We start from the raw sequence: 57,671 nt of genomic DNA, 5'->3' as shown, positions 1-57,671 counted from the left end.
TTTCGTTTCAAGGATACGCTCAACTAGATAAAAAATATTTCAAAAAATTACAAACTGAAAAAGTCACTTCTACTGATGCTGTGGAGTGGCATCAATTTGGTCCAGGAATGGCGGGTTATTGCGAACAATATTGGTGTCATCCCACAAATACCAATGTAATGTTCATGTCACCCGATATGTTCAATAGTTACGGTACTTGGGATAACGGAAAATCATGGCATACTATCAAAGATTATGATGGAAATGGTAGCGATATCCGTCGGGTGCAAGCCATTGAATTTTCTCGCCAAACCGCCTCTTTTGGTTTAGCTATTGATGTGAGAGGAGATTTATATCGAACAGATAATACAGGGAAAAACTGGAACAAAGTGCCTGATTTTATGAGTAAAGGCCGTTATGCGAGTTTGGCTGTGGATCCTTCAAATGATAACAATTGGTACGTGGGTAGTGGCGATTTTTGGAACGTAAAAGCCAATCACAGAAGCCTTAATAATCTTAAAGGGGTGGTTTATAAATACGCATCTTATGGTAATATTCTAAAAAGCTCCGACAAAGGTAAAACTTGGAAAAAAATCACCAAAGGCTTGCCTGAAACGTTGGATGTAGGTCGGATTATCGTGGATCCAAACAATTCGAAAAATATCATCATGGCAACCAATTCGGGGGTGTATCGCAGTACGGATCAAGGCGAAAGTTGGGAAATCAGCGCTACAGGTTTGCCGAACAATTTACCTCGTGATATGACATCTTATTACAATCCAAAAACAAAAGAGTTTGTACTTTATGTACTCGAACAAACGTTCTATATACCCGATGGTAAAACCCTAAAAGCAAAAGGAGGTATTTATAAAAGTACGGATGGCGGTAAAAACTGGTCGTCTATTTCAGGAAATATAGCTTTGGATTACACTAAAATCACGACTTATGATGCTATAAGAGGCTATTGGAAAACGATGGCTTTTTGGTTTGGAAAACCAGAGAATAGCATCAAGGAGCAATATCCTAATTTACCAACTGAAATGTTTACGACCTTCAATCGTTTAGTGGTAAATCCTTTGAACAAAGACGAAATCTACATTTCGCACAATGTAAAACACGATAAGGCTTTTGGTCCTGGTGATGTCTGGAAAACTACCGATGGAGGAAAGCACTGGATGGCTACCGCTCGTACAGGTAAAGATTGGGCTGCTAATAAAGACAAAGGGTATTGGGAATCCCGAAACAATCCATTAGGTGAAAACACTAAATTTGCACACCTTCAAGCGGAAATTGATCATCGTACCGAAATTTCAGGTAATCGTTTTATGCAAATCAATACTAAAGGCGAACTTTTTATTTGCATCGAACAACAAATTTTACGTTCCAATAACGGAGGTCAATCGTGGGAACAAGTAGATGATATCGAAACCAAATCGGGTAGCAAACATTGGGTAGGTCGTGGCGGAAGCAATTTACCAGGCCGTTTTATGTTATTGGACACCGGTATCAAAGGACGCAAATTCTTTTGTAGTGGCGAACACGGTTTATGGGAAAACGCAAGTTTAGATGATTATCCAGATAAAAATGCGGTTGCGGTCAAGCAAATTGAAGGTCAGGTTAATGAAAAGGGAGCAACCTCGATTGCTTCAGTAGCCGTTCATCCTAAGGATCCCAATACAATTTACATTTTGATGTTCAGACAAGACCATCGCGGTGCTTTCAGACGCAGTACTGATGGTGGAAAAACATGGGAAGACCTTTCTGTTCCTTTGCCTTGGACAGGAAACACTTCATCGGAGCATATTTTTCAATATTCCCTTGTTATCGATTATAAGAATCCCAAAAACATCTATTTTACGGTTATTGCCAATGCCATTTCGGAGGTTAGTGATAGTCGATTATCGGACGAGTTTAAAATTTTAGGTGTGATGAAAAGTAGCGATGGAGGTTTAACTTGGAACTTGAGTAATACAGGTTTGCCTGAAGGCGCTAGTGTGAACCGAATTGCGATGGATCCTGAAAATCCTTCGGTTTTATATGCTGCTTCAAACCAAGGAAAGAAAGGAGTTTTGGGTGGTTTATACAGAACAACCAATGGTGCGAGTAGTTGGGAAGCCGTTGCCATTCCGTCGGCAATTAAATCAGTAAACAACGTTTTTGTAGATAAAAAGACCAAGGATATTTACATTTCTTGTGGAACTAAAATGGGTACTTTTGACGAAGGTGGCGTGTGGAGAAGCAAAAACAATGGAAAAAGTTGGGAAAAAATATTCGATATGCCTTATGTATGGCAAACCGAAACTTCGCCATTAAATCCTAATTTGATTACTGTGGTAGTAGCGGCTCAAAACGAAGCCAAAGGCGCTACTAATGTCAATCCAGGAGCCTATCTCTCAACGGATGCAGGGAAAACTTGGATCAAAATCAATAAAAATTTAGGACAACCCGATACCATTACCGACTTGAAACCAGACCCAGAGGACGAATCCATTTTGTGGTGTGCGCTCAAAGGAAGTGGATGGGCTAAGGCAGTTATTAAGTAAGCGGCTGCGTATGTAAGTTGAGTACTCTAAATCCTTAGCTCCAAAAAAAGTAAGTATCAATAATAAAACAACTATTACTAATGACCAAAAAAATAATTATCGGTGGTCTATTGTTATCGCTTCAATGTTTGATAGCGCAAAACCCTTTAGTAACCGATATTTTCACTGCTGACCCAACCGCTCGTGTTTTTGATGGAAAATTATATGTCTATCCATCACACGATATTGTACCCAAAGAAGGAGTAGAAGCGCCTCGTTTTTGCATGCCTGATTATCATATGTATTCGCTAGAAAATGGTAATACTTGGAAAGACTATGGTGTTATCTTAGACCAAAATCAAGTGCCTTGGGGTAAAAAAGATTCTAACGGAATGTGGGCACCTGATTGCATCAAAAAAGGAGATTGGTATTATTACTTTTACCCAGCTGAACCAGCTGACCAGTCGGCTTTTAGACGTATAGGGGTGGGTATTTCTAAAAGTCCCACAGGTCCTTTTAAATGGGAAAAAAATTATATTGCTGAGGTTTCAGGAATTGATCCAGGATTATTGCTAGATGACGATAATAAAGCATATTTGTATTATGGTGGAGGTCAGGATTTATTTGTAGCACCTTTAAAAGATAATATGATTGAAGTAGCCGCCAAGCCCATCAAAGTGGAAGGCTTGCCTGCAGGGTACAAAGAAGGTTCCTTTCCTATCAAAATTAATGACTTGTATTATTTGACTTTTGCTCATGTATTCCCTAATGAGGGATATACGATTGGATATGCAACCAGTAAAAGTCCGTTAGGTCCTTTTGAATACCGAGGTAAAATCATGGATAATATTAGTAATGGAACCAATCATCATTCGATTGTGAATTATGAAGGTAAGTGGATTTTGTTTTACCATTGGTGGGATATTAGTGGTTATAACAAACTTCGTTCGATTAGAGCTGATTATTTAGAAATGGATGATAAAGGTGGTTTTAAAAAAGTAAAACCAACGATGAGAGGTATAGGTTCGCCAACTATTGGGGAGAAAATTGAAGTGGACCGCTATAACGAAATCAATAATGCGAATACCAATTTTGTGGGAGGCATCGAACCTATTGGTTGGATGGTTTGTGATACTAAAATGATGAGTAATGTAAAGTTCAACGAGGTTAATTTTGATGATGGCTCAGCCACGAAAATGGAAGCTCGAATAGCCTGTGGACAACGAATAGGTCATTTTGAAGTTCGATTGGATAATCCCAAAGGAAAACTCATTGCCGATTTCCCAGTGAAATATACAGGAGGATGGAATTTATGGGAAACTATTGAAACTAAATTACTCGAAAAAGTTACAGGAAAGCAAAATATTGTCGTGGTCTTCATTGGGGAACATGGTATGGAAAAAATAGTTAATTTAAATTGGCTTTTATTAAAAAAATAAAGCGTGTTATCAGCGAGGGGCTTGCGTGAGGGATAGGAACGGAAATCCTTGTGGCGGCTGGCATTTATGCCGCCACAAGATTGCAGTGTATAGCCCGACCCTTGGGGCACGCCCAAAAAAAATTAAAATTAAAGAAATGAAAAAAAACATCCTTTTAGCACTTAGTCTAGCACTAGCTTTAAGTGTTACAGCTCAAAAAAAACCGAATGTAATTGTTGTTCTCGCCGATGATATAGGAACAGGAGATTTGTCATATTACCGTAAATTACACTCGGATAAAATTGTATTAGAAACACCTGCCTTAGATCAATTAGCGCGAGAAGGAATGATTTTTACAGATGCACATGCACCGGCCGCTTTGTGTGCTCCATCACGTTATGCCATTATGACGGGGAACAACTGTTACCGCAGTTATGCGCCTTGGGGCGTTTGGGGATCCTACCAAGAATCTGCGGTAAAGCCCGACCAACTCACACTAGGAAAACTAATGAAAAATGCGGGCTACAGTACGGCTTTCTTTGGGAAATGGGGATTTGGATCCGATTTTTACGAAAAGGATAACCCGAACAAAATTTACCAAGGTTCACGTCAGAAAATTGAAATGGATGTTGATATTCGCCAAATTGCGGGTAATGGTCCTAAACAAAACGGATTTGACTACAGTTTGATGTTTCCATCTGGAATTCAAAACGTGCCCTATGCCGTTTATGAAAATGAAAAATGGATGCCTCTGGAAAGTAATTCAAAAATCGGATTTATTTCGCAAGAAAACATGACGAAAATTGGCGTTACGCTCGACAAAGAGGAAGGTCTAGGAGACACTGCTTGGGATCCACACAATATGGGGCCCCTTTTAGTAAACAAAGCGGTTAATTTTATTGAAAAAACAGATAAAAAAAGTCCTTTTTTTATGTATTACTGTTCGCTAGCGGTGCATTTGCCTCATTCGCCTTCAAAAGAATTGAACGGCAAAAAAATTGCGGGCACAACCCCTTCCGCTCATATGGACATGATTAAAGAGCTAGATGTGCAAATAGAAATGCTCATAGCGGCTCTAAAGAAAAAAGGGGAGTATGAGAATACCATCTTTATTTTCACTTCAGACAATGGAGGCTTGCAAATTAAGGAGACAGCCCAATCTGGACACAAATCAAGTGATATTTACCGCGGAGGAAAAAACCAACCTTATGAAGGAGGACATCGTGTGCCATTTATTGTTTCATGGCCAGGACAAATCAAAGCCAAATCCATATCGGAAACTCCTATTGTAGGATTGGATATTTTGGGTACACTTGCCGCAGTAACCAACCAAAAAATACCTGAAGGTCAGGCCGTCGATTCGGCTAATTTACTGCCTATTTTATTAAGAAAAAGTAAATCGCCTGTGCATCCGTATATCATTTCTCAATCAGGAACTTCCAAAGAAGCCATCATTACCCAAGACGGATGGAAATTAATTATAGCTTTTGACAAAAAAGATAAAAGTGACCAAATCAGAAAACCTTTTGCACTTTACAATTTGAACGACAATCTAGAAGAGAAAGAAATCGAGAACCTTATTAACAATCCAAAATACCAGTCTGAAGTGGAGGCTCTTTTTGAGGCCTACAACCAAATCAGAACAACAGAAAAAGCAACCAAAATTTAAAGGATGACCAAAAAAAAGTTGCTACTGTAGCTTAGCTTTATAAGATAAATGTAAACTATAAATTGATAAAAGGCCTACAAATAATTGGATGAATTATCCTAAAATAGTAATGTGATTAATAATAAATGATTTCATATGTATAACAAATGTCTTTAATACATGAAGGGGTCCATCTTACTATTTTGTCTTTTCTATATTTGTCCCATAACCATTAAAAGAAATTAAAATGAAAAAATTAATTGTATCAGCGTTTTTATTAATGCTTACACTAGGTGTTACTGCACAAGAAGCAAAAAATATTGAAGGAGCTATAAAAGAATTAAAATTAGAAGAAAATCAAGCGAATCAATTACGAACTTTTGTTAAAGAAAAATATGCAAAAGTTAAAGACCTAAAATCTCAAGGGCTATCAACTGATGAAGAAGCTGCAAAACTTAAAGAAATAAACCAAGTACATTTTGCTAGGGTAAATAAACTACTTGGTAAAGAAAAAATGGTGGAGTTTAATAACTATTGGAAAAATTAACAATAGATTTCATTAAATGTTATTGTAATTAAAATAAGGCTTCGATTTATTATCGGAGCCTTTTTCGATTTAGGTGTTGGACAAAATTACTAATTCGGCGACAAACAACAGTTTTTAATATTTACACACAGTTTTTGGTACAGTGCCAAAATATCAATTTTATTTTTGGCTGTATATCTCGATGGACTTTTTGGATAAGCGTTGTTCTAGCCAACTAGCTAATTTTTTCTCTGATTCTTTTTCGAGGACTTTAGTACTTTTGTAAATTAAAATTGGCACTGTTTTTACGCTATCTGTTTCTTCGTTATAAGTGTGATTAGCGATGGATATATTAACAATTTCAGGAAATAGTATTTTGATTTCTGCTAATAGTGCTTTGTTTTTGTATTTGTTGTCTTCTATTTGTTTTTTTAAATTTAAAATAGCAAGATCTTTTTCGCTTAGGACTGATTTGTTATACTTTATTTCGTTAAGTATATCGCTCTTCAAATCGGTTGTATCTTGCATAATCAATAATTTGGTGTTATTGATTTCGTAGGCTTTTAATTTTTCATTTAAGGCCTTAATTTCTTTTTCTGTAAATTTTTTAGAGAGAAAGCCAAGTTCTAATTTTTTTGGGTTTTGATTGAATTTGGTTTTTTTATATAAAATAGCAATTCCTTTGCTAGAAAATTCTTTTTCTAAATAAATGTCAACGGCATGCTGGTATTTTTTTTCTTGAAATAGTTGATAAGCAAAGAAAATACTAGGTAAGATTAGAATTGTAATTAGGGTCGAAATAATGTATTTTACTTTTGTTTGGTATTTGTCTGTAAGCTGTTTTTTTGTAGGGTATTTTAAATATTTGACTATAAAAAATGTAGATATACAGATGAAAACACAATTAATGGCATATAAATAGATTGCTCCAAAAAAGAATCGATAATTCCCAACTGCAAGGCCATAGCCAGCGGTACATAATGGAGGCATCAAAGCTGTAGCAATAGCAACTCCAGGAATAGGATTTCCTTTTTCAACACGAGTAATTGCAATTGCTCCAACTAATCCTCCTGAAAAGGCAATGATTATATCATAAATATTAGGAGCCGTTCTTGACAGTAACTCAGGTTGTGTTTCTTTGAATGGACTAATATAAAAGTATAGTGTGGATACAACTAAGCCTACTAAGGTGGCCACCATTAAGTTTTTTAAGGATTTTTGGAGTAAATAAAAATCATAGACTCCTAGTCCGAAACCGGCGCCAACAATAGGTCCCATTAAAGGAGATATTAACATGGCACCGATTATAACCGCTGTAGAATTCACATTTAACCCTACAGAGGCTACTACTATAGCACAGGCTAAAATCCAAAGATTTGAACCGCTAAAGGAAATGTTAGATTTAACATTTTCTAATACTTTTCTTCTGTCTTCTTCCCCTTGATTAAGGTTGATAAAGCGTAGGAAGTCACTAACTAGCTTTTTCATTTTTGGTTCCTTTTAAGGTTTGTTTTAAAAATAGGAAACCAATAATACCTGCCATAAGTGAGGAAAGTAAAATAATAAATTTAGCGTTGTTGATAATCTCTTGGTCCTCAAAAGCAAGCAAGGTGATGAAAATAGACATTGTGAACCCTATTCCTCCTAAGAATCCTACTGAGATAATTGTTTTCCAATTTAAATCATCTGGGAGCTTACATAATCCTACTGATACAGCAAGAAAACTAAATAAGGCTATTCCGATTGGTTTTCCTAAAATAAGTCCTAATGCAATTCCGATACTGTAATGTTGTTCTAATGTTTCTCCAATATTAGAGCTTAAAACAATCGCAGTGTTAGCTAATGCGAAAAGAGGAAGGATAAAGAAACCAACAGGTTTGTGTAAAAAATGTTGTAACTGATAAGAGATGGATGTTTTTTCACCTTTTTCGAAAGGAATGACAAAAGCCAAAAGAACTCCAGTAATAGTAGCATGTATACCTGAATTTAGCATAAAGTACCACATAATAGCTCCTCCAATTAAGTAAGGGTATAGTTTTACGACTTTCATTCTGTTTAAAACAAACAAAATAAGCATAACTCCTAAAGCTGAAAGTAAATTAATCCAAAATAATGTTTTAGTGTAAAAAGCAGCAATTACTAATATGGCTCCTAAGTCATCAATAACGGCCAAGGCTGTAAGGAAAACTTTTAATGATAAAGGAACTCGATTACCTAGTAATGATAGGACTCCCAAAGCAAATGCAATATCAGTAGCCATTGGGATTCCGGCTCCGGAGCGTGTGATGTCAGCTTGGTTTAATAATAAGTACAATCCTGCAGGAACCAACATACCTCCTAAGGCTGCAAAAATAGGCAGTAGTGCATCCTTTATATTGGATAATTCTCCTATGTATATTTCTCTTTCAAGCTCTAAACCAATTAATAGAAAAAAGATAGTCATCAATCCGTCGTTAATCCAATACTCTAATGTTTGACCTCCAATTGGTGTTAGCCAAGCGTGGTGGTATTGTTCTCCAAAAAGGGAATTGGCTAGGAATAAAGAAATTAATGTACAACCAATTAGTACAAGTCCACTTGATTTTTCATTCTCAAAAAATTCTTTAAATAAATCGGATTTATAGATTTGTTTTATTCTTTTTCTCATAGGAGTTTAATTTCTAGATACTATATGTTATCTTTTGTTTTTTAATTTTTTTCAAAAATACCGAATTTGCTAGTAATTCCATAACTAAATAAGACTATATTAAATTGATTTTGTAGAATAATTTGAGTTTTGGTTTTTTATTCGATTTTTAGTCTTACAATAGATAACGTTTTCGTTTATAATCGATTCTGTTAAAGTGTTTGGTTATTAGTTGGTTATGTTTTTTTGTGATATTTTAATGTTCTCTTTCGATATAATCTAAATCAATGTGAAATGTTTCTTTTAATTTCCAAAGTGCTAATACCGCAATTGCTGAAAGTAAACAACCTACTATCATACCAGCTTTTAAAATATCACCGTTTAATAAGTCGTCTCTAAAGAATGTATAAATTAAAATGATTAACGGCAGTAAACCTCTAACGAAATTTGGGACTGTTGTCGTTACAGTTGCTCGAATATTAGTGCCAAATTGTTCTGCTGCAATAGTAATGAATAATACCCAATAACCAACAGAAAATCCCATGGCAAGACAGATAAAATAAAACGCTTGTACTGAAATGCCAAATGAGTTTAAAAACAAAAAGACCATTGCCAAGTTGAGTATTAAAAATAAATACACAATTTTTTTACGGCTTTTGAACCATTGACTTAATAATCCGCTACCAATATCTCCAAAGACTAATCCTGAATAACACCAAGCAATAGCCTGCCCTGCAGATACTGTTTCAGCAGCTTCGACATTTAATGCTTTTGCAAATTCTGGTGAGAAAGTAATTAAAACCCCCACCAAAAACCAAATAGGAATTCCGATTAGGATGCATTGCATGTATTTTAAAAAACGTTTTTTATTTGAAAATAAAGAGAGGAAGTCTCCTTTTTTCTCATTGCTTTCAGCTACTTTTTTGAAAATCCCAGATTCATTAATTCTAATTCTCATAAAAAGTAATAATATCCCCAGAATTCCACCAGCATAATAACACAAACGCCAATCTTGAAATATTTGGTACACTAGATATGCAGCTATAGCCCCTGAAACTCCAATCGAAGCAACAATCATTGTTCCGTATCCTCGTTTTTCCTTGGGTAAGCTTTCTGTTACCAAAGTGATACCTGCACCTAATTCGCCCGCAAGTCCAATTCCTGCAATCAAGCGCCAAAAAGCATAAGCCTCAACTGTAGTAACCATTCCGTTCGCAATATTGGCCACAGAATATATTAAAATAGAACCAAAAAGTACTGAAATCCTTCCTTTTTTGTCGCCAAGAATCCCCCATAAAATCCCTCCAAAAAGCATTCCGCCCATTTGCATACTTATAAGAAATTCACCTTGATTACGAATAGCATCTCCCACAAGGCCTAAATCTTTCAGACTATCTGTTCGTACAATTCCGAACAACAGTAAGTCATAAATGTCTACAAAATAACCTAAGGCAGCAACAATAACAGCTGCATTAAAAATCGAACTGGGTTTTGAAACGGGGGTAGTGTTCATTGTTAGTGTTTGTATTTATTTTTTGGCAAAAATAAAACAAATCTACTTTAATACTATCTTTATTTTTTATCCTGTCATTGTAGATTTCAATTGTTGAAAGACGATTTGTTGTTATTCAATTTGTACTTTTGGATTGTAAAAAAAATAAGAATAAGAATTTCCAATATGAAAATTGTAATATCACCTGCCAAGTCACTCAATTTCGATAAAGAACTCCCTACGTCTAACTTTAGTGAATCATCATTTTTGAAAGAATCTCGTCAAGTTCATAAAGTTTTAAAAACTAAAAAACCAGCTGAATTATCAGATTTAATGAGTATTTCTGAAAAATTAGCTGATTTGAATTGGCAACGCAATCAAGAATGGAAAACACCTTTCACAGTTGAGAATGCTAGACCTGCGGTTTATACTTTTGATGGGGATGTTTATACAGGCTTAGATGCCTTTTCAATTCCTGTTGAAAAAGTAGTGGTGTTGCAAGACAAGCTGCGTATTTTATCAGGTTTATATGGTCTTTTGAAACCTTTGGATTTAATTCAGGCCTACCGTTTAGAAATGGGAACAAAAATGCCAATTGGCGAACATAAAAATTTATATGAGTTTTGGAAACCAGTTATCACCAAAGCTTTAAATAAAGAATTGAAGGAAGGGGAGTTGTTTGTGAATTTGGCAAGTAATGAATATTTTTCTGCTGTTGATGTAAAAGCTTTGAAAGTACCGGTAATTACTCCAGATTTTAAAGATTACAAAGATGGGAAGTTGAAGATTATTAGTTTTTTTGCTAAAAAAGCCAGAGGAATGATGGTGCGTTACATTATAGATACGGGGGCCGAAACGATTGAAGATTTAAAAGGATTCGATTATGAAGGATATCAATTTGATGCTAATTTATCCAAAGGAAACAATCTCGTATTTACGAGATAAAGTTTTATAACTATGAGCTTATTTTTTTAAACCATTTAAGAAAATAATGATATTTAAGATTTGAGTTTTATTTCTTAAAATATGTTTTACGATATTTAAGAATTAAAAAAAATTATTAAACTTAATTTTTTAATGGTGAAATTTGAGGTGTATATTTTATCAAAAATAGCTACCATAAAAAAAGCTGTTTGAAAGATTTCAAACAGCTTTTTGTAATTTATATAAGAGTAAAAGAATTATTTTCTTTTGATCACTCTTTCAACAGCTTCAACAATTGCTTGATTGTTTAACTTGTATTTTTCCATTAATTGCTCAGGAGTTCCAGACTCACCAAAACTATCGTTTACAGCAACAAATTCTTGTGGTGCAGGAGTGTTTAATGCTAAAACTCTAGCAACACTTTCTCCAAGACCTCCAAGGATGTTATGCTCTTCGGCAGTAACAATACATTTTGTTTTAGCAACTGATTTCAAGATAGCTTCATCATCCAATGGTTTAATTGTGTGGATGTTGATAACCTCAGCAGAAATTCCTTTGGCTTCTAATGCTTCAGCAGCAATCAAAGCTTCCCAAACTAAATGTCCTGTAGCAACGATAGTTACATCAGTACCTTCGTTTAAAAGAATCGCTTTTCCAATTACGAATTCTTCGTCAGCAGGAGTAAAGTTAGGAACTACTGGACGACCAAAACGTAAGTACGCTGGTCCTTCATGTTTTGCTAACGCGATAGTAGCTGCTTTGGTTTGGTTGTAATCACAAGTGTTGATTACAGTCATTCCAGGTAACATTTTCATTAATCCAATATCTTCAAGGATTTGGTGTGTTGCTCCATCTTCTCCTAATGTTAATCCAGCGTGAGAAGCACAGATTTTTACATTTTTTTCAGAGTAAGCTACTGATTGACGGATTTGATCGTAAACTCTTCCTGTAGAAAAGTTAGCGAAAGTTCCTGTAAAAGGAATTTTACCACCAATAGTTAAACCAGCTGCAATTCCAATCATGTTTGCTTCAGCAATTCCGATTTGGAAAAAACGTTCTGGGTGATTTTTTTTGAAATCATCAAATTTTAATGAACCAATTAAGTCGGCACAAAGTGCTACCACATTTTCGTTAGTTTGACCTAATTCAGTCATTCCCGCTCCAAAACCTGAACGAGTATCTTTACTTCCTGTATTTGTATATTTTTTCATTTTTTCTTTGAGTTACAGAGCCAATAAGACTCTAAGGTGCTAAGTTCTAAAATCAGAAATTGTTAATCTCTAATCTAAAATTTAATAATCTGAATTGCCTCCTGTGTTGTAATTTTGACCTAGAGCATTTTCAAGTTGAGCATCATTTGGTGCCTTACCATGCCAAGCGTGGCTATACATCATGTAATCAACACCATTACCCATTTCAGTATGTAATAAAACGCAAACTGGTTTTCCTTTTCCTGTTCTTGCTTTCGCTTCATTCATTCCGGCAATAATTGATTCTAAGTCGTTACCTTTAGTAATCTCAATCACTTCCCAATCAAAAGCTTCAAATTTAGCACGAAGACTTCCCATTGCTAATACTTCGTCTGTAGTACCATCAATTTGTTTCCCGTTTAAATCTACAGTTGCAATTAAGTTGTCAACATTTTTTGCAGAAGCATACATAATCGCTTCCCAGTTTTGACCTTCTTGTAATTCACCATCACCGTGAAGTGTGTAAACAATATGCTTGTCGTTGTTTAATTTTTTAGCTTGAGCCGCACCAATAGCAACAGATAAACCTTGACCTAGAGAACCTGAAGCAATACGTACTCCTGGTAAATGATCATGCGTAGTAGGATGTCCTTGTAATCTTGAATTGATCAAACGGAAAGTTGCTAATTCAGATACAGGAAAGTAACCGCTTCTTGCAAGAACGCTATAAAAAACAGGAGAAATATGTCCGTTTGAAAGGAAGAAAAGGTCTTCACCGATTCCGTCCATGTCAAAACCTTCTTTACGTTCCATTAAGTTTTGGTATAGGGCTACTAGAAATTCAGTACAGCCAAGAGAACCTCCCGGATGTCCAGAGTTTACAGCGTGTACCATTCGAAGAATGTCTCTTCTTACTTGGATCGTTAAATCGTTTAATTGTTGTGTGTTAGGCTTCATTTTATATGTAAAAGTTAAACTGCTGCAAATGTAAATTTTATTTTGCCGTAAGACAAATGATTTTTGGTTTTGTTGACCAAATCTTGTACTAAAGGCCGAAAGCTATCAGTTAAAGATAGTTTTTTGTGTTTTTGATAGAGAATTGTAAATATAAGAATACCCGTTGGGTGAAATCTTTTAAAAACTAATTTCACTCAACGGGTATGTATTTTTGTAAACTTTTCTAGTATCTATTAAATGAAAGGGATTCTATTGTATAATAGAAATAGGAATTAGTTATATAATTCAGTCCACTTATTTATTTTATGTGTTTATCGAATTAGTATGATAACTGTTCTTTTTTGCTAAAATGTCTATTAAACCATGTTATAGCCATTTCTGCTGCTTCTTGTAGTTTTCCTGGTTCTTTGAATAGTTGTGTGGCTCTAGGAATAATTTTCATTTCTTTGATGGATTGTAGTTCGTCAAAGGCCATTTTATTCATACCTATTATTGGAACGTCAATACCTCCAACAATTAATAAGGTTGGAGCCGAAATTTGATTTAATGTGTTGATAACCATGTCAGGTCTACCTCCTCGGGACACAACTGCTTTTATAACTTTTCCAAAATAAGCTGCTGCTCTCATGGCTGCCGCTGCTCCAGTGTTGGAACCCAGATAACCAATAGGTAAATCTTTTATTGATTTTTTTTGCATTAACCATTCGGTAGTTTCAATCAATCGACTAACAAGAAGGTCAATATTGTATTTGTTTTCGTATACCAATTCTTCTTCTTCAGTAAGAAGATCAAATACAAGTGTACCAATATTGCATTTTTGAAGTAATTCTGCTAAAAATTTTGTTCTTGAATTTGCCCTATTTGAACCACTTCCATTTGAAAACACAACAATTCCTTTGGCTTTTTCAGGTATTACTAAGCTTCCTTTTAGTGTTACGGATTTTAATGGAATATCCATATCAATTTTTTTCATGATAGTAATTTTTTAATTGGAACAAGTTTTTTACTGTAGGTTTTAGTAAAAATTGGGTGTAGCGCAGGTGATATTATTTAGTGGTATTTTAATAAAAAGGTTGATGTCTAAATCTAAGTGACTTTTTAGTTATCAGTTTTTTATTTTAATCAAAAATAGAATTAAATAATATAGCAGTAAAGATACTGAAAATCAATTACTTTGAATGTATTTTTTTGATTTTTTTTAGGTTATTACTATTAATTTTAGGTTTGTGTTAACGAATAAATATTTAGATTAATTTTTATTAAAAAAAATGATTTTGGTAGCTCCTTTTATGTTAAAACTATTGGCTATTAAGAAGTACTTTTTTTTTGCTAGCTTTTCCGATAAATAGAATTGAAAATAATAGCAATCGAGCAGATGAATGCCAAAAAGAAAAATGAATGTTTGGTTTTTAGAAGTAGGGATTGTTGTTTGTTTATTGTGTAAACTTTTGTAATTCAAAGGTGAATTGAAATGATTTTATTTGAAAAAGTATAATTAGTAATTGGGTTTAATAAATTTTCGTATATTTGTTTAATCTTTTTATAAAAATGATAAACAATATTAAAACTACGTTTACAATAAAGGATCTGGAGAACCTTTCAGGTGTTAAAGCTCATACCATTCGTATTTGGGAAAAGAGGTATGATTTATTTTGCCCTATTCGCACTGAAACTAATATTAGAGTCTATGATTTGAAAAGTCTTCAAAAGCTTTTGAATGTTGTTTTTTTACAAGATTATGGATATAAAATTTCAAGAATAGCCAGCTGCACAGAAGAGGAAATTCCCGAGTTTGTTAGAAAAATAGTTTCAGATAAAAATGCGGATAATCACGCCATTAATATGTTTAAGTTAGCAATGATGAATTTTGATCATTCGTTGTTTATTAATACATATAATTGGTTAGCGCAAGAGAAAACATTTCGTCAAATATTTCAAGATGTTTTTATTCCTTTATTAGAAGAAATAGGTGCTTTATGGCAAACCGATACAATTACTCCGGCTCATGAACATTTTGTGAGTCATATTATTAGACAAAAAGTATTATTAAATATTCATGAAGCAAGCGTAAATCAGCCCACACAACTTGATAAGGTTTTTGTGTTGTTTTTGCCATTGAATGAAATTCACGATTTAGGCTTGTTGTATTTGAATTATGAGATAGTCAATAGCGGCTATCAAGTAATTTATCTGGGTGAAAGTATGCCTATTGACAATTTAAAAGATTTAAAGAATCATTTTTCAACAATAGTGTTTGTGTCTTATTTTACAGTTCAACCAGAAAACGGTGAAGTCATGGAATATATAGCACAAATGGCAGTAGAATTATTGGACGAAACTAATGAAATTTGGCTTTTAGGAAGAAAGGTAAAAGATGTGGAAACAAACCTATTGCCAGAACGTGTTACTGTTTTTAATGCTTTAACGGACTTGTTCCATAAATTATAAGTGAGTATCCAATAGTTGAATAATCAAAAAATGAAAAAAAATATTTCCATAATAGGTTCTGGTTTTTCTGCTTTGGCAGCTTCTTGTTATTTGGCTAAAGCTGGTCATCAAGTGACTGTTTTTGAGAAGAATGAATCTATTGGTGGCAGAGCCAGACAATTTAAAGCGGATGGTTTTACATTTGATATGGGACCAAGTTGGTATTGGATGCCTGATGTTTTTGAACGTTTTTTTGCTGATTTTGGCAAAAAAACAACCGATTATTATGAGCTAGTAAAACTTTCTCCAGCCTACAACGTATATTATGGTATGAGTGATTGTGTTGCCATAGCTGATAATTTAAACGATATTGAACAAACTTTTGAATCCATTGAAAAGGGGAGTGGAAAACACTTACGTGATTTTATGGCTGTAGCCAAAAGTAATTACGATATCGCGATCAAAGACTTAGTGTATCGTCCGGGAGTTTCGCCTCTCGAATTGGTAACTCTGGAAACAACTATAAAGCTAGGACAGTTTTTTAGCACTATTAGTAAAGATGTCCGTAAGAAGTTTAAAAATAAAAAACTTATTCAGATTCTGGAATTTCCTGTTTTATTTTTAGGCGCTAAACCTTCGGATACGCCATCGTTTTATAGTTTTATGAATTATGCCGACTTTGGTTTAGGAACTTGGCATCCTAAAACAGGAATGTTTGATGTGGTGAGAGCCATGGAAAATTTAGCCATCGAATTAGGGGTGAATTTCAAAACCAATTCGAATATCCAAAAGATTATAGTTGAAGATAAAATAGCCAAAGCTATAGTTGTCAATGGCGAGCGAATCGATTCGGATATTGTTTTAAGTGGTGCAGATTACCATCACACTGAAACGCTTTTGGATGAAAAACATAGAGCCTATTCTGAAAAATACTGGAACAGTCGCGTTTTTGCCCCTTCATCATTGTTGTTTTATGTGGGGTTTAATAAAAAAATAAAAAATGTATCGCATCATGCTTTGTTTTTTGATGTCGATTTTGAGCAACATGCAAAAGATATTTATGATGAACCTCAATGGCCTGCAGAGCCTTTGTTTTATGCTAATTTTCCATCCATGACGGATAAAACAGCAGCTCCTGAGGGAATGGAATCTGGTTTTTTCTTAATTCCACTAGCGCCAGGAATTCACGATACGGAGGCATTGAGAACGGAATATTTTGATAAAATAATAAACCGCTTTGAAACGATTACTCAGCAAAAGGTTAAAGAAAACATCGTTTATTCAAAATCATTTTGCAAAAATGATTTCGTTTCAGAATACAACTCGTATAAAGGCAATGCCTATGGAATGGCTAATACCTTATTACAAACTGCTTTTTTACGGCCGAAATTGAAAAGTAAAAAAGTACAACATTTATTTTTCACGGGACAATTAACTGTTCCTGGACCTGGAGTTCCACCTGCATTAATTTCAGGAAAACTTGTTTCAGAATTAATCAATAAGCAACTTTTAGAATCATAAAGTTATGAAGGAATTATTTGATACCGTTTCGTTTAAGTGCAGTAAGTTGGTCACTAAAAACTATAGCACCTCTTTTTCATTGGCCGTTTATATGTTGTCTCCAAGTATACGAGACGCCATTTATAGCATTTATGGTTTTGTACGTTTTGCTGACGAGATTGTAGATTCTTTTCATGGCTATGATAAAGAGTTTCTAATCAATGATTTCGAAAAAGAATATTATAAAGCCTATAAGGCTGGGATTAGTTTGAACCCGATATTAAATTCATTTCAGCACACAGTCAAAGAATATAATATTACTGATGATTTAGTGCAAGCTTTTATGAAAAGTATGAAATTGGATTTGGTGAAGCAAAATTACGATAGCCAAGAAGAGTACAATGAATATATCTATGGTTCTGCTGATGTTGTAGGATTGATGTGTTTGAAAGTTTTTGTAAAAGGAAATGAAGAAAAGTATAACCAACTTAAGGCCGAAGCGATGCGATTGGGATCAGCTTTTCAAAAAGTGAATTTCTTACGGGATTTGAAAGACGATAACTTGATTTTGAATCGCAATTATTTTCCTGGTGTAGATTTAAAATCATTTGATGAAAAATCCAAAAAATCCATTATCGATGAGATTGAAGAAGATTTCAAAATCGCGTATCAGGGTATTGTTAAGTTGCCTATCGAAGCTAAATTTGGGGTTTATACCGCTTATGTTTACTATAAAAAGCTATTATATAAATTAGAAAAAACGCCTTCACACCAAATAGGAAATGCCAGAATTAGGGTGTCTAATTATACCAAGTTTGGTTTGTTGGCCAAGTCATTTGTGTCCTATAAATTAAAATTAGTGTAATTATGATTTATTTTTTAATAACCCTCGGAGTCTTTTTATTGATGGAGTGCGTCACATGGTTGACACATAAATACGTTATGCATGGATTTATGTGGTATTTTCATGAAGACCATCACCAACCTAAATACGCCAATGTTTTTGAACGTAATGATATATTCTTTGTGATTTTTGCCATTCCGAGTATTATACTTTTCTATTATGGAGCTGAGGCTAATTTTAATTATTTGTTTTTTATAGGCCTTGGCATAACACTTTATGGCTTTTGCTATTTTATGATACACGATGTATTGATTCACCAACGTTTTAAATGGTTCAAAAACACCAAGAATAAATATTTAATAGGACTAAGAAAAGCGCATAAAGTACATCATAAGCATTTAGGCAAAGAAGAAGGCGAATGTTTTGGGATGTTGTTTGTTCCTTTTAAGTATTGGAAAAAGTAAATTTTTAGTTTCAGGTTTAAAGTTTCATGTTAGATGCATCATGTGAAATCTTTGTCTAGAACTTGAAACTTGAAACAAAAAAAAACTTGAAACAAAAAACAATGTCACTATATCTAATTCTAAATATCGCTTCTTTCATCATTCCGTTTTTATACAGTTTTGAAAAAAGAATGCAGTATAGTAAACGTTGGAAATCTTTATTTCCTGCTTTGTTGACAACAGCTGTGTTTTTTATTATTTGGGATGTGTTATTCACTAAAATGGGTGTTTGGCATTTTAATCCAAGGTATCATACAGGTATTGAAATTCTAGGTTTGCCCATTGAGGAATGGTTGTTCTTTTTTTGTATTCCTTATGCAAGTTTATTCATTCATTTTGCTTTTCAATATTTTTTGCCCAAAGTGGCTTTGAGTGATGTGACTGTGAAAAGGATATATTGGGGAATCGTGATTGTGATTTTTCCAGTCCTCATCTTCAATTTAGACAAATGGTATACGGCAGTCAATTATGGTTTTTTATTACTGTTGTTGACTTATACTATTCGTAAAACGCCAACTGTTTTAAAAACGTTTTTTATAACCTTCTTAATAATATTGATTCCTTTTGCAATTGTCAACGGAATCTTAACAGGAAGTTTTATAGACGAACCGGTGGTGTATTATAATGATGCTGAAAATTTAGGCATTCGGCTGGTTACTATTCCTATTGAAGATGTAGGTTATGCTTTTTCGATGTTATTAATGACTTTGGTATTAATGTATCAATCTGAAAATAAATTAAAACGAAATGAAACTTTATAAAAAGGAAACAGTACAGTATGTTAATGCTAGTCTTGATGAATGTTGGGCTTTCTTTTCTAATCCAAAGAATTTGCAAAAAATAACGCCTGAAGACATGGGGTTTATCATCACAGATTATGATGGAAAATCAATGTATGCAGGTCAGATTATTCAGTATAAGGTTAGTCCGCTTTTAGGGATTAAATTGCCTTGGGTTACTGAAATTACAATTGTAAAAGACCGAAGTTATTTTATAGACGAACAGCGTTTTGGTCCTTATGCGATGTGGCATCACAAACATTTTTTTGAAGCTACTGACAAAGGAGTGAAAATGACGGATGTTGTGCATTATGGGTTGCCGTTAGGCTTTTTAGGTCAAATAATGAATACATTAGTTGTTAAAAATAAATTGAAAGCCATTTTTGAACACCGTGAAAGAATGGTGAATGAAATTTTTAATTCATAACAGCTATTCTTTGTGATTCAGTCGCTTTGATTAACAGATTAAAAGGGATTAGCTAATAGAAAAACAACTACATGACAAAAGAAAAAGTAACAATTTTTTGGTTCCGGCGCGATTTACGTTTGGATGATAATCTAGGATTGTATCAAGCTTTACAATCTGATTTTCCTGTAATTCCTATTTTTATTTTTGACGATTCCATTTTAGAGAATTTACCCAGAAATGATGCTAGAGTCGGATTTATTTATGATTCGTTAGCTGGGATTAATGTAACGTTAAATAAGATAGATAGTTCACTTTTGGTTAAAAAAGGAACTGTAATGTCTGTTTGGGAGTCTTTAATTGAAAGCTATGATATTCAAGAAGTACATTTGAATAAAGATTATGAGCCGTATGCAATTCAACGTGACCACTCAGTTGCAGCACTTTTACAAAAGAATACTATTGCTTTTTATTCTCACAAAGATCAAGTCATTTTTGAAGAAAACGAAATTACAAAAGCCGATGGTTTGCCTTATACCGTTTATACGCCTTATAAAAATAAATGGTTGGAAAAGTTTAAAACGCTCTTGCCAATAACAGCCTACGCAACAGCTGATTATTTTTCTAAATTCTATCAGAGCAATTTTGATTTTCCATCATTAAAAAATATCGGTTTTGAGGAAAGTGCTATTAAAGTGAAACCTCATAATTTATCACAAATAAAGACCTATCATGAAACTCGTGATTTTCCAGCACTGAATTCCACTTCGTATTTGTCACCACATTTGCGTTTTGGGACTGTTAGCGTTCGGAAGTTAGCGCAATGGGCGTCTAAAACCAATGCTGTTTTTTTGAGTGAATTGATTTGGCGTGAATTTTTTATGCAAATATTGTTTCATTTCCCTAAAGTAGTGACAAATAATTTCAAGGCTTCGTATGACGGTATTCAATGGCGTAATAATGAGGAAGAGTTTAAAAAATGGTGTTCCGGAAATACAGGCTATCCGATGGTTGATGCCGGTATGCGCGAACTGAATGCTACAGGTTATATGCACAACCGTGTGCGTATGGTGGTAGCGAGTTTTTTATGCAAGCATTTATTAATCAGTTGGCAATGGGGTGAGGCTTATTTTGCTGAGAGATTATTAGATTATGATTTGTCAGCCAATGTAGGGAACTGGCAATGGGCAGCGGGAACGGGCTGCGATGCGGCGCCGTATTTTAGAGTATTCAACCCTGAAATTCAATTGAAAAAGTTTGACGAAAAAGGAATTTATATTCGAAAATGGATTCCGGAGTTTGATTTGGGTTATGGCGAACCGATGGTAGAACATGCTTTTGCTCGGGATAGAGCGATTGCTACTTATAAGGCAGGGATTTTGAAATGATTATTAACATATGAGTTTTTTTGAACAAAATAGTTTTTAATGCACCAAACCCCTAGCCCAGATAGAAGCGGCATCCTTTTCTTTTTTTTCTTTCAAAAAAAGAAAAGATAGAGCGGATAGCTGGATAAAGCTCCAAAAAAAACTAGCCAATTAATTTATTCAACATGCCGTTGAAAATGAATCCGTGAAAAGGTAAAACCGAGTACCAATAGAGTTTTCCTAAAAAACCTTTTGGTTTAAAAGTAGCCGATTGATATAAGTAGTTGTTGATGATTTTGAATTCAAGCCAAGCTTCGCCTGGAAGTTTCATCTCGGCATATAGAATTAGTTTTCCTTCGTCTTTATTAGCGTACAATACGCGCCAGAAATCTAGTGTGTCACCTGCGTTTATATTTTGTTTATTGGTACGCCCACGTCTAGCGCCCACGCCACCAAAAAGTTTGTCTATAAAACCTCTTAATCCCCATAGCCAGTCTGCATAATACCAACCGTTTTCGCCACCTATAGACCAGATTTTATTAATGGTATAGTTATGGTCTTTGATTTCTTTTTTGCGTCTATCTATGAAACAATCCTTTTTTGGGACTTTGATGAATTGAGAGATATTAGTATTGAAACGGCCACTGATTAAGGAATCTTTCCAACTCGAGGCTACATTATCTTCCTGTTCTTTGTTTAGTGCCTTGGCAAGCGCTTCTTCATACGATATAGGGGTGATATTTACTATTTTATTAATGTCATTGTTTTTACAAACGACTTCGACCTTCATGCTACTTACGAGAGATACGGCAAGTTTATATGAAGTAGAGGTAACAAAATAGAGCCAGTAAGAGGATAATTTGGGAGTCATTATGGGAACGGTGAATATGTAACGCGTTAGTTTTTTTGCTTTGGCGAAAGCCAATAACATCTCTTTATAGGTTAAAATATCTGGTCCACCAATGTCAAAACTTTTATTATAGGTTTGTGGATTGTGTAATGTTTTGGATAGAAATAGCAATACATCCGAGATTCCTATGGGTTGGCATTTGGTATTTAACCATTTAGGTGTTATCATGATAGGAAGTTTGTTGACCAAATCCCTTATGATTTCAAATGAAGCACTGCCCGAACCCACGATGATTCCAGCACGCAAAGTAGTTGTGGCAAAATTAGCTTGATTTAGAATTTCTTCTACTTGTTTGCGTGAAGCCAGATGTTTAGATAAGTTTTTATCATTGACTATGCCACTTAAGTAAATAACTTGTTTTACAGTTGTTTGATTGAGTTGAGCAATGAAATTCTCAGCAGAAATTCGTTCGAGTTCATCGTAATTCGTAGCCGAAACAGACATGGAATGAATTAAATAATAAGCCGCATCAATGTTTGTAGGAATGTTTTTTAAGGTTTCTTTTATGGTAAAATCGACTTCAATGATGGTGATTTGGGTTCTATATTTTTCAGGAAAATTAAAACGATTTTTATCTCTCACACAACAGATAATATCGTGACCTTGCTCCGCCAAAAGGGGTAGAAGTCGTTTTCCGATATAGCCTGTTGCACCTGTTAAGAGAATTTTCATAGTTTTAGTGATTTTAGAATACTGTAATCAAATTGATTATCCTATAAATGTAATTAAATTTTAAAGGAGACAATACCGTAATCCATAGGGATAATTTGTCCAGAGATTGATTTTGCTTTTTTAGATAATAAGAAATCAGCCATTTCAGCGACTTCGATAGGATTTAAATAACCTTTCATAGGGTGTCGTTCTATCATGTTTTCTTTCATTCGGTCGTTGCGTAATATGTTTGCAGCAAGTGAGGTATCTGTTATTGTAGGAGCAATCCCGTTTATGCGAATGTTTCCTGCTAATTCGGCTCCAAGTGATTTTATTAGGCCTTCGACTGCTGATTTTGAAGCGGCAACACTTGCATGATAGGGCATTCCGAGTTTGGCTGCCACAGTACTAAATAATAGGATAGAAGGCGCATTCCCTTTTTTTAATACTGGTAAATATTTATGTATGGCTTTTACAGCGCCAATGACATTTATTTCAAAATCATTTCTAAAATCTTCCACGCTCAAACTACCAATGGGTTTGAGATTGATGGAACCTGGGCAGTACACTAAATGATCGAGTGAATTGATCTCAGGCAATTCATCCTTGGTAATATCCAATGAATAATGTACCAAGTTAGGATGTGAAATCTCAGGTGCAGTTCGGCTGATATTGTAGGCTTTATTGTTTTCGAGTTGTTGCATTAGGATTGCTTTTCCAATGCCTTTACTTCCGCCTATGATTAGTGTTTCTTTCATCTTTTTGATATAGAATTATTGCTTATTTGTCTTTGTAAAGCACATTTAAACCGACCTTTTAGGAAGGTTCTTAATTGTCCGTGTTTCGTTTTTCGTCCTTGAACTCTTTTGCGCCATCTTTTAAAACTAGAAGCTTTAATTTGGTTTCGCATTAGTGTTATCACATCCGATTCGTTAAGTCCAAATTGAAATAGGATGGCTTCAAATGGTGTTCGGTCTTCCCAAGCCATTTCAATGATTCGGTCGATTTCAATGGAAGTAAGTGCTCTTTTCATGATGGTATATTTTGATACTGATTAACCGTGATGTTTGCTTTTAAATCAAACATTAAATTATAAAGCCCAAAGAAGGTTCGATTCATGTAAATGAAGTGTTTAGATCCTCTATTTCCGTTCATTTTCTTGAGATTAGTGTCGTTAGAAAACCGTTCGCCTAGTTGCGCAATACTTTCAAAAAAAGCAGGATTTGAAAAGTCAAAGGTCGCTGATTGAAAAGGTTGCGTAAATAACGAAAGTAAATCATAGAACATTTGAGTGAAATATTTCTTTTCATCCTCAGAATCATCCTCTCTTAGAATCTCTAATTTGAATAGTTTTTCTCTGAAAAGAGTTTCGTTATCAATAATTTCTTTGTTTATTAATTCAAAATATGGGATGTAGAAATCCATCGGAATGGTTTTCATACAGCCAAAGTCTAATGCAACTAGTTCTTGGTTTTCATTCACCAAAAAATTACCTGGGTGTGGGTCAGCATGTACTTTTTTCAAGACATGGATTTGGTACATATAAAAATCCCAAAGGGCTTGTCCCAGTTTATTCGCAACAATAGGATTATCATTTTCAAATTCAGACAAATGGACTCCTTGCATCCAATCCATAGTTAGGATTTTTTCTGAAGAAAATTCAGGATAGTAAGTAGGGAGATTTAGGTTTGGAATTCGGCTACAGGCGTTTGCTATTTCTTGACTTTGTTGTAATTCAAGCGTGTAATTTGTTTCTTCAATTAATTTATCTTCAACTTCTTTAAAATACTTGTCGGAGTCTTTTCCTTGAAGATTAAACATTCGGATAGCGACAGGTTTGACTAAGGCTAAATCCGATGATATACTATTAGCCACTCCTGGATATTGAATTTTTACGGCTAACTTTTTATTGTTTTTTAGTGCCAAATGTACTTGACCTATACTGGCAGCATTTACCGAATTGGGGTTGAATTCGTCAAACAATTCATAAGGTGTTTTTCCAAAATTATTCTTGAAAGTTTTAAGTACCAAAGGAGCGGATAAGGGAGGGACTGAAAATTGAGATAAAGAGAATTTCTCTACATAGGCTTGTGGAAGGAAGTTTTTATCCATACTTAACATCTGAGCTACTTTTAGCGCACTTCCTTTTAAGTTTTTCAGGCCGTCATAAATGTCTTCGGCATTATCTTGATTGAGTTTGTCCTTGTTGAGCTCTGGATTAACTATTTTTTCACCATAATATTTAAGGTAGTTTACACCTACTTTAGCTCCTGTTTGAACCAATTTAGTAGCTCTTTCAATTTTTGAGGTTGGGATATAGTCGATTGTTTTCATTATTGGCGGTTTATTTTTTCTTTGAAAATGAATTTTCCAAAGTCAATTAAGCTTTCTATAGGAGCTATATTGATTAATTCAAAACTTAGTTTGACTGATTTTTCAATGTAAATATCTGTTTTCTCGAATGAGGCTGAGTCATCGTCTAACCAAAATTTAAGGGTTAGCAAGAGCTGTATCCAAGCGGCTTCTTGAATTGCTTTTTGTTGAAAATCTTGAACTTTTTCTTGTTTTAGCAAGAAATCTTCAGTTACAATTGAAGCTATATATTTTTTAAATTCTTGATGTAGACTAGATAATTGTAAAATATTTTTGAGCTGATTTTTATAATTGTTCAAGCTTAATTTGACATAAGAACGATTTGCTGTTAGTAGTTCAAAAAAAGTGAAGTAGAAACTCAAAAGTTTCGTTTTGGTATCATAACTACTATAATTGGTGTCGGTTTCAATCATTTCAATGGTATTATTTAAGAAAGTCAAGTAGATTTCTTTTTCAATAGCCTCCATCGCACCGAAGAATTTATAGAAATCAGATTCTGTCATCCCATTTGCTTTTGCAAATGCATGAACTGATTGCGGAATTTCATTATGTTCTAGCTTGTAGTTCATATATTGATTGATAATATACTCTTTAGTAATCTTTATTTTTTTAGTTGCCATGATGTTGATTTTTATTTTCACCATAAAGATAGGTAAAATGTTTAATCTTTTTGGTTAAATGCTAAACAAAATAATGTTGTATATTTGTTAATGAACTAAATTCAGTTAAGAATTATGGTAAAAAAGAACATACTCATCACGGGAGGAACGGGTTTTGTGGGGAAACATCTAACTAACCTGTTAATTAGCAAAGGGTTTTCGGTTAGTGTATTAAGTAGATCTAAAAGAGCCAACAAAGAGTCCTTATCTTATTATACTTGGGATATTGATAAATTTATAATTGATGAAGAGGCTGTTTTGAATGCAGATTGTATCATTCACTTGGCAGGAGAAAATATTGCTGGTAAACGCTGGACACAATCAAGAAAAAAAGCTATTGTTGATAGTAGGGTACAGCCAGTGAAACTCATAGAATCAATTTTAAAGAAACATAATAAAAAATTGGATGCATTTATAAGTGCTTCAGGGGTTGGAATTTATGGGGGGTATAATAAAACTAAGATTTGTTCAGAAGAAAGAGTTGCTGCGACTGATTTTTTAGGGAGTACCTGTCAGAAATGGGAAGCTGTTGCTGATGAAATGGCTTTATATGCAAACAGAATAGTGAAAGTTCGCACTGGTTTGGTTTTAGGGAAAGGTGGTTTTTTGAGTAAAATATTACCTTTGTTTAAATGGAGATTGGGCTCGGCTATTGGTACGGGAAAACAATTTATGCCTTGGATTCATATTGATGATTTATGTCGGATTTATTTGGAAGCTATCGAAAATCCACAGATGAATGGAGCCTATAACGCTGCGGTATTTGATAACACAACCAATGCTATATTTTCTAAAAAATTAGCCAAGGTATTAGGATATAAAATACTACTACCCAATGTACCTGCTTTTATGCTCCGTATTTTACTTGGTGAAATGGCCGTTATTGTTTTGACAGGACAAAGAGTTTCGCCAGAAAAAATTAAGAAGTTGGGGTTTCAGTTTCAGTATAAAGATTTAGAAACTGCAATAAGGAATTGTTTGAAATAAGTTTCTGATTTTTGTTATTTAAGTAAAAAATCGATTTTGATAGTAACCGTTTCGGCTACTTTTTTACTGACCACTTTTGGGATATGGATATCAAAATCCGAAGGAGTAACAATGAATTGAGATTGTAATTCAATATCATTCTTTATTTTTTTGAGTGTTACAGAGGTAGTGATTTCCTTTGTTTTACCATGTATGCTGAGTATTCCATTTAAGACAAGTGTTTTTGGAACATCAGTGCTAAGGCTCATTAGATTAAAATTTTTAATTGTTCCTTTAAAAGTCGCCTTAGGATATTTATTACTTTCGATATAATTTTCATTAAAATGTTCTTCCATTAAGGCAACTTTGAATCGGAATCCTTTTACCAAAGCGAGACTTGCTAATTCACCAGTATTCGTGTTCAAGATACAACTGACACTGTTGTTCGTAGCTTTAACTTCTTCGAATGAAGGAACAGAGGCTTCAAAAGTAATAGTACCTGATTTGGTGATTTTTCTTTCTTGTGAAAAACCAATGGATATCATGAATAGAAAAGCAATATTTAATAAATAAAAATTCTTCATAATATTATTCTTTAAAACCGTCATTTTTCCAGCTTACCACCTTATCAATGGTCGCTTGCGGTAAGCGTGTGCCATTATAAGGCATCAAACCGCTTTCTCCTTGAGCTTTTGAAATTCGTTCAATGAGTTGGTCATTTGAAACGGCATTTTTGACTTTGGTGTAGGTGTTTAATGAAATAGACGCTCCATTTGTGGTAGGGACACCATGGCAAGAAATACAATTGGTTGATATTATGGCATTAATTGTATTGGTATACGTAATTGTCGTAGGAGTAGGCGTGGGATTAGGTTCTGTTGTCAAATCAGACTCAGAATTATTTGAACAACTCAAATTTAAAAAAGTATAAATCGTAATCGCAATTAAGTGGTATTTTTTCATTGGTTTTGGATTTTAAGGCTAACTACCTTAAAATTAGTTATAAAAACTGATAAATTTTAATTAAATTCAAATAATATTTTAATTTAAACTATAAAATCATGAAAAAATATATCCTTTTTGTTGTTGCATTTATCACAATTGCGATAGCTGGTTATTTATATGTCTATAAAGTACATCGCGATATAGAGACTGAAAATGAAGCGTATCATGGTGATGTTAAAACTTTATTTGAGGCTTATCAAGCTGATGAATCTCAATCAAATTTGGAGTATCTTGATAAAACAATTGTCGTTTCGGGTGTAATTAGTTCGCTACAGAGAGAAAATCGAACATTGGTTTTGAATAAACAATTGCATGCAGTCATTAATGAAAATATTCATGATAGCATCAATGAAGGTGATAAAATAAAAATTAAGGGAAGACTGATAGGTTATGATTCTTTATTGGAAGAATTAAAACTAGATCAATCTGTAATTGTAAAATAAATAAGTAAAACGCTTTTTTCTGTAATTATTAAAAAAAAAACACCTATTATGAAATATCTATTGATAACCTTGTTGGTTCCTTTTTATATGTTGTCGCAAAATGATTTATTGAGTGAGATTGATACTAAAAAGGTTGATACAAAATCTACTTCGGCCTTTAAATCTCTCAAAATAGTAAATTTTGAATCCACTAAATTGGTAGGGAAAGGCGATTTGTTTTTTGTAGTGGCCCATCGTTTTGACTATGTCAAAAATGGTTTTGAAGATTTCTTCGGAATCGATGATGCTGTCACCCAAATAAAGTTTGCTTATGGATTGACTGAAGGAGTCACTTTGCATATTTCTCGTACTGGTTTTCAAAAAACCTATGATGCAGGGATTAAGTATTTATTAGTTTCTCAAAAATCGGATGGTTTTCCACTCACCATTGTAGGGTTTAATAGTGTGGCGATAAATTCGGAAATGAAAAAGCAATTTTTTCCTTTATTGGAGTTTAAGCATCGTTTGACATATGTTAGTCAGTTGTTAGTTTCTAGAAAAGTAAGCGATAAATTGTCATTAGAGCTAGCGCCAACTTTTTTTCATGAAAATGTAGTACGAGATATTTTGGATTCTAATAACAATGTAATTACACCAAATCCGCAAGAGAATAGTCAATTGGCAATAGGTATAGGAGGAAGGTATAAATTAGCTAAACGTTGGTCGTTAAATATGGATTATGGAGCACATTTAAATAGGGCTTCACAGTCAATCTATAAAAATCCAATTTCGATAGGAGTCGACCTAGAGACAGGAGGTCATGTATTTCAAATGCATTTTACTAATTCAAGAGCAATGCACGAATCTGGTTTTTTAGGACAAACCACTGGAGAATGGACAAAAGGAGAAATTTCTTTTGGGTTTAATTTGGTTAGAGTTTTTTGACAAGAAAAATGCGTATTGAGTTCTGATTTATTGAAAGATAGAACTTATAGATACTGAGACATTTTTGGATATTTTATCCCGCACTAAATAAGGAATATCGATAGCAAAGTCATCTGTGTTTAGTGAAAATTCAGAAAGAAGTTCAATACCTTTTTCAGACTGTTTAATTTTTCCAGTAACCGTGATATTTTTTGATTGACCATGGATGGTAATTTTGCCTTTGATCACAAATATTTTAGGAATACTAGTTACTATTTTTATTTCGAATTTTTCGATGATTCCTTTAAAAGTGGCTTTTGGAAAACGATTGGTTTCAAGATAATTCTCATTGAAATGTGTTTCCATTAAACTTCTTTCAAATCGAAAATTTTTCATCGGAATTTCAAATGAAATATAGCCTCGTTTTACATTTAGTACTCCCCCAATACTTTCGTTTTTAGCAGCTACAGGTTCAAAGATAGGTACGGATGCTTCAAAAAAAACAATAGCATTTTTGACCGTCATTATTTTTTGAGAATAGGTAGCGGTAAAGATAAAAAAGAATAAAAAGAGTAGCGAATTTTTCATTGTTGAAAAATTTTGAGAGTCTTTTAAAGTTACGATTTTTTTTAGGAAAATAAAAACAAAAAAGCACTGAAAAATACGATTTTTAGTGCTTTTTTAAGGGTTGTAAAAAATAAAATAATTGCAGTAGAACTTTTATTAATTGATTAGTTTGGATTCATTTTTATCCGCTCTTGCTAAAATATTTTCAGGGAGTGATTTTTTGGCTTTGGCCCCCATCTTTTTTAATTTCTCAACGCTCGTGATAAGGTTTCCTTTTCCTTCAAAAAGTTTGTTCATAGCACCGCTATATTCTATTTTACTTTCGTCTATTTTTTTACCAATTTTGATTAAGTCGGCTAGGAAGCCTTCAAATTTATCGTATAGTGCACCAGCTTGGCGTGCAATTTCAAAAGCATTTTCCTGTTGTTTTTGATTGGTCCACATACTGTCAATAGTGCGTAAGGTTGCTAGCAAAGTCGCAGGGGTAACAATCACAATGTTTTTCTCAAAAGCTTTGTTGTATAAACTCGTGTCCTCATTTAAGGCAATTGCAAAGGCAGGCTCTATCGGGATAAATAACAAAACAAAATCAGGGCTTTCAATTTGGTATAAATCCTGATAATTTTTGTTGCCTAATTGTTCTACATGTCGCTTAATCGAGTTGGTGTGTTCTTTTAAGAAACTTATTTTTAAATCATCGTCATCCTCGTTGATGTATTTCTCATAGGCTGTCAACGAAACTTTAGAGTCGACAATCATCTTCTTGCCATCAGGTAAATTGATGACAACATCAGGAAATACACGGTTGCCTTCCTCAGTGGTAAAACTTTGTTGCACTTCGTATTCACGTCCCTTTTCTAAACCCGATTTTTCGAGTACACGTTCTAATACGAGTTCGCCCCAGTTCCCTTGCATTTTACTGTCTCCTTTTAAGGCTTTGGTCAAATTCAGAGTCTCCTTGCTCATTTGAAGATTCATTTCGCGTAGACCCAAAATTTGTTGGCGTAATGCCGCATGATAATCAATACTTTCTTTATGAGTATCCTCGACTTTCTTTTCGAATAGTTGAATTTTATCTTGCAAAGGAGACAAGATATTTTTCATGTTTTCTTTATTCTGTTCTGTGAATTTATTTGACTTTTCGTCTAGGATTTTATTAGCTAGGTTTTCAAATTCTTTGGTGAATTTTTCCTGTAGTTTCTCTACTTCTTCTTTTTGTTCTTTGTTGCGTTCCCAAAGGTTTTCAAAATCGACTTCTTTTTTCGAAAGTTGGATAGCAAGGCTGTCTTTTTCGTTCCGAATCAATTCTTTCTCGGTTTGGCTAGTTTCCAATTGTTTTTCAAATGAAGTTCGGTCTTGGATAAGCTGTTCTTTCAATTGAGTTAGTTGAAAGTTAAGTCCGTTTAGTTTTTCTTCCAAACCACTTTTTTCGGCTTGAAAACGAGCCGATAAAAGCATTTTACCTATTGTAAAACCAAGTGCAAGTGCAATAATAAAAACCAATAAAAAGGAAAGGATTGTAGGCATAGAATGATTGTTTTTTTATAGAAAGTAAAAGTAAGAATAAATTGTGCGGATGTAGTAGGGTAGGATTAATTTTTTTAATGACGTGGGGACAGGTCGCGACCTGTCCGTACATGTGTCCCTATCTGTACATGTGTCTCTATTCGTGTATGTGCTCTCCTGTCCGTACATACGCCCCAGTCCGTAGATGGGTATGTTTTTCCAAATTATAAATTCTGTTGTTTTAATGTAAGAAAAAAATGTATATTTATCGTAGTCTTTATAATGTTAAAAATGAAAAGTAGAAAACGCAATAGAATGTTAGGATATGATTATTCAAGTGATAATTTATATTTTGTTACGATATGTGTAGAGGATAGAAAATGTTGTTTTGGTTACGTAGGGACTGTAGGGACAGGTCGCGACCTGTCCGTACATGCGCCCCTATTCGAACATGCGCCCCTATCCGTACATTCCCCCGAGCCCGTACATTCCCCCCAGCCAGAAGATATGCCCCAATCCGAAGATGAATTACATTCAAATTTGCAAATGGAATCCAAAGAAAGCAATAATCAATTGATGATTTTAAATCAATTTGGTGAAATAGCCTATAAACAATTAGAATGGTTAGAGGAGCAGTATGAGTATGTAGTGTTACATTCTAGTATCGTGATGCCAAATCATGTTCACGCCATCATTGAGATTGATTCTAGTCTGGTTTCAGATGCAACTATAAAAATTAAATCATTATCGGAATTAGTTGGTGCCTATAAAACAACTTCGTCCAAATTAATTCGGCGTTCAGGATTAGAAAGTTTTGCTTGGCATCGTTCCTTTCATGATCATATTATAAGAAACGAGCAATCTTAAATTAGGATATTGAATTATATCATTACTAATGCAGAGCGATGGAAAGCTGATGTGTTTTTTGAGTAGGATTAAAACAGGGTAATTTGAAATAAATAAGACTCACTAAGGCAAGACTAAAGAGTTGAATCTACTGCGTTTTGGCGGATTATTGTAGTATAAGTAAAAAAGTATTGTAAAATAAAATGAAAAGTCCCACCGAAGCAGGACTAAAGATTTTCATCTACGGCATATAGCCTTATTGTGATAAGATTAAAGATTAGAATTGTTTTAATCTGTTACAAATGTAAGTAAAAACTTTTTATGTTGTATTACGGAAAACAGTAATGGGGTTAATTTTTTTCTTACTATTTTTAGAAATTCTTACAAATACAAATTGTTATGGCAAAGATTTTAGGTTTAGATTTAGGGACAAACTCGATTGGGTGGGCGATTAGAGATAATAATATAGATAATAAAAATCAGATTTTAGATTCTGGAGTTATCATTTTTCCTCAAGGAGTTGGAGAAGAAAAAGGTGTTGAGTTTTCTTTGGCATCAGAAAGAACTAAAAAAAGAGCTTCAAGAAAATTGTATTCCAGAAGAAAACAAAGAAAATCCGATTTATTGAAACTACTCATTGAGAATGGAATGTGTCCATTAACTATTGATGAATTGAATAATTGGGCTCTTTACACAAAAGGCAAATCGTCTATTTATCCAACTGAAAATTTTGATTTTAGAGAGTGGTTGAAAATCAATCCTTATAAAGTGAGAAGTGATGCTTCAAATGCTTCTGTTTCTAATTTGGAGTTTGGTAGAGCTTTGTATCACATTTGTCAAAGAAGAGGTTTTAAAAGTGGAAGGAAAGATGCAGATGCTGGAAAAGATTTAGTTGTTTATCTCCAAGAAAGAGAAAATAGAGGAGATAAAACTTTAGGTGAATATTTATTTGAACAATTAGAGAAAGGTGAAAAAGTTAGAAAAGCTAAGTATAAAAGCGATGATAATGAAGTGAATTCTTCGAGAATAAGTTATGTAGAAGAATTTAATGTTTTGGTAAAAAATCAAAAATTAGACATTGAATTAACTGATAAACTTTTTAAAGCCATATTTTTTCAGCGTCCTTTAAAATCTCAAAAAGGAAGTATTGGTAAGTGTACTTTGGAAACCAGTAAAACTCGTTGTGCTGTAAGCCATCCTTTGTTTGAAGAATTCAGAATGTATCAATTCTTGAATTCAATAAAAGTCAAAGAAAGAAATCAGGATAAATTTCAATTTTTATCTAATTATCCAGAGTTTTTTGAACTTACTAAAGAATTGTTTTTTAGAAAAAGTAAACCCAGTTTTAAATTTTCTGAAATCTCCAAAGCTGTAAATACAAAAGCAAAAAAAAATAATTTGTATTTTGAATTTAATTATAATGACAAATTTCCGATAGTTGGAAATCCAACTATGAGTTTATTAAAAGATGTTTTTGAGAGTAATAATTGGGAAGACTGTAAAGAAATAATTCAAACTAAGTATAAACTATTAGATAAAAAATATTCTGAGGAGTTGATAGAAGAATTATGGCATACATTATTCTTTTCAGGTGATTTTGTAAACGATGTTACTTCTGATAAAGTAAAACATTTCATTAGAAGCCGATATGATATAAGCGAAGAGCAGGTTGACCGTTATGAAAAAATAAATCTTAAGCAAGGTTATGGTTCGTTAAGTAAAAAAGCTATCATCAATATTCTTCCTTTTTTAAGGCAAAACATTATTTACTCTCATGCGGTTTTTTATGCCAATATTCCTCAAATAATTGGAAAAGAAAAATGGGAAGAAAACAAAGGATTTATTCAGGATAATATTTCTAATATTATTGATGAATATAAGGATGAAACATTAAAAATAGATATTGTAAATTCTCTTTTGGAAGATTTTGTAAAAGAATATGACAATTCAGATGCTGAATATATTTTGGATGAAACCGATAAAAAAAATGTTTTCAAAAAGATAATTTCATTTTACGGAAAAGACAGATGGAATAAATTCAGTGAAGAGTTTCAAAATCAGATACAATCTGAAATAGCTTTTAGTTTTGAAACACAATTGCAAAAAAGACGATTTGGAGGTTATCATTTACCTAAACCAAGATTGGATGAGATTATTAAGCAATTTTTGATTGATGAGTTTAGAGTTTCGATGGACAAATCGAATAAATTATATCATCCGTCAGCAATCGAAACATATCAGGAAAGTAGTGATGGATTGTTAGGAAGCCCATTTACAGCATCTGTCAGAAATCCGATGGCAATGCGAACACTACATTATTTAAGAAAATTAGTTAATTCATTATTGAGAGAAAAGAAAATCAGTTCTGATACTAATATAATTATTGAATTGGCTCGAGAACTGAATGATAAGAACAAAAGATTGGCTATTGAAAGGTGGCAACGAGAAAGACAAAATGAGAATAAAAAAATAAAAGAAAAATTAGATGAACTCGCTAAAGATACTAATTCAATTGTAACTGAAACAGATATAATTAAATACAGATTATGTCAAGAACAAGGAGGAAAATGTTTATATACAAATAAAACAATAAGTTGTGAAAAATTATTAGGTTCCAACCTTCAGTTTGATATTGAGCATACTTTTCCAAGAAGCAAATCTTTTGATAATTCATTAGTTAATAAAACTTTAGCGGATAAGTCATTTAATCAGCTAAAAGGGAATAAAATTCCTCAGGAATTGGATGATGTTTACATTCAAAATGTATTAATTAATATAAAAGACTGGGCAGAAAAAATTGAAGATTTAAAAGAAAAAATCGAACAACAAAGATATTTTTCAAGAGTAGCTTCAACCGTAGAACAAAAGGATAGAGCTATTCAGCAAAGACACTATTTGTCATTGGAGTTTAATTATTGGAATGAAAAATATAAAAGATTTATAGATAAGGAGATAAATCCAAAGTTTAAAAACAGCCAATTGGTAGATACAGGAATTATTACTAAATTTTCAAAATTATTTTTGGAATCTTTATTTGACAATGTTTTTCCAGCCAAAGGGACAATGGTTGCAGATATACGCCAATCTTGGGGTTTGCCTAAAAAAGACAGAACGTTACATTATCATCATGCTATTGATGCGATTGTGTTAACTTGTATGGATAAAAGTATTAGAGATTCTTTAGCACAAGCCTTTAATGAATCGGAAGAACTTGGGAAAATTGAAAAATTCAAAGTGTTAAAACCTTGGACAACGTTCACTGAAGATATTGATAAATTGAAAGAATCAATTTTGGTAGTTCACAATCATAAAGATAATTTATTGAAGCAAACCAAAAGAAAACTTAAAAAAAGAAATAAACTTCAGTATGATAAATCAGGAAAGGTGATTTATGAAAAAGGCGAAGGAATTAGAAGTTCACTGCATTTAGATACTTTTTATGGAGCCATTGAAAGGGTAAATGAAAAAGATGAAAAAGAAATTTGGTTTGTAAAAAGGGATTGGGCAAGTAATTTGAATGAAGCAAGTGTTGAAAATATTGTTGATGAGGCTATAAAACAGCGAATAAAAAAATATGGTTTTAAAAATTTAGAAAGAACCGTAGAGGGTTTCATTATTTTGCCAGAAGAAGAAAATTTGAAAAGTATGTTGATTAAAAAAATTAGAATAAAAACTAATTTTAAACAATTGCCGACAATAAAAAAACAAAGTCACGTTTCGCAAGGTAAAAGAAAAGAGCATAAAGAAAATTATTATGCCAAATTAGAGAATATTTTTGCAATGGCGGTTTATGAAACATTAAACGAAAAAGGAAAAGCAGAAAGAGTTCATAAAACAATTTCTGCTTTTGAAGTAGCAAAATACAATCAAGGCAAAGGAGGAATGGAACTTCCTATAGAAAAAAATATAATTAAGAATCAAGGAAAGAAAACTGAAATTTTAATACCTCTTTCTTATGTTTTAAAAGTAAATCAAATGGTTCTGTTTTATGAAAATAGTAAAGAAGAAATTAAAGTTTTGCCTAATTCTGAATTGAGTAAACGTTTATATAAAATCACTCAATTTGAAAATGACAGTAGAATTAATTTAAGACATCATGCTCAGGGAGATGCAGATAAAAATTTAATTGAAAAGTCTTCTTTGGATTTTGAAAATCCAGCTCAAAAACTAAGAATAAGGTTAAGTAATTTTACTGCAATAGTAGAGAATAGAGATTTTGAAATTTCATCAAGTGGTAATATTACTTTTTTAGTTTGAAATTTTGGTGTAAATTTACACCAACTAAATTTATTGTTATGACACGACAAAGTATCACTTTAGCCAATCAGAATGATGAATGGCTAAAACAACAAGTAGCGAATGAAGAATTTACGAGCAAAAGTGAAGCGGTAAATTATCTAATCAAGAAAGCTCGTGAGCGTCAAGAATATGATGATTTTGTTCAAATGAAAATTGATAGAGGAATTAAGAGTGGCTTTAGTACCAAAACAAAAGAAGAACTTTTAGTGGAGATTAAAAAGCGATTAAATGTATAATTATAAGCTGTCATTTGAAGCAGAAGAAGATATAATACGCATATTTGAGTACGGTTTGGGTAGATTTGGTCTGCAACAAGCCAATAAATATTATGATATGCTGTTTGATTGTTTTGACAGAATCGCATCAAATCCATTTTTATTTCCAGTAGTAGTAAATTTTAAAAATGCAGAACGATTTTGTGTTTGTGGAGTGGATACCATTTATTATAACATCAATAAAGAAGAAGTAGAAATTATCACCATAATAGGAAGACAAAATTACTAGAAGTTCTTTGACATTAAATTTTCAATCTCTTAAACATCTCAAACCACAACTGAAAGCTATGGCATCTGCCCAGCAGGGATGCATTAGCATTCAGTTGTGGTTTGATTAAAGATTAGAAAACACGATATTTAAAGAAAAACCAATACTCATTTGCTGTTGGTTGTGGTTTGATTAAAGATTAGAAAACACGATATTCTACAAATGCAAAAATATCCAAACCTCATAGTTGTGGTTTGATTAAAGATTAGAAAACACGATATTCAATCAGCGTAAAGCAAGGCGCATCGATAGGTTGTGGTTTGATTAAAGATTAGAAAACACGATATTAGGTGTTCCACAATACAAAAGCGCAGGTAAGTTGTGGTTTGATTAAAGATTAGAAAACACGATATTGCTATAACGTCCTGCGTCTTGGCGAAGTGGTTGTGGTTTGATTAAAGATTAGAAAACACGATATTACCTAAACTAGATAGCAATGTAGCACCTAAGTTGTGGTTTGATTAAAGATTAGAAAACACGATATTATGTAGGGATTAAGGATTTAACCACTTACAGTTGTGGTTTGATTAAAGATTAGAAAACACGATATTATGTAGGGATTAAGGATTTAACCACTTACAGTTGTGGTTTGATTAAAGATTAGAAAACACGATATTCTTCGTTCCATCGTTCCTCTCTTGGCTGCGGTTGTGGTTTGATTAAAGATTAGAAAACACGATATTTGACATAGACTTGAATTGCGAAGTGTTAAGTTGTGGTTTGATTAAAGATTAGAAAACACGATATTTTGTAGATAAGATATCGGCGTGGGTGGAGAGTTGTGGTTTGATTAAAGATTAGAAAACACGATATTACTTCTTTAGCGTTGAATCCGCCCCATTTAGTTGTGGTTTGATTAAAGATTAGAAAACACGATATTTGAATAATTTTGTGGGGTATTCTATCGATAGTTGTGGTTTGATTAAAGATTAGAAAACACGATATTTCGGTTTCATGTTGTATTTCGTCAAAATTAGTTGTGGTTTGATTAAAGATTAGAAAACACGATATTTGTAGCAAACGGACAAGAAGTACCGTATAAGTTGTGGTTTGATTAAAGATTAGAAAACACGATATTGAAAAGCAACACGCAGGACGTTAGTGGCAAGTTGTGGTTTGATTAAAGATTAGAAAACACGATATTCTACCAATAGGTAAGATTACAACTCTATCGTTGTGGTTTGATTAAAGATTAGAAAACACGATATTGTATTATCTTTGACTTATCAAAATAACCTAGTTGTGGTTTGATTAAAGATTAGAAAACACGATATTGTTGCCTGCTTGGCTCTCACCCTGTCGGTAGTTGTGGTTTGATTAAAGATTAGAAAACACGATATTAATTTTAATAATAGCCTATGCGTTCGACAAGTTGTGGTTTGATTAAAGATTAGAAAACACGATATTTTGCTTGCGTCGCTATAGAATATGACTATTGTTGTGGTTTGATTAAAGATTAGAAAACACGATATTGATTGCAGGCGCAAAAAACAAATCCAGCTCGTTGTGGTTTGATTAAAGATTAGAAAACACGATATTAGTGGCATCAATCTGCCTACGTGCTTCAATGTTGTGGTTTGATTAAAGATTAGAAAACACGATATTTGCATGTATCAATTATAAAGAGCTCCAATAGTTGTGGTTTGATTAAAGATTAGAAAACACGATATTTTAAAATTTGCAGGATGAAGAACAGTAAGAGTTGTGGTTTGATTAAAGATTAGAAAACACGATATTCAATACTGAAAACATCAAACTACAGGACACGTTGTGGTTTGATTAAAGATTAGAAAACACGATATTCTTCCAGTTCCAACAATATTAGAAAGACTAGTTGTGGTTTGATTAAAGATTAGAAAACACGATATTTCGTAAGAGTCACACAACCATATTAATCCGTTGTGGTTTGATTAAAGATTAGAAAACACGATATTCTTTTCTCATGTTTAGATTATCGTGAATAAGTTGTGGTTTGATTAAAGATTAGAAAACACGATATTAAGGATAAAATAATAGAATTAGTAAAATCAGTTGTGGTTTGATTAAAGATTAGAAAACACGATATTAAATTGTTATTTACTTTATCGATCAATCTAGTTGTGGTTTGATTAAAGATTAGAAAACACGATATTTTATCCCAAATGCTAGAAAAACTCCCCGAAGTTGTGGTTTGATTAAAGATTAGAAAACACGATATTAGTTGCGGTGTTAGCTTCTGATAATCATGTAAATAGTTTCAAATATCGTTTAAAGTAATGCTTCTTTTTTGCAGTGATAAGGCAAGATTGAAGCATTTTTTTAATTGTAATGCGTAGGGACAGGTCGCGACCTGTCCGTACACAGTGCGTAAATGAATTGAAAAAGAATATTTTGGTAAAATATCGTTTGAAATAATGCTTTTTTTTTGCAGTGATTAGTCTAGATTGAGGCATTTTTTTATTTGTAATGCGGGGGACAGGTCGCCACCTGTCCGTACAATAGATTATGGTGTTTTTTGTGAATTTATATTTTAAGAGAAATCGTAATTGAAGATTAAAATAATTCTAATTGAGTGGGTTGAGGTGCTTTTGGGACTTCGGCTTTTCCCCAAAAATTAAGAATATTTCCAAATTGTTTATCGGTTATTCGTAAGACGCTTACTTTTCCTAGAGGAGGTAAAAGATTGTGAATTCGTTTTTCATGTACATCGGCACTTTCGCTACTGGCACAATGCCGTACATAGACGGAAAATTGCATCATGGAGAAACCATCCTTCAAAAGATTGTTTCGAAACTGCGAGGCATTTCTGCGATCTTTTTTGGTTTCAGTGGGGAGGTCAAAAAACACAAACAACCACATTATTCGGTATCCGTTAAGTTCCATAATTTGGGGTATTTTAATTTTTTTCGTTGGCCTGTATAACATTGTTGGAGCGAGCTAGCAGTTTTTTGTAAGGCCACCATCAAAGGACTTTTTTCGTCTTTGAAATAAACGGTACGAGTTAGAATTTGAAGTAATTCGGATTTAAGTACGGAGTTGAGTTCTTGTTCGTTATATTTTTGCATTATCTCAAATACGGCTTCATCAACAAGGGGACGAAAAGGCTCCATGATATCATCGGCTAATGCAAATGCATTGTATTTACTTTTATGATGAATTCCTAGCGTATTAAGTAATCCACTTCCTGATAAAGCTCTAGCCGTAGCTGCTCTCAAAATGGCATAGCCGTAATTGAGTAAATTGTTGGGATAATCACCAAAACGCTCTCGTTTGAACTTCGAGACATTTTCGTTTGTTTCGAAAAATACTTTCCAATATTGACTAGCGGCTACACCTTCCATATTACTGGTATCTCCGCTCAATACTTTAGTCGCTAGAAAATTAAAACTGTTTTTTTGGTTAGTTATTTTTTGCAAAAGACACCCTTGGTTATTAATTTTTTCAACGATGGTTTGTTGCCATAATTTTTTCTTGAGAGGCACTGAAGCTTCAATTTGATTTTTGAATATTTCTTGTTGAATGTGATGGCTGTTGAGATTAAGAAACATACCATTAGGGAGGTGATTTTTTCCACAAATTATAAGTGCGGAGTTGTTTTCGATTATTAAATTCATTGCTGGAATACTCATGTAAATTTCAACATGATCGAGTACCAAGAAACCAACATCTTCAATAGGAATGGAGCTTTCTCGAAGTTCTGTTTTGATGATTAGTTGAAGATTTTTGGTTGAAATTGAAGCTTTGTTTTCTATGAGAATGGATCTTTTGAGCATAATGTTAGTTTTAAAAATTACTGAATAGGAGTAGTTTACATACTACTTAATGTAAATATTAGTATAAAATCTTGTTTTTCATTACGGATTTCCATAATTGGAATATGGAATTAAAACTGGGATTGTGTAATTAAATTTGCATTTTTGCAGTCTCAAACAATTTAGAATCCATGTCCCACCGCCATTTCATCCTCCATAAACCGTACGGTTATTTAAGTCAGTTTATTTATGAGTTAAAGCGCAAGAAGAAGCTTTTGGGGGAATTGTATGATTTTCCAGAGGGCACGATGGCTATAGGTCGTTTGGATGAAGATTCAGAAGGCTTATTGTTGTTGACTACAGATGGAAAGATGAGCGAAATGATTCGGTCTAAAAAAGTGGATAAAGAATATTTTGTTCAGGTTGATGGTGTCATCACGCAAGAAGCCATTGAAGCTTTGAAAAAAGGGGTGGAAATAGGTTTTGACGGCGGGAAATATATCACCAAAAAATGTGATGCCCGATTGGTTACTGAGATACCTGATTTTGGACCCCGAGGGAAGAAGATTCGCGATGATCGTCATGGGCCTACATCATGGGCTTCGATAACGGTCAATGAAGGAAAGTTTCGTCAGGTGCGAAAAATGACTGCTGCTGTTGGGTTTCCTACCTTACGATTAGTACGAGTGCGAATAGGGAAAGTACATTTAAACGAATTGAAAGCAGGTGAAGTAATTGAAGTGAATGGATTCAATTAAGCCTAGATTACGCATTGAAACACGGATAACACCGATAAAACGGATTTACACAGATTTTTTAATTGTTTTGTAGCATAAAATTTGCGGAAATCTGCCTCATCTGCGTGATAAAAGTCCATAAAATCCTAATGCGGACTTTGGGTTAAACAGTTAATCAAAAAAAGAAATTAAACAAATAATACTAATGTTAAACATTGTTTTAGTAGAACCTGAAATCCCTAATAATACAGGAAATATAGGCAGGCTTTGTGTAGGAACTGAGAGTAGGTTACATTTGATTCATCCTTTTGGATTTGTCATCAATGATAAGAATTTGAAACGTTCTGGCTTAGATTATTGGGTGCACCTTGATGTGACGGAATACCAAAATGTAGCCGAATGGAAAGCTCAAATTCCAGATTTATCTCGAGTTTTTTTGATGAGTTCTCATGCGGACAAGTCTTATTTAGAAACCGAATTCCAAGAGGGTGATTGGTTGGTTTTTGGGAAAGAAAGTGTGGGTTTGAGTAAAGAAGTTTTGGCGCAATTCGAAAATCATCTAACCATCCCGATGTCGAATAAAATTAGGAGTTTTAATATTGCCAATTCGGTAGCTTTTGTGATAGGGGAGGCTAAGAGACAGATTGGATTGAAGTAGTTTTCAGTCGCAGTTTACAGGATTCCTAGGACTGAAAACTGAGACTGAGACTGAAAACTTTAAAAAAAGACTAGGTTTTCTTCACATATTGTGTGATGATAACTATTGTTTGTCCATCGACTTTTCCTTCAATATATTCAGCGTTTTCATGGTCTAGGCGGATGTTGCGAACAGCGGTTCCTTGTTTAGCTACCATGCTAGAGCCTTTTACTTTTAAATCTTTGATTAAAACAACCGAATCTCCATGTTCTAGGATTACTCCGTTGCTATCGCGGTGTATGATTTTGTTTTCGTCATCTTCGCCTTCACCAGTAGCTTGTGCCCAGGCTAGCGTATCTTCGTCAAGGTACATTTGTTCTAATAATTCTTGTGGCCATCCTGCTGAACGCAAACGGCTTAACATTCTCCAAGCCACTACTTGAACTGGGATGTGTTCACTCCACATACTATCATTTAAACACCTCCAATGGTTTAGGTCTTCGCTACCTGCTGTTTCTATTTGGTCTATACAAGTACTACAAGCGTAAATGTTTTCGTCAAGACCTCCTTTTTGTGTTGGTAATACGGTATATACTTTAAGGTTTTCGGTTGCGGCACATAATTCGCATTGGGATCCACTGCGTTTATTTAGTTCTCTATCTATACTCATTGTTGGGTTTTATTTTTGGCTAAAATACGTTTATTCTTGACGTATTGCAAGGTAGTTTTGAATTGTGAAATATGGTTTTGGCAAATGATATGATGTTGTAAGGGGTGAGAACCACAGCAGTTTGTCTCTCTGGGTAGCATCTCTACTGCAATCTTAGATTTGCTGCATAATGTCAAATTGGAAATAAAAACGGGAATCCTAGCCGCGATGGAAGTGAAAATCCTTTTCCTTTTTTCTTTAAAAAGGAAAAGATTGTAACGTACAGCGGGAGCAGAAGTTATTGTGACCGAAATCGTATGCTCCTAATTTATACCATTTATATTTAGAATTTAAAAAGCAATAAAATTTACTTTAGAGTAAATTCTAAGGATAAATGGGATTAGGTTATACAAAAAAGCCATTTGAAAGTTACCCTTCAAATGGCTTTTGGAATTAAAAATACTGTTGAAATATTAGAATTGTAGAGCAACTTCTAATTCGAATTCGTCTGAAATAGCTTTGTCTCCTAGGTTGTCAAAGAAACTTCCTGAACCGTATTTGATGTCATATTTTGTTCTGTCAACATTGAATTTAGTTGTTGCTGTATTTCCTTTTACGGTTAAATCGAAGTTTACTGGATTTGTTTTTCCTTTGATAGTTAAATCAGCAGTTACAGAATAAACACCATTAGCTTTGGTTGCTATTTTTTTGAAAACTAAATTGGATGTTGGGAATTTTTCGGTTCCAAAGAAATCTTCAGACTTCAGGTGACCGTTTAATTTTCCTTGGTATTCACCGCTAAGGTCAGTAGCTGTTAATGAAGTCATATCGACAGTAAAAGAACCTCCTGCAACGTTATTTCCTTTAAAGATTAATTGTCCTTCTTTGAAGTTTACGGTACCATTGTGCTTTCCTGTTACTTTTTTACCAACCCAGTTGATGGTACTTTTTGAGGCATCGATTTTTTTAGATTGTGCCGAAACGGCTACTGAAGAGAAAGCGACTACTAGTGCTAAAGCGATTGTTTTTAAATTTTTCATTTTTTTTTTAGTGTTTAAAATTGTTTATAGTTGATAATTTATATTGTTATGAATAATTCTTCTTGTGATTTTCTGACTTTCTTGTAATGTTGTGTTAGGTCTTCACTGTGTCTGTATCCTAATGTAGCAATTAGACTTGCATTTAAATTAAGTTTGTCAAGCCCTAAAATTTCATTTACTTGTGCGGGAACAAAACCTTCCATTGGAGTAACATCGATTTTGAGTTCGGCAGCTGCATTAAGAAGATTCCCCATAGCAAGATAGGTTTGTTTTGAAGCCCATATGTTGCTAGTTTCGGCACTTAAAGTTAGTATTTTAGACTTCATGAAATCAGCATATCCAGCAATTGATTCTAAAGGTATTTCTCTAATATCGCTAATGTTTTTTAGGTAATTGTCAATCTCAGTTTCAGTCATAGTAGTCATATTCGCAAAGACAATTAGATGAGAAGCATCTACGATTTGCGATTGTCCCCAAGCTGCTGGTTGGATTTTTGCTCTTAGTTCTGGATTTTCTACAATTAATACTTTGTAGGGTTGTAATCCATAGGAGGAAGAACTTAAGCGAATTGCTTCTTTTAAGATGGATAAATCCTCGTTTGTAATTTTTTTTGTGGCATCAAATTTTTTTGTTGCGTATCTCCAGTTCTGGTGTTCTATAAATGTACTCATGATTTGTGGATTATTTATTTCTGTATTTTTCTAATAATTCGTTTAATTGATGTAGCTCCTGGGCTGTTAGTTTTTTAGCAAAAGTATTCTCGTGTTCGATTACTTTTGGGTCTAATTCGGCTAGGATATCCAATCCTTTTTGTGTGATTAGGACTTCTATTTTGCGTCGGTTATCTGGGCAAACTTTGCGAGTAACCAATTCTTTTAATAATAACTTATCAACTAATCGGGTGGTATTACTGGTTTTTGCTATCATGCGTTCTTGTATCAAACACATATTAGCGGGTGTTCCTTTTTGACCTCTTAAAATCCTTAGTACATTGTATTGTTCACCTGAAAGATCGTAAGGTTTTAGTATTTCGCTAAAATGTTCCACTATGACTTTTTCGGTGTACATAATATTCAATATGACTCTTGTTGAATCGTTCAAAATACCGTTTGTTTTAGTTATGTCTTCAATCTTCATGCCTAACTGATTTTATTTGTTGGTACAAATGTAACACTTTTTTTATTTGTATATACAAGTATTTTGTTTTTAACATAACATTAATAAGTTATAGATGTAGTCGTTGTCTTAAAAATGTTGATTTTTATTAGAGAAATGTTGATTTTTATTGTTTAAAAAACTTATATTTAACTCTTTGTTGTAGAAAGAATTAAATGTGGATTATAAATGGATGATATGAACGGAAATTTACCTACTTATGATGAACTGGAGTTAAAGATTAAAGAACAGAATGAGCTTATTAATGATTTAATAGAGCAAAATAAAGTTTTGGAATCGAAAACTAATCTGTTTTCTGAAAATGATCCCCCAGTAATAGGAGGGAATTTAAACGATAATGAGATATTAACTAATATTTTTGAAAGTATTACTGATGCATTTGTTTCGTTAGATAAAAATTGGTGCTATACTTATGTCAATAAGAAGGCAGGAGATATTTTTGGTAGAGAACCTAATAGTTTGATAGGAAAGTATATTTGGAGTGAGTTTCCTGAAGGAATAGACAAGCCGTTTTATAAAGCCTATTATGAGGCAGTTAAGACACAAAAGAAAATTCATATTGAAGAATATTACGAACCATATGATTTATGGTTTGAAAATTTAATTTATCCGTCTCCTAATGGATTATTAATATTTTTTAAAGATGTCACTTTACAAAAAAAAGCTCAAAATTTAATTATTGAGAGTGAAAAACGATTTAGAGCTTTAGTTGAAAATAATGATGAGATTATTTCGGTGGTTGATGAAAATATGAAAGTTATTTTTAGAACGGCTTCTTCAGAAAAAATCACAGGCATGTCTTTTGATAAGGAGAAAGAATCATCAGCCTTAGTACATTTACATCCTGATTTTATTGAATATACTCAGCAAAAAGTTAAAGAATCATTAGCGAATCCTAATCTTAATATTCCTGTTTTATTTCAAGTAAAACATCAAGAGGGACATTATATTTGGTTAGAAGGTACAATAAACAATAAATTGAATGATGGTGTCATTAATGGTATCGTAGTGAATCTTAGAGATGTTACAGAGAGAGAGCAGATTACCACTAGTTTACTAGACGAAAGAGATAAATTTATTAAAATAGCAGCAACTTCTCCGGGGTTAATTTATTCAATGAGACAAACTACAGATGGTAGTATAAGTTTTCCTTATATGAGTGAGGCCTTAAAAGATATTTTTGGATTTCAATATAAAGCTATTGAGAAGGATGCTAATATCATTTTTGATTCTATTTATCCAGAAGACAAAATGTTTTTGATGGAGAATATCCACAAAACAAAGTCAGAATTAGTACCGTTGCATTGTGAATATAGATTTATTCATCCTATAAAAGGGATAGTGTGGCATGAAGTACATTCTTTACCCGTTCTTGAACCTGATGGTTCTGTTATATGTCACGGTATAATTACTGATATTACACAAAAAGTTAATGCGACACTAAAACTTGAAAAATCGCGTCGACTCTATTACTTTATAAGTCAAATTAATCAAATGATTGTTCAAACCACTGATCAAGAAAGTTTGTTTAGAAACGCTTGTGATATCGCAGTCAATATAGGGAAGTTTAAAATGGCTTGTATTGGTTTATTGGATCATCAGACCAAACATTTTGTACCAGTAATGTCTGCTGGTGAGGATAATGGTTATATTGATATATTAAAAACAGTAACTATTGAAGGTAATGTTCCAGAAGGAAAAGGACCTGCTGGAACTAGTTTGCGTGAAGGACGTAATGTGGTATGTAATGATATTGAGAACGATATTTATATGGCACCTTGGAAAACTGAAGTTCTTAAGAGAGGTTTTCGTTCTGTTATGTCATTGCCTATTAAAAAATTTGGAGAAACAGTAGGACTTTTTATATTTTATTCAGACGAAGTTGGTTTTTTCGATAAAGAAGAAGAGGAGTTGCTGGATGAAGCTACTGGTGATGTTTCATTTGCTTTAGAGTTATTTGAAAAAGAACTACAAAGGCAAAAAATAGAAAAAGATTTAATTGAAAGTGAACAAAGGTATCATACCCTTGCCGAAATTTCTCCTGTTGCCATCGTTCGAGCAGATTTAGAAGGTAATATTACATATGTTAATTCGAATACTAAATCGATGACAGGACTATCCTTTGAGCAAATTCAAAATAATGGTTGGTTTGATGCAGTACATCCTGATGATGTTGAGAGGGTAGTCAAACTTTGGACTCAAATGATTGAGAAAAAAGAAAAACAATCAGATGAATGTCGTTTTGTCTATCCTGACGGAAGTTATATTTGGGCATTAGGTATTGGAGTGCCTGAGTACAATTCTGAAAATGAATTGGTGGGCTATATTGCAACTTTGACAGATATTACCCAAAGTAAAATTACAGAAGAAGAATTAAGAAAATCGAATGAAAGGTTCGAAATGATTTCATCGGCCACAAATGATGTGGTGTTTGAATTAGATTTGGTCACAAATAAAAGTTGGCATAATAACGTACATGATGAAATACTTGGAGATTTGAAGAGAGAATGTTTGGCTAAAGAAAGTAGATTAGTATGGAGGTCAAAACTACATCCCGATGATAAAGTCAGAATTATTGAGTCTATAGAAGAGGCTTATAATAGTCAAGCTAAATCTTGGTCGGGGGAATTTCGATTTTTAAAAAAAGATGGTAATTATGGCGATTTTTATGAACGAATTATTATTATGCGCAATGATTTAGGCGAGCCAATACGGATTATTGGTTCTATGTTAGATATAACAGAACTTAAAAAAACTGAAGAAGAATTTAAAAAAGTAAATAAAAAATTAGAAGGAGTTTTTAATGCCTTACCGGATTTATTATTTGAAATTGGGGGTGATGGAATTATAAAAAATTATCATTCACATCGAGATGAACTATTAACTGTTCCTTCGGAACAATTTATAGGAAAGCCCTATGTGGATATATTACCTCCTGATGCAGCGAAAGTGTGTGAAGCAGCACTATTAGAAGCCTATGAACATGGATATTCAACAGGGAAACAATATATGCTAGAGTTACCCATTGGGAAACATTGGTTTGAGCTTTCGATCTCAAGATTAGACAATAAAGAATTTAAAGACACGATGTTTATTTGTCTTTCTAGAGAAGTAACGAAGACAAAGAAAATTGAAGAATCGCTTATAAAAAGTAAAAAAAGATACCGTGGTTTGTTAAGTAATCTTGAGGCAGCAATTATAGTTTATAGTGCTGAATGTACTATTATAATGCAAAATAATAAAGCAGCAGAATTATTTAATGTAAATTTTGAGGATAAAGAGTCTTTACAAAATATTGAAACAAAACTTGTTTTTTACGACGAATATGAAAATGTAATTTCTGTTGATACAAATCCTGTAAATCAAATATTAAAGACTAATAAACCGATTAAAAATTTAGTTGGAAAATTTAAAAATACTCCTTTAAATAAAAGTAAGTGGGTCTTAGTAAACGGTTTTCCATTATGGAATGAGAGTGGAGATATTGATGAAATTGTTATTAGTTTTATTGATATTACTGGGCAAAAACTAATGGAAAATGAAATTAAAAAGGCCAAAGAACAAGCAGAAGCTGCCAACAAAGCAAAAACCGACTTCCTGGCTAATATGAGCCATGAGATTCGAACACCTTTAAACGGAATTATTGGTTTTTCTCATCTGTTAATGGAATCTAATTCTATAGAAAACCAAAAAGAATATTATGCAACGATCAATGAGTCAGCAACTACTTTGATGCAAATTGTAAATGATGTCCTTGATTTTTCTAAAATTGAATCAGGTAATTTAGAATTAGAAATAGAAGAAGTTAATCTAGTTGATCTATGTTATCAGATAATTTATTTGTTCAAACACCAAGCCCATCAGAAAAATATTGATTTGGTATTTAATATTGATGAAAATCTTCCACAATTAATATATGCTGATTCCGTTCGATTAAAGCAGGTTCTAGTAAATTTGATAGGGAATGCTATAAAATTTACAGAAAAAGGTGAAGTAAGCTTAATTGTTAAAATGGAAAATTCAAAAGCTAAGGGAATTACTCAGATTTATTTCTTGGTTAAAGATACAGGGATTGGAATTAAGTCCTTTAACAATGAAAAAATATTTAAATCCTTTGTTCAAGAAGATAATTCTACTAGCAGAAAATTTGGAGGAACAGGTTTAGGCTTGGCTATTTCTAATCAATTGTTAGGTTTGATGGGGAGTCGATTGGAATTAAAATCCAAATTTGGAGTTGGAAGTGAATTCTATTTTACAATTCAATTTGAGACTGTAATTACTGAAGGTGCAGAAGATATTGTAAAAGAAAAAGAGGAACATTTAGATAGAGTAATTATACCAGCTTTTAAATCTGTTTTGCTAGTTGAAGACAATAAAATCAATATGCTTTTGGCTAAAACATTAATCAAAAAAATAATTCCTAATTGTACAATTAATGAAGCCTATAATGGTGAAGAAGCCATAGAACAATGTAATGTGAAAAATGTTGATCTCATTTTTATGGATATTCAAATGCCAATTAAAAATGGATATGAAGCTACTGCTGAAATTAGAAAAAATAAAAAATTTGCTAAAATTCCAATAATTGCACTTACTGCAGGAATATTGGTTGGTGAAAAAGAAAAGTGTTTTGAATATGGGATGAATGATTACCTGTCCAAGCCAATTATTTTTACAGATTTGGAGCAAATACTTCACAAATGGTGTGATTAAACAGCTTGAAAATAAATAATTTTAGAAGATTTAACCAATTCATAAAAGCCAAACTTTAAAAAACGATGTCTATGTGTTTAAAAGTGATTACACCCAAAGGCTAAGATTTAATTGGTTTTCTTGTAACTCCAAATCGCAATAGCATTTAAAAAGAATGCATAAAAAGATATAATTAGAAATTGAAATTTGATGTCTGAAAAACCAGCCCCTTTTAATAGGACCATTCGAATAATCTCGACAAAATAACGAATAGGATTAAACAATGTGATTTTCTGAGCCCAATTAGGCATGCTTTCTATAGGAGTAAAAAGACCGCTCATCAAAATAAAAATCACCATAAAAAACCAAGCAATAAACATTGCTTGTTGTTGGGTTTCGGTAAAGTTTGATATAAACAAACCGATTCCCAATACCACTAATAGATATACGGAGGTAAATAAATAGATTAATCCTATATTACCCAACATAGGAACTTGAAAAACAAATTTTGCGATTAGAAGTCCAATCGTTAAAATGAAGAGACCTATCATCCAAAATGGGAATAATTTGCCAATGATGAATTGGTGTTTTTTAACTGGACTTACATTAATTTGTTCCAATGTGCCTAATTCTTTTTCTCGAACAATATTCATTGACGAAAGAAATAATGACAGCATGGTTACTAATAAGACTAAAATTCCCGGTACCATGAAGGTTTTATAATTCAAGGTGTTATTATACCAAAAAGAAGGAATGGATAGGATGTTTTTTGGAGTAACGATTTCTCCATCATTATATTGAGTCAGTTGGGTTCGAATTTTTTGACTGTAACTCCCAATGATTTGCGAAACATAAACATTTTCAACAGCTGCTGCAGCACCATCAATCGCATCAATCGCAACCGAAAGAACTGTGTTTTTTTGGCTCATAAGATTGCGTTCAAAATGTTGTGGGATTTCTAAAATAACTGCAACTTTTCCTTTTTGCATTTCAAGGTTAGCTTCCTTCTTGGAAGGGAACTGAGCAATAATTTTGAAATAAGGCGAAGCCTCAAATTGACTGATTAATGCTCTGGAAGCTGCTGAATGATCGTGGTCTATATAGGATAAAGCTATATTTTTAACTTCAAAACTAGCTGCGTTTGACAAAATAAGTAGTTGCATAAACGGCATGACAAACAGTAAAGGAAGCATGGCTTTGTTCCTAAATATTTGTCGAAACTCTTTTTGAATGATAAATAAAATGGTTTTCATTTTGGTTTACGATTTTATTGGATATTTATTGCTTTACTACTTAAAACTACTGCAATCTAATTTTATATTTCTTGACACTTAGACCAATAAAAAATAAGGTCATTCCAGTTAAAATTAGCGTTTCTTTCCAGATTGTTGCAATTGTAGCTCCTTTGAGTAAAACGGCTTTTATGATGATGATAAACCATTTAGCAGGGATAATATTGCTAATGATTTGCAAGGGTATCGGCATGCTCGAAATAGGAAAGATAAAACCTGATAGAATGATAACAGGCAACATCAATCCCATTAATGACATCATCATGGCTGTTTGTTGTGAATTGGCCACTGTTGAAATTAAAATACCCAACGAAAGTGCCGTAATAATGAACAAAATAGTTTCAAAAGCTAATAACAACAAATTACCATGAATAGGCATTTTGAAAACAAAAAATCCTAAGAGCAAAATAATTGTAGCATTGATTATCGATAGAAAAATATAAGGAAAAACTTTTCCAATAATCACTTGAAGTGGTTTTAAGGGAGAGACTAGTATGATTTCCATCGTGCCCAACTCTTTTTCTCGAGTAATAGAAATAGACGTCATCATGGCTGAAACTAACATTAAAATGACTGTCATAACGCCAGGGACAAAAGTAAAAACACCTTTAAGTTCAGGATTGTAATACAATTGTGTTTGTGCTGATACTTGATGGTTTGCGACACTATTTACATTTTTTTCATTCGAATAATTTTGCAAGATAGCATTGATATAATTTGTAATTGTATTGGCTACATTAGGGTCAGTGGCATCTGATATAATTTGTACCTGTGCTTTGTTTTGTGTGGTTCTATTTATAGAAAAATCAGGTTCAAAAACTAAGACGGCTTTTATTTTTCCTTTTTTAAAAATAGGTTCTATTTGGGATTCACTTTCTAGATTTTGAAGGATATGAAAATATTTCGATGAATTTATTTTAGCGATAATTTCTTTGGTTTCGGTATCTTTTGAATGATCCAGAATGGCAATGTTTACATTGTTGATTTCGTTTGTAATAGCAAATCCAAATAGCATAATTTGAACAATAGGCATTCCAAAAAGGATAAACATTGAGCGTTTATCTCTAAAAATGTGGTAAAACTCTTTTTGGACAAAACCGATAAATCTTTTCATATTCTGTTTTTTTTAGCAGTTAGAATCATAGTTTTTCTAGAGAATTTAAAGACGCTTTGCTTTTTTATAGAAACACATGGTTGGGAATATTTTTAAAGTTATTCTACATTTCGAGCCAATTTTAAAAACACAGCGTTCATAGAATCGACATTGTACTGTTTTTTTAAATTTTTAGGGCTATCTAAGGCTTCTATTTTTCCTTCGACCATAATAGACACTCGGTCGCAATATTCGGCTTCATCCATATAATGTGTAGTGACAAAAATGGTCGTTCCTTTATGTGCTTGTTCGTAAATCATTTCCCAAAACTGTCTTCGGGTAATGGGGTCAACACCACCTGTTGGTTCGTCTAGAAAAACAATTTTAGGCTCATGCAACATGGCTACAGAGAAGGAAAGTTTTTGTTTCCAGCCCATCGGCAATTCGCTGATTAATTTATCGGCTACCTCTTCCAGTCCGAGTTCTGTAATTAGCTGTGCGGATTTCTCTTTTATTTTGTTACGACTTAACCCATAGATACCACCAAAAAAACTAATATTTTCCTTGAGTGTCAAATCATCATACATAGAGAATTTTTGACTCATGTAGCCAATGCTTTTTTTGACCATTTCTGTTTGTGTCTTGACATCATAACCCGCAACTTTAGCTTTGCCTTCAGTAGGAGTAGAAATACCAATTAACATTTTCATTGCTGTTGTTTTTCCAGCACCATTGGCTCCTAGAAAACCAAAAATTTCTCCTTTCATCACATCAAATGAAATGGAATCCACGGCCGTGAAATCTCCAAATTGTTTGCTGAGGTTTTTTACTTCTATGATTTTCATTGGATGGTTTTTGGGTGTTTAGAATACTCCATAAAAACATCTTCAATCGTTGTTAATGAAGGACGAATTTCAATATCCAAATGATTTTTGCTACTCAAATAATTTTTCAACTGTTGCATGTCAAAGTCGGATAGGGTGTCAGTATAATGAATGTATTCGCCAAACGCATAGACACTATGTTGAGTGGGATACATTTTTAAATCTTGTATTAATTGGTAAGTATTGTTGGAGCGAACCTCATAGATGTTTTTCGGAAAATTTTGAATCATGTTTTGAGGCGAATCAATAGCTAATATTTTTCCTTTTTGAATCAAAGCTATACGGTCGCATAAAGCAGCTTCGTCCATATATGGGGTAGAAACAAGTATGGTAATCCCTTTTTGTTTGAGTCGTTGAAGCATTTCCCAGAATTCTTTTCGGGAAACAGGATCTACTCCCGTGGTGGGTTCGTCTAAAAAAAGTACTGTTGGTTTGTGAATCAATGCACAACAGAGCGCTAGTTTTTGTTTCATACCGCCAGATAAAGCGCCAGCACGTCTATTTTTAAAAGGTTCAATTTGAACGTAAATATCTTTGATTAAATCATAATTAGTTTCAATTGTTGTTCCGAAGATAGTTGCAAAAAAACGAAGGTTTTCTTCAACTGTCAAATCTAAATAAAGGGAGAATCTCCCAGGCATATAGCCAACAGAATTTCGAATCGAAATATAATCTTTAACGACATCAAATTCTGTTACAGTTGTTTTTCCTTCATCTGCTAACAGAAGGGTGGTTAATATTCTAAAAAGCGTTGTTTTTCCCGCTCCATCTGGACCTATAAGGCCAAAAAGCTCTCCTTTTTTCACCTCAAATGAAACCGAATCAACTGCTAAAGTTGAGGCATAGGATTTGGAAATATTTTGAACTTGAATACTCATTTTGTTTGTTTTCGAGTTGTTAATGTCGCTATTTAAATTTAGCCGTTTGCTAATTGATTATTAAGATAGTAAGGACTTTAATCTTAATTTTTCTCACCCAGATTAGGCAGGTTTCTAGAGATTTTGAGTTGTAAAAACTAATAAAAAATCTGTGTATATCTTTTTCATTTGTGTTATCTGTGTTCCAATGCATAATCTAGGTTTAAAATTGGTATTTTTTTACTGTTTAAACCATACTTCGGCGGGCATTCCTATTTTAAGACTTCCGTCATTTTTAACTAACACTTTAACGGCATAGACTAGGTTAACACGTTCTTCCTTTGTTTGAATGGTTTTGGGCGTAAATTCAGCTTGTGAGGAAATCCAAGAAACGATTCCTTCATAGGATTTCATTTCGTTAGTTGTATCGATTTTAACGGTTAGTTTTTGCCCAATTTTAATATTGGGTAATTGGGTTTCACTAATGTAAACCCGCAAATTCATTTGGCTAATATCAGCGATTTTATAAAGCGGTTTCCCAAAAGTAGTAATTTCATTGGGTTGGGCAAATTTGGTTAAAACAGTTCCTTTGATTGGGTTTGTAATTTTGCTTTTTTCGATTTGGTCATTTATTTTTTCAATTTGAACAGCAATTGATTTATTTTCATTAGTAATCGGTGCGTTTTGTGTATTAATGCTTTTTATTTGTTCATTTAAGACTGATACTTTACCATTGATTTCATCGACTTGACGTTGGGTCGCTGCATTTTCGTTGAACATGTTCTGAATCCTTTTTTTCTCAATTAAAGCTGTTTGAAGTTGGGCATAAAGCACACTTTTTTGAGACAAAACATTGGCCGATTTTGAATTGATAGTTTGTGCCGCTGCTTTCAATTGTTCTTTTGAGTAATGCAATTGGATAGTGTCAATGATTCCCACAATAGTATTGGCTTCTAAAATGCTACCTTCTTCCAGATGTAACTCCTTGATTTTTCCATTGGCTTCAGCCGAAACCATAACTTCTGTGGCTTCAAAATTACCGTAACCATCGGCCTTGTCGTTGTTTTTTGAACAAGCCAATAATGCTGTTAGGATTAGAAAAGTGATTGCTTTTTTCATTTGTATTTCTTTTAAATGGCGTTTTTATGGTTATAAAGTTCCTTTGGTAACTAGGTAGTTCGCTTGGGCAAGAGCAAGCTGAATCTCGTGTGTTTTTTGAATTGTTTTGGCTTCAAATAAATTAGTGATTTCAATAATATATACAGCGCTATTAATGACTCCATTTCGTAATTGAGCGTCGGCGGTTTTTAAAATATGCTCTCTTAGTTCGATAATATCATTATCGGTTTTGATAAAGGCCTGAAGTTTATTGATTTCTGTTTCCTGTTCTTGTAATTGCATTTGGGTGTTGAGTAAAAAAGTCTCTTTTTCCGTTTGAATCATTGATTCAGAAACCTGAAGCAGTTGTTTTTCTATTTTGGATTTATTCCAATCAAATAGATTCCAATTAGCCTTTAATCCCACAATATAAAAAGGTTGGAAAGAATTGTCCAGCATATTCAAACCTGGATTTCCATAACCTGCTTGACCAAAGGCATTTAATTTTGGTAGTGTCGATTTGTCAATTACTTCTTTGTTTGCGTCTAATTGTTGGGTTTGTAAGTCAAATAGTTGAAGTTCAGGTCGCTTGTTATTGACTTTGAAATCAACATTGTTTGTAGGTTTTAGTAATTGCGTATTTTCATCAAAGGGCGAGTAGGTGAGCGAGGCTAGGTTGGCAAGCATCTTCTTTTTTTCAAAAGATATTTCGGTGAGTTGCTGTTGTAATTTTAAATTTTCGGCTTCTAGGTTTTTTTCTGAAGCGGGTAGTAAAGCACCAAATTTAACTCCCGATTTAACTTCTTTTATTTTTGAAATCAGTTGTTCTTGTTTGGATTTTAAGATTTTCGTTTGTTCCTGTAGTAATAAAACAGAAAAATACAGTTGATTAATTCTCGGTTTGAGTTGGTGTAAACTCACTTCAATCTGTTGTTGTTGCGTTTTGGTTTGTGATTCTTTAATTCTTGCATTAGCATCTATCAATCCACCATTATAAAGTAATTGATTTACATCTAAAGTCGCCCGATATTGGTCTTTATTAGGTGGTATAATAGTGGAGTTGGGGATTTTGATGGGTACTTGGGTTACGGCCGACTGATAAGTTGCTTGTGCATTCAAGTCTATTTTGGGTAACTTTCCTTTGTTTAAAACATCGATTTCTAAAGTTGACTTTTGAGTCATGTATTCATTTTGTTTAGCAATCGGATAGTTTTTGTATGCTAATTCATAGCAGGTTTCCAAGCTAATTGTTTGTTGTCCAAAAGAAATTAACGACAAAAGGAACAAGCTAAGTTGTATTGACTTTTTCATTTTTTTATCGAATTAATAATTTGTTGTGCAATGCTAGTTTTTCGTTCTTCCATCATCTGATTAAATTCGTCATCCGTAAGATGCAAGATGCCTTTGACCAAAACTTGTGCTGCAAAAGGAAATACGGTCAACGAAAATATATTTAATAAAAGCTGTTTTGGTTTGATGGCTTTGATATTTCCCAATTCAATTTCTCGTTCTATTTGTGCTATAAGTAAATTAGGATTAGGTCTTTTTTCATCATTTAAAAAAGAAACTACAAACTCAGGGTTATTATTCATTTCCTGAATGATAAAAGCGGGCAAATAGGGGTTGTCAATGACAAACGAAATATAGCTATTAGTGAACTCTTTTATCTTCTCAAATAAGCTTGAATCCGATTGGAAAATCTGATTTATTTTTGGGGCTAATTGATGAAAAGCTTTTTTGAAAACAGCTTCAAATAACACCTGTTTATTTTTAAAACAATAGTGTAGCATGGCTTTGTTTATTCCTGCCTCATCTGCTATTTCTTGCATACGAGCTCCAGCATATCCTTTTTTATGAAAGACAATTTTGGCGGCATTAAATATTTTTTCTTCAGTAGTCATTAATGTTAACTTTTTGGTTTAACCATTTAGTTAGTAAAGGTATAAAAAAAAGTAGCGGGAATTACTTTTTTAATTCTTCCACCTCTAAATCAAATAATCGGATGGATTTGGAGTTGTTTTTACTTTGTTAAACTACAACTGTCAATGTATTGATTTAAGATACTGGTTTTTAGTATTATGCATTTTTAAAACACGGCTTTATGTGCGATGGTATTTATGATTTCATTTTTATCAAGGACCCCAGATTGTCTCCAAAGTTGTTCTCCTTTTTGAAATAAAATCATAGTTGGAACACCGCGTACTTGGTAATGGGCCGCAACGCTAGGATTCTTATCGACATCAATTTTTACGATTGAAATTTGGTCTCCCAAATCGTCTTTTACTTGTTTTAAGATGGGCGCTAGTGTTTTACAAGGACCGCACCAAGTAGCGAAAAAATCGATTAAAACGGGTTTTTCTGAATTGATTAGGGTATCGAAATTAGCATTCATTTTTTTACTTATTTAGGATTAGTAAATGGTTTTTTGTTTTAAAATAGTACTTGTGAAATTGGAATGGTCGAGTCTTTAAAACAGAATATTAAATTTAATCTTTTTCATTAGTAAAACATGGCACTCGATTGAATATTTGTACCTAATTATTTAGGCATTTTACTTTGACAAACAAAATCAGTTTTGGGTAATTTCGTTTTTTTGATAGTAGCAAAACCACCTTCGATTTCAGTAAAATTTCTAAATCCTCTAGCTTGTAAAATGGATGCAGCGATCATACTACGATATCCGCCGCCACAATGCATGTAAAAATGCTCTTTTGGATTAATAGTTTCAATCCAATCGTTGATGTTGGCTAAGGGTCTGAGGTAGGCGTCTTCCAAATGTTCGGCGAGATATTCACTTTCTTTGCGAATATCTAGTACTTTGCTCTCGCCAATTTTTACTTCTTTTTCGAATTCATCAGCTGTGATTCTTTTTACAGTATCAATTTCTTTTCCAGCTTTCTTCCAAGAATCAAAACCACCTTCTAAATGCCCAACGATGTTGTCAAAACCTACACGACTCAGGCGAGTAACGGTTTCTTCTTCTTGTCCTAGTTCAGTAACTAATAA

The 57,671-nt window shown here is 33.2% G+C and carries 52 protein-coding genes and 1 CRISPR repeat array (2 of these 53 running past the window's edge); of the genes, 22 read left to right on the top strand and 30 right to left on the bottom strand.

The features are described 5' to 3' along the window. The 4 genes from SLW70_RS14180 to SLW70_RS14165 all read left to right on the top strand — a co-directional run. Positions 1–2,522, top strand: the 3' portion of a protein-coding gene (locus SLW70_RS14180) for a VPS10 domain-containing protein (RefSeq protein WP_320889258.1). The gene continues 37 nt to the left of window position 1, outside the view; 2,522 of the gene's 2,559 nt are visible here — the last part of the coding sequence; its start codon lies off the left edge, out of view; it ends in the stop codon at positions 2,520–2,522. 80 nt (positions 2,523–2,602) lie between these two features. Further along, the gene (locus tag SLW70_RS14175; protein WP_320889257.1) at positions 2,603–3,940 is read left to right on the top strand and encodes a family 43 glycosylhydrolase; all 1,338 of its coding nucleotides are present in this window, start codon (positions 2,603–2,605) and stop codon (positions 3,938–3,940) included. A 136-nt stretch (positions 3,941–4,076) separates the two neighbouring features. Further along, a complete protein-coding gene (locus SLW70_RS14170; RefSeq protein WP_320889256.1) occupies positions 4,077–5,588 on the top strand; it encodes an arylsulfatase in 1,512 nt (503 codons plus the stop codon). 226 nt (positions 5,589–5,814) lie between these two features. Next, positions 5,815–6,114: a hypothetical protein gene (locus tag SLW70_RS14165; protein ID WP_320889255.1), complete on the top strand. Its 300-nt coding sequence runs from the start codon at positions 5,815–5,817 to the stop codon at positions 6,112–6,114. A gap of 159 nt (positions 6,115–6,273) precedes the next feature. On the opposite strand, the gene SLW70_RS14160 is transcribed toward SLW70_RS14165, so the two are convergent. The 3 genes from SLW70_RS14160 to SLW70_RS14150 all read right to left on the bottom strand — a co-directional run bounded on the left by SLW70_RS14160 (position 6,274) and on the right by SLW70_RS14150 (position 10,232). Beyond that, on the bottom strand, positions 6,274–7,581 hold the full coding sequence (locus SLW70_RS14160; protein WP_320889254.1) for a TIGR00341 family protein: 1,308 nt from the start codon (positions 7,579–7,581) through the stop codon (positions 6,274–6,276). Then, positions 7,565–8,740 carry a Na+/H+ antiporter NhaA gene (gene nhaA / locus SLW70_RS14155; protein WP_320889252.1) on the bottom strand — a complete coding sequence of 392 codons (1,176 nt, stop codon included), beginning with the start codon at positions 8,738–8,740 and terminating at the stop codon, positions 7,565–7,567. The genes SLW70_RS14160 and nhaA overlap by 17 nt, the downstream gene beginning before the upstream one ends. 235 nt (positions 8,741–8,975) lie before the next feature. Further along, positions 8,976–10,232 carry an MFS transporter gene (locus tag SLW70_RS14150; protein WP_320889251.1) on the bottom strand — a complete coding sequence of 419 codons (1,257 nt, stop codon included), beginning with the start codon at positions 10,230–10,232 and terminating at the stop codon, positions 8,976–8,978. A 165-nt stretch (positions 10,233–10,397) separates the two neighbouring features. On the opposite strand from SLW70_RS14150, the gene yaaA reads away from it, so the two are divergent. Further along, positions 10,398–11,156 carry a peroxide stress protein YaaA gene (yaaA, locus tag SLW70_RS14145; RefSeq protein ID WP_320889250.1) on the top strand — a complete coding sequence of 253 codons (759 nt, stop codon included), beginning with the start codon at positions 10,398–10,400 and terminating at the stop codon, positions 11,154–11,156. A gap of 236 nt (positions 11,157–11,392) precedes the next feature. Here yaaA and SLW70_RS14140 read toward each other — a convergent pair whose 3' ends face one another. The 3 genes from SLW70_RS14140 to SLW70_RS14130 form a co-directional block, all read right to left on the bottom strand. Next, entirely contained in the window at positions 11,393–12,346 is a 954-nt protein-coding gene (locus tag SLW70_RS14140; RefSeq protein ID WP_320889249.1) for a transketolase family protein, read from the bottom strand. An 81-nt stretch (positions 12,347–12,427) separates the two neighbouring features. Then, the gene (locus tag SLW70_RS14135; protein ID WP_320889248.1) at positions 12,428–13,282 is read right to left on the bottom strand and encodes a transketolase; all 855 of its coding nucleotides are present in this window, start codon (positions 13,280–13,282) and stop codon (positions 12,428–12,430) included. A gap of 319 nt (positions 13,283–13,601) precedes the next feature. Further along, positions 13,602–14,255, bottom strand: coding sequence for an alpha/beta hydrolase (locus SLW70_RS14130; RefSeq protein WP_320889247.1), 654 nt, complete (start codon positions 14,253–14,255; stop codon positions 13,602–13,604). 575 nt (positions 14,256–14,830) lie between these two features. On the opposite strand from SLW70_RS14130, the gene SLW70_RS14125 reads away from it, so the two are divergent. The 7 genes from SLW70_RS14125 to SLW70_RS14095 all read left to right on the top strand — a co-directional run bounded on the left by SLW70_RS14125 (position 14,831) and on the right by SLW70_RS14095 (position 21,129). Continuing rightward, the gene (locus SLW70_RS14125; RefSeq protein WP_320889246.1) at positions 14,831–15,730 is read left to right on the top strand and encodes a MerR family transcriptional regulator; all 900 of its coding nucleotides are present in this window, start codon (positions 14,831–14,833) and stop codon (positions 15,728–15,730) included. Positions 15,731–15,760: 30 nt separating this feature from the next. Further along, entirely contained in the window at positions 15,761–17,230 is a 1,470-nt protein-coding gene (locus SLW70_RS14120) for a phytoene desaturase family protein (protein ID WP_320889245.1), read from the top strand. 4 nt (positions 17,231–17,234) lie between these two features. Further along, the gene (locus tag SLW70_RS14115; protein ID WP_320889244.1) at positions 17,235–18,074 is read left to right on the top strand and encodes a phytoene/squalene synthase family protein; all 840 of its coding nucleotides are present in this window, start codon (positions 17,235–17,237) and stop codon (positions 18,072–18,074) included. A 2-nt stretch (positions 18,075–18,076) separates the two neighbouring features. Beyond that, the gene (locus tag SLW70_RS14110; RefSeq protein ID WP_320889243.1) at positions 18,077–18,517 is read left to right on the top strand and encodes a sterol desaturase family protein; all 441 of its coding nucleotides are present in this window, start codon (positions 18,077–18,079) and stop codon (positions 18,515–18,517) included. 101 nt (positions 18,518–18,618) lie between these two features. Next, a complete protein-coding gene (locus SLW70_RS14105) occupies positions 18,619–19,317 on the top strand; it encodes a lycopene cyclase domain-containing protein (protein ID WP_320889242.1) in 699 nt (232 codons plus the stop codon). Next, positions 19,304–19,762, top strand: coding sequence for an SRPBCC family protein (locus SLW70_RS14100; RefSeq protein ID WP_320889241.1), 459 nt, complete (start codon positions 19,304–19,306; stop codon positions 19,760–19,762). Before SLW70_RS14105 ends, SLW70_RS14100 begins: the two co-directional genes overlap by 14 nt. A 71-nt stretch (positions 19,763–19,833) precedes the next feature. Further along, positions 19,834–21,129: a deoxyribodipyrimidine photo-lyase gene (locus SLW70_RS14095; protein ID WP_320889239.1), complete on the top strand. Its 1,296-nt coding sequence runs from the start codon at positions 19,834–19,836 to the stop codon at positions 21,127–21,129. Positions 21,130–21,271: 142 nt separating this feature from the next. Here SLW70_RS14095 and SLW70_RS14090 read toward each other — a convergent pair whose 3' ends face one another. Genes SLW70_RS14090 through SLW70_RS14070 form a run of 5 tightly spaced genes read right to left on the bottom strand, consistent with a single transcriptional unit; the run spans position 21,272 to position 25,662 of the window. Beyond that, on the bottom strand, positions 21,272–22,690 hold the full coding sequence (locus tag SLW70_RS14090) for an SDR family oxidoreductase (protein ID WP_320889238.1): 1,419 nt from the start codon (positions 22,688–22,690) through the stop codon (positions 21,272–21,274). A 53-nt stretch (positions 22,691–22,743) separates the two neighbouring features. Beyond that, entirely contained in the window at positions 22,744–23,427 is a 684-nt protein-coding gene (locus SLW70_RS14085) for an SDR family oxidoreductase (protein ID WP_320889236.1), read from the bottom strand. Continuing rightward, on the bottom strand, positions 23,424–23,702 hold the full coding sequence (locus SLW70_RS14080; RefSeq protein WP_320889235.1) for a TIGR03643 family protein: 279 nt from the start codon (positions 23,700–23,702) through the stop codon (positions 23,424–23,426). Before SLW70_RS14080 ends, SLW70_RS14085 begins: the two co-directional genes overlap by 4 nt. Beyond that, a complete protein-coding gene (locus tag SLW70_RS14075; protein ID WP_320889234.1) occupies positions 23,699–25,003 on the bottom strand; it encodes an ABC1 kinase family protein in 1,305 nt (434 codons plus the stop codon). Before SLW70_RS14075 ends, SLW70_RS14080 begins: the two co-directional genes overlap by 4 nt. Beyond that, positions 25,003–25,662, bottom strand: a complete 660-nt coding sequence (locus tag SLW70_RS14070) for a TetR family transcriptional regulator C-terminal domain-containing protein (RefSeq protein WP_320889233.1) — start codon at positions 25,660–25,662, stop codon at positions 25,003–25,005. Before SLW70_RS14070 ends, SLW70_RS14075 begins: the two co-directional genes overlap by 1 nt. Positions 25,663–25,776: 114 nt before the next feature. On the opposite strand from SLW70_RS14070, the gene SLW70_RS14065 reads away from it, so the two are divergent. Beyond that, entirely contained in the window at positions 25,777–26,688 is a 912-nt protein-coding gene (locus SLW70_RS14065; protein WP_320889231.1) for a TIGR01777 family oxidoreductase, read from the top strand. A 14-nt stretch (positions 26,689–26,702) separates the two neighbouring features. Here the strand turns inward: SLW70_RS14065 and SLW70_RS14060 are convergent, their stop codons facing one another. Together SLW70_RS14060 and SLW70_RS14055 are read right to left on the bottom strand one after the other, a co-directional pair. Then, positions 26,703–27,251: a YceI family protein gene (locus SLW70_RS14060; protein WP_320889229.1), complete on the bottom strand. Its 549-nt coding sequence runs from the start codon at positions 27,249–27,251 to the stop codon at positions 26,703–26,705. A 4-nt stretch (positions 27,252–27,255) separates the two neighbouring features. Continuing rightward, the gene (locus SLW70_RS14055; protein ID WP_320889227.1) at positions 27,256–27,630 is read right to left on the bottom strand and encodes a c-type cytochrome; all 375 of its coding nucleotides are present in this window, start codon (positions 27,628–27,630) and stop codon (positions 27,256–27,258) included. Positions 27,631–27,728: 98 nt separating this feature from the next. Between SLW70_RS14055 and SLW70_RS14050 the strand changes: the two genes are divergently transcribed. Then, positions 27,729–28,115, top strand: coding sequence for an OB-fold protein (locus SLW70_RS14050; RefSeq protein ID WP_320889225.1), 387 nt, complete (start codon positions 27,729–27,731; stop codon positions 28,113–28,115). Between the two features lie 48 nt (positions 28,116–28,163). Next, entirely contained in the window at positions 28,164–29,039 is an 876-nt protein-coding gene (locus SLW70_RS14045; RefSeq protein ID WP_320889224.1) for a DUF5777 family beta-barrel protein, read from the top strand. 27 nt (positions 29,040–29,066) lie between these two features. On the opposite strand, the gene SLW70_RS14040 is transcribed toward SLW70_RS14045, so the two are convergent. Together SLW70_RS14040 and rmuC are read right to left on the bottom strand one after the other, a co-directional pair. Beyond that, on the bottom strand, positions 29,067–29,606 hold the full coding sequence (locus SLW70_RS14040; RefSeq protein ID WP_320889223.1) for a YceI family protein: 540 nt from the start codon (positions 29,604–29,606) through the stop codon (positions 29,067–29,069). Positions 29,607–29,741: 135 nt separating this feature from the next. After that, the gene (gene rmuC, locus SLW70_RS14035) at positions 29,742–31,112 is read right to left on the bottom strand and encodes a DNA recombination protein RmuC (protein WP_320889222.1); all 1,371 of its coding nucleotides are present in this window, start codon (positions 31,110–31,112) and stop codon (positions 29,742–29,744) included. A gap of 270 nt (positions 31,113–31,382) precedes the next feature. On the opposite strand from rmuC, the gene SLW70_RS14030 reads away from it, so the two are divergent. The 4 genes from SLW70_RS14030 to SLW70_RS14015 all read left to right on the top strand — a co-directional run bounded on the left by SLW70_RS14030 (position 31,383) and on the right by SLW70_RS14015 (position 36,740). Continuing rightward, a complete protein-coding gene (locus SLW70_RS14030) occupies positions 31,383–31,958 on the top strand; it encodes a transposase (protein ID WP_320889221.1) in 576 nt (191 codons plus the stop codon). A gap of 378 nt (positions 31,959–32,336) precedes the next feature. Next, a complete protein-coding gene (gene cas9, locus SLW70_RS14025; RefSeq protein ID WP_320889220.1) occupies positions 32,337–36,194 on the top strand; it encodes a type II CRISPR RNA-guided endonuclease Cas9 in 3,858 nt (1,285 codons plus the stop codon). 38 nt (positions 36,195–36,232) lie between these two features. Continuing rightward, positions 36,233–36,472 (top strand): CopG family transcriptional regulator, encoded by a 240-nt coding sequence (locus SLW70_RS14020; RefSeq protein ID WP_320889219.1) that lies wholly within the window; start codon positions 36,233–36,235, stop codon positions 36,470–36,472. Further along, the gene (locus tag SLW70_RS14015; RefSeq protein WP_320889217.1) at positions 36,465–36,740 is read left to right on the top strand and encodes a type II toxin-antitoxin system RelE/ParE family toxin; all 276 of its coding nucleotides are present in this window, start codon (positions 36,465–36,467) and stop codon (positions 36,738–36,740) included. The genes SLW70_RS14020 and SLW70_RS14015 overlap by 8 nt, the downstream gene beginning before the upstream one ends. A gap of 93 nt (positions 36,741–36,833) precedes the next feature. Continuing rightward, positions 36,834–38,977: a CRISPR direct-repeat array (repeat unit 36 nt; unit sequence GTTGTGGTTTGATTAAAGATTAGAAAACACGATATT). A gap of 334 nt (positions 38,978–39,311) precedes the next feature. On the opposite strand, the gene cas2 is transcribed toward SLW70_RS14015, so the two are convergent. Both cas2 and cas1 read right to left on the bottom strand, forming a co-directional pair. Further along, complete coding sequence (gene cas2, locus SLW70_RS14010; RefSeq protein ID WP_320889215.1) at positions 39,312–39,641, bottom strand: CRISPR-associated endonuclease Cas2; 330 nt, start codon at positions 39,639–39,641, stop codon at positions 39,312–39,314. Beyond that, a complete protein-coding gene (cas1, locus tag SLW70_RS14005) occupies positions 39,617–40,531 on the bottom strand; it encodes a type II CRISPR-associated endonuclease Cas1 (protein WP_320889213.1) in 915 nt (304 codons plus the stop codon). The genes cas2 and cas1 overlap by 25 nt, the downstream gene beginning before the upstream one ends. Before the next feature lie 170 nt (positions 40,532–40,701). Between cas1 and SLW70_RS14000 the strand changes: the two genes are divergently transcribed. Next, complete coding sequence (locus SLW70_RS14000) at positions 40,702–41,268, top strand: pseudouridine synthase (protein ID WP_320889211.1); 567 nt, start codon at positions 40,702–40,704, stop codon at positions 41,266–41,268. Between the two features lie 184 nt (positions 41,269–41,452). After that, a complete protein-coding gene (locus tag SLW70_RS13995) occupies positions 41,453–41,905 on the top strand; it encodes a tRNA (cytidine(34)-2'-O)-methyltransferase (RefSeq protein WP_320889210.1) in 453 nt (150 codons plus the stop codon). Positions 41,906–41,975: 70 nt separating this feature from the next. Here SLW70_RS13995 and SLW70_RS13990 read toward each other — a convergent pair whose 3' ends face one another. The 4 genes from SLW70_RS13990 to SLW70_RS13975 form a co-directional block, all read right to left on the bottom strand. Further along, positions 41,976–42,554, bottom strand: a complete 579-nt coding sequence (locus SLW70_RS13990) for a PhnA domain-containing protein (RefSeq protein ID WP_320889209.1) — start codon at positions 42,552–42,554, stop codon at positions 41,976–41,978. Between the two features lie 452 nt (positions 42,555–43,006). After that, positions 43,007–43,573 (bottom strand): YceI family protein, encoded by a 567-nt coding sequence (locus SLW70_RS13985; protein WP_320889208.1) that lies wholly within the window; start codon positions 43,571–43,573, stop codon positions 43,007–43,009. A 38-nt stretch (positions 43,574–43,611) separates the two neighbouring features. After that, positions 43,612–44,244: an NAD(P)H-dependent oxidoreductase gene (locus SLW70_RS13980; RefSeq protein ID WP_320889207.1), complete on the bottom strand. Its 633-nt coding sequence runs from the start codon at positions 44,242–44,244 to the stop codon at positions 43,612–43,614. Positions 44,245–44,254: 10 nt separating this feature from the next. After that, positions 44,255–44,710 carry a MarR family winged helix-turn-helix transcriptional regulator gene (locus SLW70_RS13975; RefSeq protein ID WP_320889205.1) on the bottom strand — a complete coding sequence of 152 codons (456 nt, stop codon included), beginning with the start codon at positions 44,708–44,710 and terminating at the stop codon, positions 44,255–44,257. A 216-nt stretch (positions 44,711–44,926) separates the two neighbouring features. Between SLW70_RS13975 and SLW70_RS13970 the strand changes: the two genes are divergently transcribed. After that, positions 44,927–49,462, top strand: coding sequence for a PAS domain S-box protein (locus SLW70_RS13970; protein WP_320889204.1), 4,536 nt, complete (start codon positions 44,927–44,929; stop codon positions 49,460–49,462). Between the two features lie 107 nt (positions 49,463–49,569). Here the strand turns inward: SLW70_RS13970 and SLW70_RS13965 are convergent, their stop codons facing one another. From SLW70_RS13965 to SLW70_RS13925, 9 genes are all read right to left on the bottom strand, one after another. Beyond that, positions 49,570–50,694 (bottom strand): ABC transporter permease, encoded by a 1,125-nt coding sequence (locus SLW70_RS13965; protein WP_320889203.1) that lies wholly within the window; start codon positions 50,692–50,694, stop codon positions 49,570–49,572. Between the two features lie 46 nt (positions 50,695–50,740). Beyond that, complete coding sequence (locus tag SLW70_RS13960) at positions 50,741–51,847, bottom strand: ABC transporter permease (protein ID WP_320889202.1); 1,107 nt, start codon at positions 51,845–51,847, stop codon at positions 50,741–50,743. A gap of 98 nt (positions 51,848–51,945) precedes the next feature. Next, positions 51,946–52,671, bottom strand: coding sequence for an ABC transporter ATP-binding protein (locus SLW70_RS13955; RefSeq protein WP_320889200.1), 726 nt, complete (start codon positions 52,669–52,671; stop codon positions 51,946–51,948). Continuing rightward, positions 52,668–53,588, bottom strand: a complete 921-nt coding sequence (locus SLW70_RS13950; RefSeq protein WP_320889198.1) for an ABC transporter ATP-binding protein — start codon at positions 53,586–53,588, stop codon at positions 52,668–52,670. The genes SLW70_RS13955 and SLW70_RS13950 overlap by 4 nt, the downstream gene beginning before the upstream one ends. 219 nt (positions 53,589–53,807) lie before the next feature. Further along, positions 53,808–54,686, bottom strand: a complete 879-nt coding sequence (locus tag SLW70_RS13945) for an HlyD family secretion protein (RefSeq protein ID WP_320889196.1) — start codon at positions 54,684–54,686, stop codon at positions 53,808–53,810. 30 nt (positions 54,687–54,716) lie between these two features. Next, complete coding sequence (locus tag SLW70_RS13940) at positions 54,717–55,976, bottom strand: TolC family protein (RefSeq protein ID WP_320889194.1); 1,260 nt, start codon at positions 55,974–55,976, stop codon at positions 54,717–54,719. After that, the gene (locus SLW70_RS13935; protein ID WP_320889193.1) at positions 55,973–56,566 is read right to left on the bottom strand and encodes a TetR/AcrR family transcriptional regulator; all 594 of its coding nucleotides are present in this window, start codon (positions 56,564–56,566) and stop codon (positions 55,973–55,975) included. The genes SLW70_RS13940 and SLW70_RS13935 overlap by 4 nt, the downstream gene beginning before the upstream one ends. Before the next feature lie 185 nt (positions 56,567–56,751). Next, positions 56,752–57,057 carry a thioredoxin gene (gene trxA / locus SLW70_RS13930; RefSeq protein WP_320889192.1) on the bottom strand — a complete coding sequence of 102 codons (306 nt, stop codon included), beginning with the start codon at positions 57,055–57,057 and terminating at the stop codon, positions 56,752–56,754. A gap of 146 nt (positions 57,058–57,203) precedes the next feature. Further along, positions 57,204–57,671 carry the 3' portion of an MBL fold metallo-hydrolase gene (locus SLW70_RS13925; RefSeq protein ID WP_320889191.1) on the bottom strand. Its footprint extends 948 nt past the window's final position, so only the last 468 of its 1,416 coding nucleotides appear in the window; its start codon lies off the right edge, out of view — the gene reads right to left on this strand; the stop codon is at positions 57,204–57,206.

The sequence above is a fragment of the Flavobacterium sp. NG2 genome (assembly GCF_034119845.1).
Classification (GTDB): Bacteria; Bacteroidota; Bacteroidia; order Flavobacteriales; family Flavobacteriaceae; genus Flavobacterium.
The sequence above is the reverse complement of the archived record's forward strand: the minus strand, read 5'-3'. Positions and strand labels throughout refer to the sequence as shown.

Coding starts and splice junctions, on each gene's coding strand:
- SLW70_RS14175 (WP_320889257.1), top strand. CDS start 2,603: ATGACCAAAAAAATAATTATCGGTGGTCTATTGTTATCGCTTCAATGT.
- SLW70_RS14170 (WP_320889256.1), top strand. CDS start 4,077: ATGAAAAAAAACATCCTTTTAGCACTTAGTCTAGCACTAGCTTTAAGT.
- SLW70_RS14165 (WP_320889255.1), top strand. CDS start 5,815: ATGAAAAAATTAATTGTATCAGCGTTTTTATTAATGCTTACACTAGGT.
- SLW70_RS14160 (WP_320889254.1), bottom strand. CDS start 7,581: ATGAAAAAGCTAGTTAGTGACTTCCTACGCTTTATCAACCTTAATCAA.
- nhaA (WP_320889252.1), bottom strand. CDS start 8,740: ATGAGAAAAAGAATAAAACAAATCTATAAATCCGATTTATTTAAAGAA.
- SLW70_RS14150 (WP_320889251.1), bottom strand. CDS start 10,232: ATGAACACTACCCCCGTTTCAAAACCCAGTTCGATTTTTAATGCAGCT.
- yaaA (WP_320889250.1), top strand. CDS start 10,398: ATGAAAATTGTAATATCACCTGCCAAGTCACTCAATTTCGATAAAGAA.
- SLW70_RS14140 (WP_320889249.1), bottom strand. CDS start 12,346: ATGAAAAAATATACAAATACAGGAAGTAAAGATACTCGTTCAGGTTTT.
- SLW70_RS14135 (WP_320889248.1), bottom strand. CDS start 13,282: ATGAAGCCTAACACACAACAATTAAACGATTTAACGATCCAAGTAAGA.
- SLW70_RS14130 (WP_320889247.1), bottom strand. CDS start 14,255: ATGAAAAAAATTGATATGGATATTCCATTAAAATCCGTAACACTAAAA.
- SLW70_RS14125 (WP_320889246.1), top strand. CDS start 14,831: ATGATAAACAATATTAAAACTACGTTTACAATAAAGGATCTGGAGAAC.
- SLW70_RS14120 (WP_320889245.1), top strand. CDS start 15,761: ATGAAAAAAAATATTTCCATAATAGGTTCTGGTTTTTCTGCTTTGGCA.
- SLW70_RS14115 (WP_320889244.1), top strand. CDS start 17,235: ATGAAGGAATTATTTGATACCGTTTCGTTTAAGTGCAGTAAGTTGGTC.
- SLW70_RS14110 (WP_320889243.1), top strand. CDS start 18,077: ATGATTTATTTTTTAATAACCCTCGGAGTCTTTTTATTGATGGAGTGC.
- SLW70_RS14105 (WP_320889242.1), top strand. CDS start 18,619: ATGTCACTATATCTAATTCTAAATATCGCTTCTTTCATCATTCCGTTT.
- SLW70_RS14100 (WP_320889241.1), top strand. CDS start 19,304: ATGAAACTTTATAAAAAGGAAACAGTACAGTATGTTAATGCTAGTCTT.
- SLW70_RS14095 (WP_320889239.1), top strand. CDS start 19,834: ATGACAAAAGAAAAAGTAACAATTTTTTGGTTCCGGCGCGATTTACGT.
- SLW70_RS14090 (WP_320889238.1), bottom strand. CDS start 22,690: ATGAAAATTCTCTTAACAGGTGCAACAGGCTATATCGGAAAACGACTT.
- SLW70_RS14085 (WP_320889236.1), bottom strand. CDS start 23,427: ATGAAAGAAACACTAATCATAGGCGGAAGTAAAGGCATTGGAAAAGCA.
- SLW70_RS14080 (WP_320889235.1), bottom strand. CDS start 23,702: ATGAAAAGAGCACTTACTTCCATTGAAATCGACCGAATCATTGAAATG.
- SLW70_RS14075 (WP_320889234.1), bottom strand. CDS start 25,003: ATGAAAACAATCGACTATATCCCAACCTCAAAAATTGAAAGAGCTACT.
- SLW70_RS14070 (WP_320889233.1), bottom strand. CDS start 25,662: ATGGCAACTAAAAAAATAAAGATTACTAAAGAGTATATTATCAATCAA.
- SLW70_RS14065 (WP_320889231.1), top strand. CDS start 25,777: ATGGTAAAAAAGAACATACTCATCACGGGAGGAACGGGTTTTGTGGGG.
- SLW70_RS14060 (WP_320889229.1), bottom strand. CDS start 27,251: ATGAAGAATTTTTATTTATTAAATATTGCTTTTCTATTCATGATATCC.
- SLW70_RS14055 (WP_320889227.1), bottom strand. CDS start 27,630: ATGAAAAAATACCACTTAATTGCGATTACGATTTATACTTTTTTAAAT.
- SLW70_RS14050 (WP_320889225.1), top strand. CDS start 27,729: ATGAAAAAATATATCCTTTTTGTTGTTGCATTTATCACAATTGCGATA.
- SLW70_RS14045 (WP_320889224.1), top strand. CDS start 28,164: ATGAAATATCTATTGATAACCTTGTTGGTTCCTTTTTATATGTTGTCG.
- SLW70_RS14040 (WP_320889223.1), bottom strand. CDS start 29,606: ATGAAAAATTCGCTACTCTTTTTATTCTTTTTTATCTTTACCGCTACC.
- rmuC (WP_320889222.1), bottom strand. CDS start 31,112: ATGCCTACAATCCTTTCCTTTTTATTGGTTTTTATTATTGCACTTGCA.
- SLW70_RS14030 (WP_320889221.1), top strand. CDS start 31,383: ATGAAAAGTAGAAAACGCAATAGAATGTTAGGATATGATTATTCAAGT.
- cas9 (WP_320889220.1), top strand. CDS start 32,337: ATGGCAAAGATTTTAGGTTTAGATTTAGGGACAAACTCGATTGGGTGG.
- SLW70_RS14020 (WP_320889219.1), top strand. CDS start 36,233: ATGACACGACAAAGTATCACTTTAGCCAATCAGAATGATGAATGGCTA.
- SLW70_RS14015 (WP_320889217.1), top strand. CDS start 36,465: ATGTATAATTATAAGCTGTCATTTGAAGCAGAAGAAGATATAATACGC.
- cas2 (WP_320889215.1), bottom strand. CDS start 39,641: ATGGAACTTAACGGATACCGAATAATGTGGTTGTTTGTGTTTTTTGAC.
- cas1 (WP_320889213.1), bottom strand. CDS start 40,531: ATGCTCAAAAGATCCATTCTCATAGAAAACAAAGCTTCAATTTCAACC.
- SLW70_RS14000 (WP_320889211.1), top strand. CDS start 40,702: ATGTCCCACCGCCATTTCATCCTCCATAAACCGTACGGTTATTTAAGT.
- SLW70_RS13995 (WP_320889210.1), top strand. CDS start 41,453: ATGTTAAACATTGTTTTAGTAGAACCTGAAATCCCTAATAATACAGGA.
- SLW70_RS13990 (WP_320889209.1), bottom strand. CDS start 42,554: ATGAGTATAGATAGAGAACTAAATAAACGCAGTGGATCCCAATGCGAA.
- SLW70_RS13985 (WP_320889208.1), bottom strand. CDS start 43,573: ATGAAAAATTTAAAAACAATCGCTTTAGCACTAGTAGTCGCTTTCTCT.
- SLW70_RS13980 (WP_320889207.1), bottom strand. CDS start 44,244: ATGAGTACATTTATAGAACACCAGAACTGGAGATACGCAACAAAAAAA.
- SLW70_RS13975 (WP_320889205.1), bottom strand. CDS start 44,710: ATGAAGATTGAAGACATAACTAAAACAAACGGTATTTTGAACGATTCA.
- SLW70_RS13970 (WP_320889204.1), top strand. CDS start 44,927: ATGAACGGAAATTTACCTACTTATGATGAACTGGAGTTAAAGATTAAA.
- SLW70_RS13965 (WP_320889203.1), bottom strand. CDS start 50,694: ATGAAAACCATTTTATTTATCATTCAAAAAGAGTTTCGACAAATATTT.
- SLW70_RS13960 (WP_320889202.1), bottom strand. CDS start 51,847: ATGAAAAGATTTATCGGTTTTGTCCAAAAAGAGTTTTACCACATTTTT.
- SLW70_RS13955 (WP_320889200.1), bottom strand. CDS start 52,671: ATGAAAATCATAGAAGTAAAAAACCTCAGCAAACAATTTGGAGATTTC.
- SLW70_RS13950 (WP_320889198.1), bottom strand. CDS start 53,588: ATGAGTATTCAAGTTCAAAATATTTCCAAATCCTATGCCTCAACTTTA.
- SLW70_RS13945 (WP_320889196.1), bottom strand. CDS start 54,686: ATGAAAAAAGCAATCACTTTTCTAATCCTAACAGCATTATTGGCTTGT.
- SLW70_RS13940 (WP_320889194.1), bottom strand. CDS start 55,976: ATGAAAAAGTCAATACAACTTAGCTTGTTCCTTTTGTCGTTAATTTCT.
- SLW70_RS13935 (WP_320889193.1), bottom strand. CDS start 56,566: ATGACTACTGAAGAAAAAATATTTAATGCCGCCAAAATTGTCTTTCAT.
- trxA (WP_320889192.1), bottom strand. CDS start 57,057: ATGAATGCTAATTTCGATACCCTAATCAATTCAGAAAAACCCGTTTTA.